Origin of the sequence: Enterobacter cloacae complex sp., assembly GCF_900322725.1 — a bacterium.
Lineage (GTDB): Bacteria > Pseudomonadota > Gammaproteobacteria > Enterobacterales > Enterobacteriaceae > Enterobacter > Enterobacter quasihormaechei.
Map to the genome: position 1 here is coordinate 3,541,362 of NZ_LT991957.1, position 56,550 is coordinate 3,597,911.

General features: G+C 57.4%; 52 protein-coding genes (1 of these 52 cut by a window edge). 23 read left to right on the top strand and 29 right to left on the bottom strand.

All coding sequences use genetic code 11. From position 1 onward, the window contains the following. The 6 genes in view from moaA to DBR02_RS17480 are tightly spaced (at most 58 nt apart) and all read left to right on the top strand, a layout consistent with a single transcriptional unit that may run on beyond the window. Positions 1-904, top strand: partial view of a GTP 3',8-cyclase MoaA gene (gene moaA / locus DBR02_RS17455; protein ID WP_063866152.1) — the 3' portion only. Its footprint begins 86 nt before the window's first position; the window shows 904 of its 990 coding nt (coding positions 87-990); its start codon lies off the left edge, out of view; its stop codon occupies positions 902-904. A gap of 24 nt (positions 905-928) precedes the next feature. Next, on the top strand, positions 929-1,441 hold the full coding sequence (gene moaB, locus DBR02_RS17460) for a molybdenum cofactor biosynthesis protein B (RefSeq protein WP_063449302.1): 513 nt from the start codon (positions 929-931) through the stop codon (positions 1,439-1,441). Positions 1,442-1,444: 3 nt separating this feature from the next. Then, entirely contained in the window at positions 1,445-1,930 is a 486-nt protein-coding gene (gene moaC / locus DBR02_RS17465) for a cyclic pyranopterin monophosphate synthase MoaC (RefSeq protein ID WP_063449301.1), read from the top strand. Beyond that, positions 1,923-2,168, top strand: coding sequence for a molybdopterin synthase sulfur carrier subunit (moaD, locus tag DBR02_RS17470; RefSeq protein ID WP_063449300.1), 246 nt, complete (start codon positions 1,923-1,925; stop codon positions 2,166-2,168). Before moaC ends, moaD begins: the two co-directional genes overlap by 8 nt. A gap of 1 nt (position 2,169) precedes the next feature. Next, positions 2,170-2,622, top strand: a complete 453-nt coding sequence (gene moaE, locus DBR02_RS17475; RefSeq protein WP_107534963.1) for a molybdopterin synthase catalytic subunit MoaE — start codon at positions 2,170-2,172, stop codon at positions 2,620-2,622. A gap of 58 nt (positions 2,623-2,680) precedes the next feature. Next, entirely contained in the window at positions 2,681-3,388 is a 708-nt protein-coding gene (locus DBR02_RS17480; RefSeq protein WP_107534964.1) for a Bax inhibitor-1/YccA family protein, read from the top strand. A gap of 89 nt (positions 3,389-3,477) precedes the next feature. Here the strand turns inward: DBR02_RS17480 and DBR02_RS17485 are convergent, their stop codons facing one another. From DBR02_RS17485 to DBR02_RS17495, 3 genes are read right to left on the bottom strand one after another with little or no spacing between them, the layout of a single operon-like run. Next, entirely contained in the window at positions 3,478-4,440 is a 963-nt protein-coding gene (locus DBR02_RS17485) for a lysylphosphatidylglycerol synthase domain-containing protein (RefSeq protein ID WP_063866156.1), read from the bottom strand. Beyond that, the gene (clsB, locus tag DBR02_RS17490) at positions 4,440-5,678 is read right to left on the bottom strand and encodes a cardiolipin synthase ClsB (RefSeq protein ID WP_107534965.1); all 1,239 of its coding nucleotides are present in this window, start codon (positions 5,676-5,678) and stop codon (positions 4,440-4,442) included. Before clsB ends, DBR02_RS17485 begins: the two co-directional genes overlap by 1 nt. Next, positions 5,675-6,436 (bottom strand): endonuclease/exonuclease/phosphatase family protein, encoded by a 762-nt coding sequence (locus DBR02_RS17495; RefSeq protein WP_107534966.1) that lies wholly within the window; start codon positions 6,434-6,436, stop codon positions 5,675-5,677. The genes clsB and DBR02_RS17495 overlap by 4 nt, the downstream gene beginning before the upstream one ends. Positions 6,437-6,569: 133 nt before the next feature. Here DBR02_RS17495 and DBR02_RS17500 point away from each other — a divergent pair, with 133 nt between their 5' ends. Continuing rightward, positions 6,570-6,980 (top strand): YbhQ family protein, encoded by a 411-nt coding sequence (locus DBR02_RS17500; RefSeq protein ID WP_006809522.1) that lies wholly within the window; start codon positions 6,570-6,572, stop codon positions 6,978-6,980. On the opposite strand, the gene DBR02_RS17505 is transcribed toward DBR02_RS17500, so the two are convergent. From DBR02_RS17505 to cecR, 5 genes are read right to left on the bottom strand one after another with little or no spacing between them, the layout of a single operon-like run. Next, the gene (locus DBR02_RS17505; RefSeq protein WP_063866159.1) at positions 6,942-8,048 is read right to left on the bottom strand and encodes an ABC transporter permease; all 1,107 of its coding nucleotides are present in this window, start codon (positions 8,046-8,048) and stop codon (positions 6,942-6,944) included. The two genes, DBR02_RS17500 and DBR02_RS17505, sit on opposite strands and share 39 nt — an antisense overlap. A 57-nt stretch (positions 8,049-8,105) precedes the next feature. Then, positions 8,106-9,239 (bottom strand): ABC transporter permease, encoded by a 1,134-nt coding sequence (locus DBR02_RS17510; RefSeq protein WP_063449293.1) that lies wholly within the window; start codon positions 9,237-9,239, stop codon positions 8,106-8,108. Beyond that, positions 9,229-10,968 (bottom strand): ATP-binding cassette domain-containing protein, encoded by a 1,740-nt coding sequence (locus DBR02_RS17515; RefSeq protein ID WP_107534967.1) that lies wholly within the window; start codon positions 10,966-10,968, stop codon positions 9,229-9,231. The genes DBR02_RS17510 and DBR02_RS17515 overlap by 11 nt, the downstream gene beginning before the upstream one ends. Next, positions 10,961-11,956 carry a secretion protein HlyD gene (gene hlyD, locus DBR02_RS17520; protein WP_107534968.1) on the bottom strand — a complete coding sequence of 332 codons (996 nt, stop codon included), beginning with the start codon at positions 11,954-11,956 and terminating at the stop codon, positions 10,961-10,963. The genes DBR02_RS17515 and hlyD overlap by 8 nt, the downstream gene beginning before the upstream one ends. Next, positions 11,953-12,630: a transcriptional regulator CecR gene (cecR, locus tag DBR02_RS17525; RefSeq protein ID WP_107534969.1), complete on the bottom strand. Its 678-nt coding sequence runs from the start codon at positions 12,628-12,630 to the stop codon at positions 11,953-11,955. Before cecR ends, hlyD begins: the two co-directional genes overlap by 4 nt. Before the next feature lie 204 nt (positions 12,631-12,834). Here cecR and rhlE point away from each other — a divergent pair, with 204 nt between their 5' ends. Continuing rightward, positions 12,835-14,217, top strand: a complete 1,383-nt coding sequence (gene rhlE / locus DBR02_RS17530; RefSeq protein WP_107534970.1) for an ATP-dependent RNA helicase RhlE — start codon at positions 12,835-12,837, stop codon at positions 14,215-14,217. 97 nt (positions 14,218-14,314) lie between these two features. Next, positions 14,315-16,492: an ATP-dependent DNA helicase DinG gene (gene dinG / locus DBR02_RS17535; RefSeq protein ID WP_107534971.1), complete on the top strand. Its 2,178-nt coding sequence runs from the start codon at positions 14,315-14,317 to the stop codon at positions 16,490-16,492. Here the strand turns inward: dinG and DBR02_RS17540 are convergent. The 5 genes from DBR02_RS17540 to DBR02_RS17560 all read right to left on the bottom strand — a co-directional run bounded on the left by DBR02_RS17540 (position 16,479) and on the right by DBR02_RS17560 (position 21,848). Continuing rightward, on the bottom strand, positions 16,479-16,982 hold the full coding sequence (locus DBR02_RS17540; protein ID WP_107535665.1) for a fimbrial protein: 504 nt from the start codon (positions 16,980-16,982) through the stop codon (positions 16,479-16,481). The two genes, dinG and DBR02_RS17540, sit on opposite strands and share 14 nt — an antisense overlap. Before the next feature lie 5 nt (positions 16,983-16,987). Beyond that, the gene (locus tag DBR02_RS17545) at positions 16,988-17,977 is read right to left on the bottom strand and encodes a fimbrial protein (protein ID WP_107534972.1); all 990 of its coding nucleotides are present in this window, start codon (positions 17,975-17,977) and stop codon (positions 16,988-16,990) included. Positions 17,978-17,999: 22 nt separating this feature from the next. Further along, positions 18,000-20,543 carry a fimbria/pilus outer membrane usher protein gene (locus DBR02_RS17550; RefSeq protein ID WP_139158012.1) on the bottom strand — a complete coding sequence of 848 codons (2,544 nt, stop codon included), beginning with the start codon at positions 20,541-20,543 and terminating at the stop codon, positions 18,000-18,002. A 24-nt stretch (positions 20,544-20,567) separates the two neighbouring features. After that, the gene (locus DBR02_RS17555) at positions 20,568-21,242 is read right to left on the bottom strand and encodes a fimbrial biogenesis chaperone (protein WP_107534974.1); all 675 of its coding nucleotides are present in this window, start codon (positions 21,240-21,242) and stop codon (positions 20,568-20,570) included. Between the two features lie 69 nt (positions 21,243-21,311). After that, positions 21,312-21,848, bottom strand: a complete 537-nt coding sequence (locus DBR02_RS17560; RefSeq protein ID WP_063449285.1) for a fimbrial protein — start codon at positions 21,846-21,848, stop codon at positions 21,312-21,314. A gap of 255 nt (positions 21,849-22,103) precedes the next feature. On the opposite strand from DBR02_RS17560, the gene ybiB reads away from it, so the two are divergent. Next, positions 22,104-23,066 carry a DNA-binding protein YbiB gene (ybiB, locus tag DBR02_RS17565; RefSeq protein ID WP_107534975.1) on the top strand — a complete coding sequence of 321 codons (963 nt, stop codon included), beginning with the start codon at positions 22,104-22,106 and terminating at the stop codon, positions 23,064-23,066. Positions 23,067-23,182: 116 nt separating this feature from the next. Here ybiB and ybiJ read toward each other — a convergent pair whose 3' ends face one another. The 3 genes from ybiJ to mcbA form a co-directional block, all read right to left on the bottom strand. Next, positions 23,183-23,443, bottom strand: a complete 261-nt coding sequence (ybiJ, locus tag DBR02_RS17570) for a DUF1471 family protein YbiJ (protein WP_107534976.1) — start codon at positions 23,441-23,443, stop codon at positions 23,183-23,185. 285 nt (positions 23,444-23,728) lie between these two features. Beyond that, complete coding sequence (locus DBR02_RS17575; protein ID WP_063449282.1) at positions 23,729-23,995, bottom strand: DksA/TraR family C4-type zinc finger protein; 267 nt, start codon at positions 23,993-23,995, stop codon at positions 23,729-23,731. Positions 23,996-24,112: 117 nt separating this feature from the next. Further along, positions 24,113-24,376 carry a DUF1471 family periplasmic protein McbA gene (mcbA, locus tag DBR02_RS17580; RefSeq protein WP_063866507.1) on the bottom strand — a complete coding sequence of 88 codons (264 nt, stop codon included), beginning with the start codon at positions 24,374-24,376 and terminating at the stop codon, positions 24,113-24,115. A gap of 241 nt (positions 24,377-24,617) precedes the next feature. Between mcbA and rlmF the strand changes: the two genes are divergently transcribed. After that, a complete protein-coding gene (rlmF, locus tag DBR02_RS17590) occupies positions 24,618-25,529 on the top strand; it encodes a 23S rRNA (adenine(1618)-N(6))-methyltransferase RlmF (RefSeq protein WP_107534977.1) in 912 nt (303 codons plus the stop codon). 45 nt (positions 25,530-25,574) lie between these two features. Here the strand turns inward: rlmF and ybiO are convergent, their stop codons facing one another. The 6 genes from ybiO to rhtA form a co-directional block, all read right to left on the bottom strand. Beyond that, positions 25,575-27,785: a mechanosensitive channel protein gene (gene ybiO / locus DBR02_RS17595; protein ID WP_173937208.1), complete on the bottom strand. Its 2,211-nt coding sequence runs from the start codon at positions 27,783-27,785 to the stop codon at positions 25,575-25,577. A 129-nt stretch (positions 27,786-27,914) separates the two neighbouring features. Beyond that, entirely contained in the window at positions 27,915-28,637 is a 723-nt protein-coding gene (gene glnQ / locus DBR02_RS17600; RefSeq protein WP_022647522.1) for a glutamine ABC transporter ATP-binding protein GlnQ, read from the bottom strand. Beyond that, positions 28,634-29,293 carry a glutamine ABC transporter permease GlnP gene (glnP, locus tag DBR02_RS17605; protein ID WP_003858462.1) on the bottom strand — a complete coding sequence of 220 codons (660 nt, stop codon included), beginning with the start codon at positions 29,291-29,293 and terminating at the stop codon, positions 28,634-28,636. Before glnP ends, glnQ begins: the two co-directional genes overlap by 4 nt. A 93-nt stretch (positions 29,294-29,386) precedes the next feature. Beyond that, positions 29,387-30,130: a glutamine ABC transporter substrate-binding protein GlnH gene (glnH, locus tag DBR02_RS17610; protein WP_003858455.1), complete on the bottom strand. Its 744-nt coding sequence runs from the start codon at positions 30,128-30,130 to the stop codon at positions 29,387-29,389. A gap of 361 nt (positions 30,131-30,491) precedes the next feature. After that, positions 30,492-30,995: a DNA starvation/stationary phase protection protein Dps gene (dps, locus tag DBR02_RS17620; protein ID WP_000100801.1), complete on the bottom strand. Its 504-nt coding sequence runs from the start codon at positions 30,993-30,995 to the stop codon at positions 30,492-30,494. 298 nt (positions 30,996-31,293) lie between these two features. Then, positions 31,294-32,181, bottom strand: a complete 888-nt coding sequence (gene rhtA / locus DBR02_RS17625; protein WP_063449278.1) for a threonine/homoserine exporter RhtA — start codon at positions 32,179-32,181, stop codon at positions 31,294-31,296. 354 nt (positions 32,182-32,535) lie between these two features. Between rhtA and ompX the strand changes: the two genes are divergently transcribed. Further along, positions 32,536-33,054, top strand: a complete 519-nt coding sequence (gene ompX / locus DBR02_RS17630) for an outer membrane protein OmpX (protein ID WP_003858450.1) — start codon at positions 32,536-32,538, stop codon at positions 33,052-33,054. Between the two features lie 159 nt (positions 33,055-33,213). Here the strand turns inward: ompX and DBR02_RS17635 are convergent, their stop codons facing one another. Both DBR02_RS17635 and mntS read right to left on the bottom strand, forming a co-directional pair. Next, positions 33,214-34,797: a phosphoethanolamine transferase gene (locus tag DBR02_RS17635; RefSeq protein WP_107534979.1), complete on the bottom strand. Its 1,584-nt coding sequence runs from the start codon at positions 34,795-34,797 to the stop codon at positions 33,214-33,216. 269 nt (positions 34,798-35,066) lie between these two features. After that, positions 35,067-35,195, bottom strand: coding sequence for a manganase accumulation protein MntS (gene mntS, locus DBR02_RS17640; protein ID WP_063449276.1), 129 nt, complete (start codon positions 35,193-35,195; stop codon positions 35,067-35,069). 183 nt (positions 35,196-35,378) lie between these two features. Here mntS and mntR point away from each other — a divergent pair, with 183 nt between their 5' ends. The 6 genes from mntR (at position 35,379) to DBR02_RS17670 (ending at position 42,388) form a co-directional block, all read left to right on the top strand. Beyond that, complete coding sequence (gene mntR / locus DBR02_RS17645; protein WP_063449275.1) at positions 35,379-35,852, top strand: manganese-binding transcriptional regulator MntR; 474 nt, start codon at positions 35,379-35,381, stop codon at positions 35,850-35,852. Then, positions 35,849-36,958: an anion transporter gene (locus tag DBR02_RS17650; RefSeq protein WP_107534980.1), complete on the top strand. Its 1,110-nt coding sequence runs from the start codon at positions 35,849-35,851 to the stop codon at positions 36,956-36,958. Before mntR ends, DBR02_RS17650 begins: the two co-directional genes overlap by 4 nt. Before the next feature lie 101 nt (positions 36,959-37,059). After that, positions 37,060-38,154: an HlyD family secretion protein gene (locus tag DBR02_RS17655; RefSeq protein ID WP_063866179.1), complete on the top strand. Its 1,095-nt coding sequence runs from the start codon at positions 37,060-37,062 to the stop codon at positions 38,152-38,154. Continuing rightward, the gene (locus DBR02_RS17660) at positions 38,151-39,722 is read left to right on the top strand and encodes a DHA2 family efflux MFS transporter permease subunit (protein WP_063866180.1); all 1,572 of its coding nucleotides are present in this window, start codon (positions 38,151-38,153) and stop codon (positions 39,720-39,722) included. The genes DBR02_RS17655 and DBR02_RS17660 overlap by 4 nt, the downstream gene beginning before the upstream one ends. Next, positions 39,722-41,245, top strand: coding sequence for an efflux transporter outer membrane subunit (locus DBR02_RS17665; RefSeq protein ID WP_107534981.1), 1,524 nt, complete (start codon positions 39,722-39,724; stop codon positions 41,243-41,245). Before DBR02_RS17660 ends, DBR02_RS17665 begins: the two co-directional genes overlap by 1 nt. Before the next feature lie 102 nt (positions 41,246-41,347). Then, complete coding sequence (locus DBR02_RS17670; protein WP_107534982.1) at positions 41,348-42,388, top strand: aldo/keto reductase; 1,041 nt, start codon at positions 41,348-41,350, stop codon at positions 42,386-42,388. 99 nt (positions 42,389-42,487) lie between these two features. Here DBR02_RS17670 and DBR02_RS17675 read toward each other — a convergent pair whose 3' ends face one another. After that, positions 42,488-43,591 (bottom strand): succinylglutamate desuccinylase/aspartoacylase family protein, encoded by a 1,104-nt coding sequence (locus tag DBR02_RS17675; protein WP_107534983.1) that lies wholly within the window; start codon positions 43,589-43,591, stop codon positions 42,488-42,490. Between the two features lie 300 nt (positions 43,592-43,891). Between DBR02_RS17675 and DBR02_RS17680 the strand changes: the two genes are divergently transcribed. The 3 genes from DBR02_RS17680 to DBR02_RS17690 are packed head-to-tail and all read left to right on the top strand — an operon-like array spanning position 43,892 to position 47,374. Beyond that, positions 43,892-45,268 (top strand): glycoside hydrolase family 1 protein, encoded by a 1,377-nt coding sequence (locus tag DBR02_RS17680; RefSeq protein WP_107534984.1) that lies wholly within the window; start codon positions 43,892-43,894, stop codon positions 45,266-45,268. A gap of 51 nt (positions 45,269-45,319) precedes the next feature. Next, on the top strand, positions 45,320-46,642 hold the full coding sequence (locus DBR02_RS17685) for a PTS sugar transporter subunit IIC (RefSeq protein ID WP_107534985.1): 1,323 nt from the start codon (positions 45,320-45,322) through the stop codon (positions 46,640-46,642). A gap of 15 nt (positions 46,643-46,657) precedes the next feature. After that, entirely contained in the window at positions 46,658-47,374 is a 717-nt protein-coding gene (locus DBR02_RS17690) for a GntR family transcriptional regulator (RefSeq protein WP_063866189.1), read from the top strand. Positions 47,375-47,416: 42 nt separating this feature from the next. On the opposite strand, the gene ldtB is transcribed toward DBR02_RS17690, so the two are convergent. Beyond that, a complete protein-coding gene (gene ldtB / locus DBR02_RS17695) occupies positions 47,417-48,337 on the bottom strand; it encodes a L,D-transpeptidase (RefSeq protein ID WP_063449266.1) in 921 nt (306 codons plus the stop codon). Positions 48,338-48,559: 222 nt separating this feature from the next. On the opposite strand from ldtB, the gene DBR02_RS17700 reads away from it, so the two are divergent. Then, a complete protein-coding gene (locus DBR02_RS17700) occupies positions 48,560-50,155 on the top strand; it encodes an ABC-F family ATPase (protein ID WP_063866190.1) in 1,596 nt (531 codons plus the stop codon). 82 nt (positions 50,156-50,237) lie between these two features. On the opposite strand, the gene DBR02_RS17705 is transcribed toward DBR02_RS17700, so the two are convergent. Beyond that, complete coding sequence (locus DBR02_RS17705) at positions 50,238-52,601, bottom strand: glycoside hydrolase family 31 protein (protein ID WP_129741568.1); 2,364 nt, start codon at positions 52,599-52,601, stop codon at positions 50,238-50,240. A 17-nt stretch (positions 52,602-52,618) separates the two neighbouring features. Next, positions 52,619-53,920: an MFS transporter gene (locus DBR02_RS17710; RefSeq protein ID WP_107534987.1), complete on the bottom strand. Its 1,302-nt coding sequence runs from the start codon at positions 53,918-53,920 to the stop codon at positions 52,619-52,621. Positions 53,921-54,205: 285 nt separating this feature from the next. On the opposite strand from DBR02_RS17710, the gene DBR02_RS17715 reads away from it, so the two are divergent. Then, positions 54,206-55,279, top strand: coding sequence for a LacI family DNA-binding transcriptional regulator (locus DBR02_RS17715; RefSeq protein WP_107534988.1), 1,074 nt, complete (start codon positions 54,206-54,208; stop codon positions 55,277-55,279). On the opposite strand, the gene DBR02_RS17720 is transcribed toward DBR02_RS17715, so the two are convergent. Beyond that, a complete protein-coding gene (locus tag DBR02_RS17720) occupies positions 55,276-56,532 on the bottom strand; it encodes a DUF1479 domain-containing protein (RefSeq protein ID WP_107534989.1) in 1,257 nt (418 codons plus the stop codon). The genes DBR02_RS17715 and DBR02_RS17720 overlap by 4 nt on opposite strands. Positions 56,533-56,550 lie beyond the last annotated feature (18 nt).

Sequence of the window (56,550 nt, forward strand, 5' to 3'; positions counted from 1 at the left end):
CTACTGCCTGCCCGATGGTTACAAGCCCGGCAGCGTCACCAACAACGGCTTTCTCTCCGTGGATGAAGTACGCCGCGTCACGCGTGCGTTCTCGGAACTCGGTACGGAAAAAGTGCGTCTGACCGGGGGAGAGCCTTCCCTGCGTCGTGATTTCCCCGACATCATCGCCGCCGTGCGTGAAAACGAACGTATCCGCCAGATTGCGGTGACCACCAACGGTTACCGCATGGCGCGTGACGTAGCGAACTGGCGCGATGCAGGTCTGACGGCGATTAACGTCAGCGTTGATAGCCTTGACGCCCGTCAGTTCCACGCGATTACCGGCCAGGACAAGTTCCGCCAGGTGATGGACGGCATCGATGCCGCGTTCACCGCCGGTTTCGATAAGGTCAAAGTCAATACCGTGTTGATGCGTGATGTGAACCATCATCAGCTGGACACCTTCCTGGCGTGGATCAAACCGCGCCGCATTCAACTGCGTTTTATTGAGCTGATGGAGACCGGTGAGGGTAGCGATCTGTTCCGTCGGCATCACATCTCCGGCATGGTGCTGCGCGACGAGCTGCTGAAACGCGGCTGGATCCACCAGATCCGCCAGCGCAGCGACGGCCCGGCGCAGGTCTTTTGTCACCCGGACTACGAAGGCGAAATCGGCCTGATCATGCCCTATGAGAAAGACTTCTGTGCCAGCTGCAACCGCCTGCGCGTCTCCTCCGTTGGCAAGCTGCACCTCTGCCTGTTCGGGGATGGTGGCGTAGAACTGCGCGATTTGCTGGAAGACGATGCCCAACAGGGCGCACTTGAAGCACGCATTTCCGAGGCGCTGACGCACAAAAAGCAGACCCATTTCCTGCATCAGGGCAACACCGGCATTACTCAGAACCTGTCCTATATCGGCGGGTAATCAGGCTTTAGAAGGAACCAGAAGATGAGTCAGGTAAGCGCGGAATTTATCCCGACACGCATTGCTATTCTTACCGTTTCCGATCGTCGTGGTGAAGAGGATGATACCTCCGGCCACTGGCTGCGCGAGGCGGCACACGAAGCCGGACACCAGATTGTTGATAAAGCGATCGTCAAAGAGAACCGTTACGCCATTCGCGCGCAGGTTTCCCAGTGGATTGCGAGTGACGACGTCCAGGTGGTGCTGATCACCGGCGGCACCGGCTTTACCGCAGGCGACCAGGCGCCAGAAGCGCTGCTTCCGCTGTTCGATCGCGAAGTGGAAGGCTTCGGCGAAGTGTTCCGCATGCTCTCGTTTGAAGAGATTGGCACCTCTACGCTCCAGTCCCGTGCCGTAGCGGGGATGGCGAACAATACGCTGATTTTCGCCATGCCGGGCTCGACCAAAGCCTGCCGCACCGCGTGGGAAAATATTATTGCCCCGCAGCTGGATGCCCGCACCCGTCCGTGTAATTTCCATCCTCATTTAAAGAAATAAGCTATGTCACAACTGACCCACATTAACGCCGCTGGCGAAGCGCATATGGTGGATGTCTCCGCCAAGGCCGAAACGGTGCGCGAGGCGCGTGCTGAAGCGTTCGTCACCATGCTGCCGGAGACGCTGGCGATGATTATCGACGGCAGCCATCACAAGGGTGATGTGTTTGCGACCGCCCGCATCGCCGGTATTCAGGCCGCGAAGCGTACCTGGGACCTCATCCCGCTCTGTCATCCGCTGATGCTCAGCAAGGTGGAAGTGAATTTGCAGGCGCAGCCGGAGCATCATCGCGTGCGCATCGAGTCTCTGTGCCGCTTAACCGGGAAAACCGGCGTAGAGATGGAGGCGTTGACGGCTGCCTCCGTGGCGGCGCTGACCATCTACGACATGTGTAAAGCGGTACAGAAAGATATGGTGATTGGCCCGGTGCGTCTGCTGGCAAAAAGCGGCGGCAAATCCGGTGATTTTAAGGTGGAAAACCATGATTAAGGTGCTCTTTTTTGCCCAGGTCCGTGAGCTGGTCAATACCGACAGCCTGACGCTGGACGGCGCTTTTGCAGACGTCGCTGCCCTGCGTGCGCACCTGGCGGCGCAGGGCGACCGCTGGGCGCTGGCGCTGGATGAAGGCAAGCTGCTGGCCGCCGTGAATCAGACGCTGGTTGAATTTACGCACCCGCTGGCTGACGGCGATGAAGTGGCGTTCTTCCCGCCGGTTACAGGGGGTTAAGATGACGGACACCCGAATTCTGGTCGGCCCTGAGCGCTTTAGCGTCGGTACCGAATACAGCTGGCTGGCAGAGCGCGATGAAGACGGCGCGGTCGTGACGTTTACCGGGAAAGTGCGCAATCATAATCTCGGCGACAGCGTAAAAGCGCTGACGCTGGAGCACTATCCAGGGATGACCGAAAAATCGCTGGCGGCCATTGTCGAAGAGGCGCGAGGCCGCTGGCCGCTGGGGCGCGTGACGGTTATCCATCGCATCGGCGAAATGTGGCCCGGTGAAGAGATTGTCTTTGTCGGCGTCACCAGCGCACACCGCACAAGCGCCTTTGCGGCGGGGGAGTTCATCATGGATTACCTCAAAACCAAAGCGCCGTTCTGGAAGCGTGAAGCGACGCCGGAAGGCGAGCGCTGGGTGGAATCGCGGGACAGCGACAAACAGGCTGCCAGCCGCTGGTAACAGGTTTATGAGGATGTGTTAGTCTTAACGTGTGTCTTTACTTAATCAGGAGTGAATCATGGACCGATTTCCGCGTTCCGATTCGATAGTACAGCAGACCCGTAGCGGGCTGCAAACCTACATGGCTCAGGTGTATGGCTGGATGACGGTCGGCTTGCTGCTTACCGCGTTTATCGCGTGGTATGCGGCAAACACGCCTGAACTGATGATGTTCGTCTTCTCCAGCAAAATCACCTTCTTTGGGCTGATCATTGCGCAGCTGGCGCTGGTGTTCGTTCTCTCCGGGCTGGTACACAAGCTCAGCGCGGGCATGGCGACTACGCTGTTTATGCTCTATTCAGCGCTGACCGGGCTGACGATCTCCAGTATTTTCATCGTCTACACCTACTCCTCCATTGCCAGCACGTTTGTGGTAACCGGCGGGATGTTTGGCGTGATGAGCCTGTACGGCTACACCACGAAACGCGATCTGAGCGGTTTCGGCAGCATGCTGTTCATGGGGCTGATCGGGATTGTGCTGGCGTCGCTGGTGAACCTGTGGCTGAAGAGTGAAGCGCTGATGTGGGCGGTGACCTATATCGGGGTGGTGATCTTCGTTGGCTTAACCGCCTACGACACCCAGAAGCTGAAAAACATTGGTGAACAAATTGATGTTCGCGACAGTTCAAACCTGCGCAAACACGCCATTCTGGGCGCGCTGACGCTTTATCTGGACTTCATCAACCTGTTCCTGATGCTGCTGCGTATTTTCGGCAACCGTCGCTAGGATTGTTATGCCGGGTGGCGGCTTTGCCTTACCCGGCCAACGAAAGGCGAACCGTAGGTTGGGTAAGGCGAAGCCGCCACCCGACTTATTCACTTCGCTAACATCCTCTCATTCTTCGCGCGCAACTTCTTCGCCCGACTCTCCAGCACCAGATAACAGACCGTTGCCAGCGCCAGCGGCAGGAAATAGTAGATCATGCGGTACGCGAGCAGGGCGGCGATAATCGTTCCCTGAGAGACATGCTCACCCGCAAGCAGCGCGATAAACACCGCTTCCAGTACGCCAATCCCCGCCGGAATGTGCACAATCACGCCAGCAATACTGCTTACCAGCAGCACGCCCAGCACGAAGAAGTAATTCACATCTTCCCCAATCAGCAGCCAGATAATGGCCCCCATCGCCATCCAGTTGGCGCTGGATACCACCATTTGCAGGACGGCAAACTTCCATGAAGGCAGCACCAGCTTCTGCCCTTTAATGGTCATATGGCGACGTTTGGCAAAGGCGCAGGCCCACACGTAGGCCGCGATAATCAACAGCAGCACGATGCCAAGAATGCGCAGCGTCGCTTCATCGATGTACCAGTGCGCAGGCAGCTGTACCACGCCAATGGTGAAAATCACCCCGCCCAGCAGGATATACCCCAGCCAGTTGGTGGTAATACTCAGCGAGAAAATGCGCGTGATGGTGCCGCCCGGCAATCCGAGGCGGGAGTACAGGCGATAGCGCATGCCAATCCCGCCCACCCAGGTGCTCAGCGTCAGGTTAAAGGCGTAGCAGATGAACGACACCAGCATGACCTGCCGCTTTGCCAGCTTGTGCCCGCAGTAGGCGCGCCCTAACAGGTCATAGCAGCCGTACATCAGGTAACTTACTATCACCAGCCCAATGGCGCCCAGCAGCACCGTCCGGTTGTAGTTGCGGATAACTTTCCACACCTCTTCCCAGTCTACCTTTTGCGCGTACACCACCAGCAGTACCGCGACGGCGATGAAGAACAGCCACGTCAGGATTTTTTTCGCCAGCCGCCAGCGAGGATGAGATTTCGACATCAGGTTTTCCCTCCATCTTCCGCCTCTACGCGGTCCTGGGTTTCCATTTCGGGTTGCACGGGCGGATCCACCAGCGCCAGTTTCGGCGTATGCGCGGGTAGCCAGCCCACCATGGCCGGGAAGTGGCGCAGGAAGTGGAACACCACCACGCCGATGCCCACGTTCCACCAGCTGCGTTTCGGCACCATGGATTCATCCACCCGCACGCAGTCTTTATTGATCAGACCCTGAAGGTTATCGCGCAGGGTCTGGTTGAACTGACGATCGTGGATAATCAGGTTCGCTTCCAGGTTGAGCGATAAGCTCAGCGGATCGAGGTTACTGGAGCCGACGGTCGCCCAGTGATCGTCCATCACCGCCACTTTGCCGTGCAGCGGGCGGCGGCGATATTCATAGATCTGCACGCCGCTTTTAACCAGATAGCGATAGAGCAGACGCGCGCCCACCTTCACAATCGGCATATCGGGCTCGCCCTGGACGATGAGCTTCACGCTCACGCCGCGTCGGGCCGCGTTGCGCATGGCGTGCAAAATCCGGTAGCCGGGGAAGAAATAGGCGTTGGCGATAATCACCTCGCGCTTCGCGTTCGCCAGCATCTTCAGGTAATGACGCTCAATATCGTCCCGATGCTCCTCGTTGTCCCGCCAGACGAACAGCGCCTGCGCCTCGCCGGGCTTGCGGTTCTCTTCAGGGCGATGACGGCGTCGCCACCAGCGGCGAGCGGCCTCTTTGCCGGGTAAGTTTTCCAGCACGAACAGCTGGATGTCCTGTACCACCGGTCCCTCAATACGGATTGCATAATCCTGCTTGGCCTCAGGACCGTAATCCGACATATGCTCGGCGGAGTAGTTGATGCCGCCCACGAAGGCCACCGTTTCGTCCACCACCACAATTTTGCGGTGCATTCGGCGGAACAGGTTGGTGCGCATGCCGAACAGACGCGGGCCGGGATCGTAATAGCGGAACACTACCCCTGCGGCGGTGAGTTCGTTAACAAATTCGTCGCTCAGATCCGGCGAACCATACCCGTCGAGCAGAACCTCAATTTTTATACCGTGACGGGCGGCATGCAGCAGCGCGCTGTGCAACTGCCTGCCCACGTCGTCTTCAAACCAGATGAACGTTTCCAGGAATACTTTCTGCTGTGCGTGGCTAATCGCCTCAAAGACCGCCGGATAAAAGTTATCGCCATTTTCCAGCAGCGTAATACGGTTACCTTCCTGCCATGTGCATTTCATAAGTGGATCTCCGCGCTGAGTGGGGCATGGTCGGAGAGATGTCGCCAGTTGAGCAAGGCCAGCGCCGTCGGGCTACTGGCGTGGGCATTTTTTACGTAGATGCGGTCAAGGCGCAGCAGGGGGAAGCGCACCGGAAACGTCCGCGCAGGGCGACCGCGGGCGCGGGTAAAAATCTCCTCCAGCCCCGCATTGACCTTCAGCGGATGGTTGGCGCGCTGACGCCAGTCGTTAAAATCACCGGCCACCACCACGGGTTCGCCCTCGGGCAGCGCATTCGTCCACTCGGCCAGCATCTGAAGCTGAGCCTGGCGGTGGGCTTCACGCAGGCCGAGGTGAACGCAGCCCACGTGAATGGGAAAATCAAGATCCGGCGGCGCGATGCGGCAGTAAAGCAACCCGCGCTTTTCGCTCTCGCCGACCGACACGTCGCGATTTTCATAATGTTCAATCGGATAGCGCGACAGCACTGCGTTGCCGTGATGCCCCTCCGGGTAGACCGCATTGCGCCCGTAGGCGTAATCGCTCCACATCGTGTCCGCCAGAAATTCGTAGTGTGGCGTGTCGGGCCAGTTTTCGAAATGCATCGGGTGCACCTCGTGCGCGCCCATGACCTCCTGAAGGCAGACAATATCGGCGCTAACGGTGCGTACCGCGTCGCGCAGCTCCGGTAAAATGAAGCGGCGGTTAAATGCTGTGAAGCCCTTATGAATGTTAATCGTCAGCACCTTGAGTGAGAAATGCTGCGTTTTTTTGCTCATAAACACCTTCCTGGGTGACTATCCCGATGAAAATAAAGTGTAGTAGGCGTCACAAAAAGATGCGGCGTTACGGAATTTTCCGTAAAGTGCGGTAGTCTGAACTAGCAGAGAAAAATCCTTCAGGAGAGAAGCCATGAAGTGGCAACAACGCGTTCGTGTCGCAACCGGTTTGAGTTGCTGGCAGATAATGTTGCATTTACTGGTCGTGGCCGTACTTGTAATGGGCTGGATGAGCGGCACGCTGGTGCGTGTGGGCTTAGGGCTATGTGTGCTTTACGGCGTGACCGTGCTGTCGATGCTGTTTTTACAGCGTCACCACGACGCGCGCTGGCGTGAAGTGGGTGATGTGCTCGAAGAGCTCACCACGACCTGGTATTTTGGTGCGGCAATGATCGTCCTGTGGCTGCTGTCACGCGTGCTGCAAAATAACCTGCTGCTGGCCCTGGCGGGTCTGGCTATCCTCGCAGGGCCGGCAGTGGTGTCGTTGCTCACCAAAGAGAAAAAGCTACGCGATGTTTCGTCTAAACATCGCATAGGCCACTGAGCCCGTTGTGGCCGCGATGACCAGTAGCGGCCACAAACTTCCCCACACAATATCCAGACTCGCATCCTTCAGATAGATTTGCTTGGTGATATCCGTGAAGTGACGAATCGGGTTTACCCACGTCAAATCCTGTAACCACACCGGCATGTTCTCAACAGGCGAAACGTACCCTGATAGCAAAATCGCCGGCATCATAAAGACAAACACCCCGATAAACGCCTGCTGCTGGGTTGAGCAGAGCGCGGAAATCAGCAGCCCAAACCCGACCAGCGACAGGCCGTAAATCACCATCGTGAAGTAAAACAGCGCCAGCGATCCGGCAAACGGGATCTGGTAGGCCCAAATCCCGACGCCCAGCACGATGGTGGCCTGGAAGGTGGCGACGATCAGCGCCGGCACCGCCTTGCCGACAAATATCTGCCAGGTGGCGAGCGGAGAGACCAGCAGCTGATCCAGCGTACCCTGTTCACGTTCGCGCGCCACGGACAGCGAGGTGACGATCATCACGCCAATGGTGGTGATCATGGCGATAAGCGACGGGACCACAAACCACTTGTAGTCCAGATTGGGGTTGTACCAGTTGCGCACCACCAGTTCGCTGTTGTTGGGCTTCGGTTTGCCCGTCATCAGCTCCTGCTGATAATCCTTCACCACCTGTTGCAGGTAGTTCGCCGCAATCTGGGCGCTGTTGGAGTTACGCCCGTCGAGGATAAGCTGCATCGGCGCGGTCTGGAAGGTGTCCAGGTTACGAGAGAAATCCGCCGGGAAGCGCACCAGCAGTAACGCTTTCTGCGTGTCGATGGTGGGCTGGATCGCCTGCGGGCTTTTCAGCAACAGGACATGGGTAAAGGCCTTAGCGCGGGCGAAACGCTGGGTCAGCTCGACGGAATGCTTGCCGTTGTCTTCGTTGTAAATCGCGATGGTGGCGTTGGTGACCTCCAGCGTGGCGGCAAACGGAAACAGTACAACCTGAAGCAGCACCGGCAGCACCAGAATGGCGCGGGTCTGCGGCTCACGCAGCAGCGATTGCAGCTCTTTGCGGATCAATGTCCATAAACGGTGAAACATCGCGTCGTCCTCCTGTCGGGTGGCGCTTGCGCTTACCCGACCTACATAATCCGATGGCTAATCTAATCTTCTTTTCGTTTTCATCCACGTCAGGCCGATAAACATCACCGCCGACGCCAGCAAAAACAGGGTGTTGATAATCAGCACCACCGGGATATTCCCCGCCAGGAACAGGCTTTGCAGGGTGCTGACAAAGTAGCGCGCCGGAATGATGTAGGTCACGGCGCGGATCACCGCCGGCATGCTGTCTATCTGGAAGATAAACCCGGAGAGCATAATCGACGGCAGAAAAGCCGCGTTCAGCGCCACCTGCGCGGCGTTAAACTGGTTGCGGGTGATGGTGGAGATGAGCAGCCCCATCCCCAGCGTGCTGAGTAAAAACAGGCTGGTAATAAAGAACAGCAGCACCAGCGAGCCGCGGTACGGCACGCCGAGGATAAAGACGGCGACCAGCATGCACAGCAGCATCGCCAGCATGCCGAGGAAGTAGTAGGGGATGAGCTTACAGAGCAAAAGCTCGACGCGCGTCACTTCGGTTGAAAGCAGCGCCTCCATGGTGCCGCGCTCCCACTCGCGGGCGATGACCAACGAGGTGAGGATCGCGCCAATCACCGTCATGATGATGGTCACCGCCCCCGGAATAATAAAGTGCTGGCTGATGGCGGCGGGGTTAAACCAGTAGCGCGTCTGCACGTCAATCAGCGGTTCAAACGTCTCCCCCCGGTCTTCGGCGCGCTGCATCTGCCACAGCTGCCAGATCCCCTCCGCATAGCCCTGCACAAAGTTGGCGGTGTTCGGCTCGCTGCCGTCGGTAATTACCTGGATCGGCGCATCGGCGCCCGGGCGCGCCATGTTGGCGGCAAAATCCACCGGGATGACGATCAGGCCGCGAATTTTCCCGGCCTGCATTTTCTGGATCAGTTCCTGCCGGCTGTCGCTGATGGTGGCGTCGATGTACGGCGAGCCGGTCATGGCGTGGGTGAAGTCCAGCGCCTCTTCGCTCTGCTGCTCCAGCAAAATCCCGACCCGCAGCTTGCTGGAGTCGAGGTTAATCCCGTAGCCAAAGATAAACAGCAGCAGCAGGGGGATCACCACCGCAATAAGCCAGCTGCTGGGATCGCGCACGATCTGCCGCGTCTCTTTGATGCACAGGGCGCGCACCCGGCGCCAGGAAAGGGCGTTACTGCGCATGAGCATTCTCCTTATCCCAGTCGTGGATGAGGGTGATAAACGCCTGCTCCATCGTCGGGTCTGGCTGTGCGTCGTCGGCGGCCTGCGCTTTCAGGTCGTCCGGCGTGCCGTGGGCAATCAGCTTGCCGCGATAGACCAGCCCGATGCGGTCGCAGTATTCCGCCTCATCCATAAAGTGGGTGGTGACCATCACGGTCACGCCTTTTTCCACCATGCTGTTGATATGCAGCCAGAATTCGCGGCGGGTGAGGGGGTCCACGCCTGACGTGGGTTCATCAAGAAACAGGATATCCGGCTCGTGCATCAGTGAGCAGGCCAGCGCCAGCCGCTGCTTGAAGCCAAGCGGCAGCGCGTCGGTAGCGTGTGACGCGATATCGGTCAGACCGAAGGCCTCGCACATGCGGTCGATTTTCTCGTTCTGCGCCCGCCCCCGCAGGCCGTAGACGCCGGAGAAAAATCGCAGATTTTGCTCAACCGTCAGGTTGCCGTAGAGCGAAAACTTCTGCGCCATATAGCCCAGATGCTGGCGCGCCTTGCCGGAGCTGACTTTAAGATCCATGTCCAGCACCAATGCCTTGCCGGACGTCGGCACCAGCAGGCCGCACATCATTTTAAAGGTGGTGGATTTTCCCGCCCCGTTCGGCCCGAGCAGGCCGAAAATCTCGCCGCGCTTCACCGCAAAATTGACGTTATCGGTGGCGGCGAAATCGCCGAATTTTTTGGTCAGCGATTTCGCCTCGATGACCGTTTCGCCCGGCGTGCCTTCCACCGTATGCAGAATGGCGCCAAGCGGTGATTCTGAGGTTCCCGCCCCGCCCAGAAGGTCGATAAACGCATCTTCAAAGCGCGGGGCGGTTTCCTGCATCTCAATCTCAGGCATCCCCTGCGCCTGGCGGATACTCTCGGCGGTCGCCTCTTTGCTGAGGATCACGCGCACCGAGCGGCCCTGAATCATGCCGTCGCTGATCTGCGGCAGCTTCAGCACCCGTTGCAGCAGCGTGCGGTTGGACTCCTGCGGACTATGCAGCAGGAAACTGCGCCCGGCCATGGTGTGCGTCAGCTCGGTGGGCTCGCCCTGATAGAGCAGTTCGCCTTCGTTCATCAGCAGCACGTCGCGGCACTGCTCCGCTTCATCAAGGTAAGAGGTGCTCCAGAGGATCAGCATGCCGTCACCCGCCAGCTCGTGCACCATCTGCCACAGCTCGCGGCGGGAAATCGGGTCCACACCTACGCCGGGTTCATCCAGCAACAGCACTTTTGGTTCGCCCACCAGCGTACAGGCCAGCCCCAGCTTCTGCTTCATCCCGCCGGAAAGCTTGCCCGCCAGCCGGTCGGTGAACGGGCCGAGGGAGGTAAATTCGAGCAGTCGGGCGAAGGTTTTCTGCCGGGTTTCGCCGGTGACGCTGCGCAGATCGGCGTACAGATTGAGGTTTTCCATCACCGTCAGATCTTCGTACAGGCCAAACTTCTGCGGCATATAGCCGAGTATGCCGTGGAGCGCCGCGTCGTCTTTGATCGGATCGAGGCCAAGCACGCGGGCCGATCCCTCGTCCGGCTTCAGTAAGCCCGCCAGCATCCGCATCAGCGTGGTTTTACCCGCGCCGTCCGGCCCCACCAGCCCGGTCACATAGCCTTTCTGAATGGTGCAGTTCAGCGGTGCGACCGCCGGTTTGTCCATTCCCGGGAAACGTTTGACCAGATTATTGAGCTGGATAACCGCATCATTCATGTCGTTCCCCGTCGTTTAAGGTCACGGTAACAGGCATGCCCTGACGCAGCGCGTCGTCCGCGTCGGTGACGATGATGCGCAGGCGATACACCAGGTCGGTGCGCAGGTCCGGCGTTTCCACGGTCTTCGGCGTGAATTCGGCGGTAGGGGAGACGAAGCCCACTTTACCGTGATACGGCTTGTCCGGGCGACCGTCGGTATAGAGCAGCAGCTCGCGGCCCGGCTGCATCTGGCCGAGATTCGGTTCATCAATGTAGGCCCGCACCCAGACCGGACGGGTTAAGGACAGCGTCAACACGGTGCTGCCCGCGCTGAGCATGCTGCCCGGCTCCACGGCGCGGGTCATCAGCGTGCCGTCAGACGGGGCGATGAGCGTGGTATCGTGCAGATCCAGCTCTGCCTGGGCAAGCTGCGCCTGCGCCTGCTCGAGGCTGGCCTTCGCCTGGGCGATGTCTTGCGCGCGGTTACCGGAGCGGTACTGGCTGAGCTTATCCTGTGCCGATTTCAGCGTCGCCTGCGCCTGGTCACGGGATGAACGCGCGTTTTCCAGGTCGTTGGCGGAAATGGTGCGGCTTTTCCACAGCCCCTGCTGGCGGTTGTAGAAGTTCTGCGCGTAGTCATAAGCGGCTTTGGCCTGCTTAACGGCAGCCGCCGCCTGAGAGATCTCTTCGTCACGATAGCCCGCCAGCATCAGGTCGTACTGCGCCTGGGCGACGGAGACCCCTGCTTTTGCCTGCATCAGCGCGTTCTCAAACGGGGCTTTGTCCAGCATCCCCAGCGTCTGCCCGGCTTTGATGGCGTCGCCTTCGTCAACGCTCAGCGAGGCGAGACGCCCGCCAACGCGGAAGCTCATATTCACGGTGCGGATATCCACGTTGCCGTACAGCGTCAGGCCGCGATCCTGCTGGCTCTGATACCACAGCCAGCCGCCGATTCCCGCAGCAAGCAAAACAACAACCACCAGTATGATGGCGACAGGTTTTTTCATGACTTCTGGCTCCTTTGCGTTAAGCCTTGCAGGATGAGATCAACGTGACAGGTAATGACCCGGCTGATTTGCCCGGCTTTATCCTCATCGAACTGTGTCCAGCCCGTACGTAAGAGGATGGTCTCGCGCCCCAGACGGAAGGCGAGCACTTCGCCCAGCAGGGCGTGGGTATGCAAAATGGTGTCGGTATCGCCGGCGTCCCGTCCGGTATAGGCGGCGATCAGCCGGGTCAGATGGCTATGCATCGGGGCGATCACCTGATCGTGCACCAGCTGGTAGGCGGCGGTGGGGGAGAGCTGCTCGCGGGAGATAAATTTGCTCAGGTTCAGCGTATCGTCGTGCGTCAGCAGGCGGATCATATTGTGGCAGGCGTTAAGGATCAGCTGGCGGATGGCCGCCCGGTCCGGCTCTGGCTGGCTGAATAACGCGGTGGCCTCTTCCACGTGCGGACGAAAGCTGGTGTCGATAAAATCCGCGATCCACTGGGCGCAGGCGAGATATAAATCCTCTTTTGAACCAAAATAGTAGGTAATGGCCGCAATATTCTGCCCGGCCTGGGCGGCGATATCCCGCGTGGTGGCATGCAGACCATACTCGCCAAACTGTGCCAGCGCGGCGGCAATCAACTGACTTTTCGCCTGTTCGCCTTTGGTCGTCGTTGGGGTTGTATTCATAGCGTCATTAAAAATTAATCAATCGATTGATTAAGATTATGCCTGATTTCCGCAAACGTCGAGCCATCACCGGGGATATTTTATGCGCCACGTCACAAAAGCTGCTACACTCCGCACCTTCGCGACATTGTGGTTTTTGTCCTCTTATTCGTTATATCTCCCTGAAAACTACACCTGTGATGGTCGGGGCGGTTCGGAGTTTTTATGTCTTTTGATTCCCTTGGTCTGAACCCGGAAATTCTGCGCGCCATCGCAGAGCAGGGCTACGTTGAGCCAACCCCTATCCAGCAGCAGGCCATTCCGGCCGTGTTGCAGGGCCGTGACCTGATGGCCAGCGCGCAGACCGGTACCGGTAAGACTGCGGGCTTTACCCTGCCGCTGCTAGAGCTGCTGGTAAAAAACCAGCCGCACGCCAAAGGCCGTCGTCCGGTGCGCGCGCTGATCCTCACCCCAACCCGCGAGCTGGCGGCCCAGATTGGTGAGAACGTGCGTGAGTACAGCCGCTACCTCAATATTCGCTCGCTGGTGGTGTTCGGCGGGGTGAGCATTAACCCACAGATGATGAAGCTGCGCGGCGGCGTTGACGTACTGGTGGCAACGCCGGGTCGTCTGCTGGATCTGGAGCACCAGAACGCCGTGAAGCTCGACAGCATTGAAATCCTGGTGCTGGACGAAGCCGACCGCATGCTGGATATGGGCTTTATTCACGACATTCGCCGCGTGCTGGCCAAGCTGCCGGCGCGTCGTCAGAACCTGCTGTTCTCCGCGACCTTCTCCGATGAGATCAAGGCGCTGGCGGAAAAGCTGCTGCATAACCCGCTGGAAGTGGAAGTGGCGCGCCGCAACACCGCCTCTGAGCAGGTGTCGCAGCACGTGCACTTCGTTGATAAGAAGCGCAAGCGGGAACTGCTCTCCCAGATGATCGGTCAGGGCAACTGGCAGCAGGTGCTGGTCTTTACCCGCACCAAGCACGGCGCCAACCACCTGGCGGAACAGCTGAATAAAGACGGCATCCGCAGCGCGGCGATCCACGGCAACAAGAGCCAGGGTGCGCGTACCCGAGCGCTGGCGGACTTCAAATCTGGCGATATTCGCGTGCTGGTGGCGACCGACATCGCTGCCCGTGGCCTCGATATTGAAGAGCTGCCGCACGTGGTGAACTACGAGCTGCCAAACGTGCCGGAAGACTACGTACACCGTATCGGCCGTACCGGTCGCGCGGCGGCAACCGGTGAAGCGCTCTCTCTGGTTTGCGTGGATGAACACAAACTGCTGCGCGACATTGAACGCCTGCTGAAGAAAGAGATCCCGCGCATCGAAACCCCGGGATATGAAGTTGACCCGTCCATCAAAGCCGAGCCGATTCAGAACGGCCGTCAGGGCGGCGGTCGCGGTCAGGGCGGCGGCGGTCGTGGCCAGCAGCCGCGTCGTTCCGAAGGCGGCGCGCCAAAATCCGCGGGCAAACCGCCGCGTCGTAATAACGACGGCAAGCCGGCCGGTGAAAACCCGTGGCGCAGCGGTGAAGGCAAACCGGCAGGCGAGGGGCAGCGCCGACGCCGTCCGCGCAAGCCTGCTAATCCGCAGTAATCTGGAAGCCCGGTCGTAAAGCCGGGCTTTTCTTTTTGCGGCGGCGAAGAGAAAGTGCCACAATAGTGGCTGTTTATACAGTATTTCAGGTTTTCCAATGGCTTTAACCGCCGCGCTGAAAGCGCAAATAGGCGCCTGGTATAAGGCGCTACAGCAGCAGATCCCCGACTTTATCCCCCGAGCGCCGCAGCGGCAGATGATTGCCGACGTGGCAAAAACGCTCGCCGGGGACGACGGGCGACATCTGGCGATTGAAGCCCCAACCGGCGTCGGGAAAACCCTGTCGTATCTCATTCCCGGCATCGCCATCGCGCGGGAAGAAGACAAAACGCTGGTGGTCAGCACCGCGAACGTGGCCTTACAGGATCAGATCTTCAGCAAAGATTTGCCGCTGCTGCGCAAAATCATCCCCGATCTTCGCTTCACTGCCGCCTTTGGGCGCGGGCGGTATGTTTGCCCGCGCAATCTGGCGGCGCTGGCCAGCAGCGAGCCCTCGCAGCAGGATCTGCTCGCGTTTCTTGATGACGAGCTGACGCCCAATAACAAGGCGGAGCAGGAGCAGTGCGCAAAGCTGAAGGCCGACCTCGATGGCTACAAGTGGGACGGCCTGCGGGATCACACCAGCCAGGCGATCGGCGACGACCTGTGGCGCAGGCTCAGCACCGATAAAGCCAGCTGCCTGAACCGCAACTGTCACTACTACCGGGAATGCCCGTTCTTCGTCGCCCGACGTGAAATTCAGGAAGCGGAGGTGGTTGTCGCCAACCATGCGCTGGTCATGGCCGCGCTGGAGAGTGAGGCGGTGCTCCCGGAGCCGAAAAACCTGCTGCTGGTGCTTGATGAAGGCCACCATCTGCCTGACGTGGCGCGGGATGCGCTGGAGATGAGCGCGGAAATCACCGCCCCGTGGTTTCGACTTCAGCTGGATCTGTTCTGCAAGCTGGTGGCGACCTGCATGGAGCAATTCCGCCCGAAAACCACGCCGCCGCTGGCGGTCCCGGAGCGGCTGAGCGAGCACTGCGAAGAGGTGTACGGCCTTATCTCCTCGCTCAATAACATCCTCAACCTCTATCTTCCCGCCGCCCAGGAAGCGGAACACCGCTTTGCGATGGGTGAGCTGCCGGAAGAGGTGATGGACATTTGCCAGCAGCTGGCGAAGCACCTCGAAAAGCTGCGCGGGCTGGCGGAGATGTTCTTAAACGATCTCAGCGAGAAAACCGGTAGCCATGACGTGGTGCGTCTGCACCGCATTCTGCTGCAAATGAACCGCGCGCTGGGCATGTTTGAAGCCCAGAGCAAGCTCTGGCGGCTGGCCTCCATGGCGCAGGCATCGGGCGCACCGGTCACCAAATGGGCCACCCGCGAGGTGCGGGACGGGCAGGCCCACCTGTTCTTCCACTGCGTGGGCATCCGCGTAGCCGATCAGCTGGAAAAGCTCATCTGGCGCAGCGTGCCGCACGTCGTGGTGACGTCGGCGACCCTGCGCTCCCTGAACAGTTTTTCACGGTTGCAGGAGATGAGCGGCCTGAAGGAGAAAGCGGGGGACCGCTTTGTGGCGCTGGACTCGCCGTTCAACCACTGCGAGCAGGGCAAGCTGGTCATTCCACGCATGCAGTACGAGCCGCTTATCGACAACGAAGAGCAGCATATTGCGGAGATGGCGGCCTACTTCCGCGAGCAGGTCGAGAGCAAAAAATACCCCGGCATGCTGGTGCTGTTTGCCAGCGGACGGGCGATGCAGCGTTTCCTGGAGCACGTCACCGACCTGCGTCTGCTTCTGCTGGTGCAGGGCGACCAGCCCCGTTACCGGCTGGTGGAAACCCATCGCAAGCGCATCGACAGCGGCGAGCGCAGCGTGCTGGTGGGGCTACAGTCGTTTGCTGAAGGGCTGGATTTGAAGGGAGATTACCTGACGCAGGTGCATATCCATAAAATCGCCTTCCCGCCCATCGACAGCCCGGTGGTGATCACCGAGGGCGAGTGGCTGAAAAGCCTCAATCGCTATCCGTTTGAGGTGCAAAGCCTGCCCGCCGCCTCGTTTAACCTGATCCAGCAGGTGGGGCGATTAATCCGTAGTCACGGCTGCTGGGGGGAAGTGGTGATCTACGACAAGCGTCTGCTCACCAAAAGCTACGGTCAGCGGCTGCTGAACGCGCTGCCGATCTTCCCGATTGAGCAGCCGGAGGTGCCGGAGGTAAAAAAACGCCCGGCAAAACTGGCCGCCGGGCGCAGGAAAAGCATCCGTGCTAAGGGGCGCGGTCCTACTGGTAAGTGAAGGTCACCTGAATCACGCTGCTGAACGTGCCGGCGGTGACGGGCATGGCCGTGGCGTAGTAGCGTGCGGACAGCGGGAACGTGGCCGTGTGGTCACTCGGGTTAATGGCGGCGTTAAAGGCGGCCTGCGGGGCAATCAGGATCTTGTCCTGACGGTCGGCCAGCTCCAGCGCCAGCCCTTTTGCGCTGCCGATATTGGCGAATTTCGTCGGGTGCACGCTGTCGGCCTGGCCGTAGAAATAGGCCGTGGCAAGCGCAAGCGTAGCCGGGCAGTGCGACACCGAGAGCGAAAAGTCTTTCCACTCGCCGGTATCCCCCACGTCTTTAAAACTGCCCGACACCGCCTGGCCTAAATCTACCGTCAGGTTGCGGCTGGCGCTGTCAATGATGCAGGTGTTGGCGTAAATATTCCCGTTAATCTGGATCTGGATATCGTCGGCGTGGGCCTGGGCGATCAGCCCCAGCGCCAGAATCGCAATACGCTTTTTCATGTCGGTCACTTATAGGCGAGGGTGATGGTGGCAACGGTGTTGGCAGGTCCTGGCGTAACGACATCGCTGACCTGCTCGTAACGAACCTCAAACGGGATCACCAGCGTTTCGTTGGCAATGGCCTCGCTTTGCGTGTTCACATAGGTATCAAAGGTGGCGATATGGTCATCAAATAGCATTCTCACCCCGACGCCGGTTGCCACGCCGGTCTGCTGTGTGAGCTTAAGCACCCCTTCGAACGCCGATTCATAGCCGTTGGCGCTGGTGACCTTAACCTCTGGCTGCACGGTGCTGTTGCAGTTCACCGTAACGTCAAAGTTTTGCGCCGGACTTGACAGCATCCCGACGCTGACAAAATCGCTCACCGGGAAATCGCCCAGGTTTACGGTCAGGTTTTTCGGCAGGACGGAGCAGGTCACGTTCTGAAGTTCAACGTTCCCGGCATAGGAAAGGGTGTTCGGATCGCTGATGCCTTCATGTTGATAAACGCCGATGCCAAACTTTGACTGCGCCTGAGAAAGCGAGCCGGATTTCACCGTATCGCTCGTTTTAACCAGTTCCAGCGTCACGTTAAAATTGAACGCCTCGCTGGAATCCGTTGAAACAAACCCGAGCGGCGTGGCGGTGGAATTACAGTAAATACCTCCCGCGCCGGTAATTCGCTGGCCTTTATCATTCATCAGCGCCACGCCAACGCCCTCAACGCCCGACTCATAAACGCCGGAGAGCCCCGGTATTTCGAGACCCGAGCCGTAGTAGCACGCCACAATCGGCAGCCCGTAGTCAGAAGGGTTATAGCAGTTACCCGCTACGTGAACGGTTTGTTCCGTCCCCGGAATAGTGGCGCCCACGGGCAGGGTGCTGGAGACGGAGATGGCGGCGACGTTAATCTGCCGGGGCAAATCGGACGACGTACAGGTTGCCTTCGCGTGCGGCATAAATAACGCCGCGGTCCCGAGAACCAGTAAGAAAAAGCACTGTTTAATCATTTGCATAATCGTTAGCCTGAACGGTGGATCAGTGACACTGCGCGGCAGCGTTAATGATGCTGGTTTTCTCTTTCTCATCCGTTAGCGCATAGTCAGCGATGCAGCGCTCGCTCGCGTCCTGTCCCCAGGAAACGGCGAGATGCCCCTGCTGCGGCAGACCTGAGAGATAGGTCTGGCCGTCATTACCGACGATAAATTCGCTGTCCTTATCCTCCGTGGTGACCGTCGCGCCGAACGGCAGCGGTTTGCCGTTGTGCGTGAGCGTCATCAGCACGCGGTTGCCCACGCGAGTGTTAAAGCTGGCGCGCACCACGGCCCCGCGGGTTGGGGTGACGATCTGCGCCGCGTGGGTGACGTCGGCGTCGTCCGGCAGCGTTTCAGTATCCAGCGCAATGGTGTTGTGGCGATACGCAGTGACGAACGGCACGACGGTGTAACCGCGGAAGTCGGTTTCAACGCCGGTCTGGTTAGTGATGTGCGTCCCGTGCGTGCCCGGCGCTTTCACCAGCGCGATGGTCTCCCCGAGCGGCTGGCTCAGGGTTATCCCGTTTGCGTGGGCCACCACGCCGCCCTGTAGCCCGACGTTCACGCTCTGCTGATATTTATCCTGACTGACGCCGCCGCTCAGTTCGCCATACGTTGCTTTGTAATCGGCGTTAAGGCTGGTGGAGTTACCGCTGCCGGTACTGCTCAGCCCTTCCTGAATGTTCCAGTTCAGGTTGTCCTCTTTCAGGGCCGTACCGTTCAGACCGATGTTCTGCGTGGTGCCCTCTTTGGTGTTGTTCAGGTTGTACGTGGCCCAGGTGTTATGCATCCAGCGATCCAGCGGAACCGAGACGCTCAGCGCGAACTGGTTATCGTTCGTCACCTCATTGCCGTCTTCGTCACTGTCGTTGGTGTTTTTGTTCATGCTGTAGCTGAGGCTGTAGCTCACGCCGTGCCAGCTGTTGTTGTAGCTGACGCTCACGGAGGTCATGTTCTGGCTCTGGCTCCAGTAGGTCTCTTTCACCAGGCTCAGGGTCAGGGACCCCCAGCCTTCCGGCAGCGTCTGGTCAACGGTGGCTTCGGTGCGGGCGCGGCGCTGCTGCGGTGCAGACCAGTCGTCAGCGCGGGTATAGGACTCCATGGTGTCTTCCAGGGTGTAAAACCCTTTGCTGTTATAGCGATAGCCGGCCAGCGAGAAGTTAGTGCCTGACTGGACGATATCTTTGCTGTAGCGCACGCGCCACGACTGGCCTTTGCTGGCCTGCTGTTTTTTCAGCAGGGCTTTGGCGCGGGTGACGTCAATGGAGAAGGCGCCTAAATCGCCCATGTTTTTCCCGACGCCGACCGCCTGAGACTGATAATGGCTGCTCTGCTGCACGCCACCGTAGGCGGTAACACCGTAGGGTAAACCGTAGATGGCGCTGCCCTGGGCAAACGGAGTCTTTTCCACGTCTTTGTCATAAGAACGATAGCGTCCGGCGGTCACGCTGTAGCGCAGGTTTTTCTCACGCTGCAATACCGGCACGGAGGCAAACGGCACCACGAAATGGCTTTCGCTGCCGTCGGTCTCTTTCACGGTCACCTGGAGGTCGCCGCTGCTTCCGGTGGGGTAAAGATCGTTAATTTCGAACGCGCCCGGCGCGACCGTGTTTTGATAAATGACGTAGCCGTTCTGGCGAACCACCACCAGCGCGTTGCTGTGGGCAGTGCCGCGAATAATGGGCGCATAGCCTTTCTCGCTGTCCGGCAGCATGTCGTTGTCGGATTTCAGCTCCACGCCGGTGTAGGGCACGCTGTCAAAAACATCGGCAGGCGATGAGCTCTGGCCGACGGTGACGTCGCTTTTCATCGCCACAATATCGCGCTGCGCATAGGTATAAACGGAGGTGAATTTCTGTTCCTCCTCCTTACCCGTGGTGCTGCGATTCCAGGTGGAATAGTTGCGAATGCGCCATGCGCCAACGTTCAAACCCGGACGCAGGTTAACGTACTGGCTGCTGTTATCCTGCTCGCCGCGCTGACGTGCACGGCTGTGGCTGGCATTTGCGCTGTAGTTAAGCAGGCCCGCAGTGATGCCTTCGTCAAACGCTTTCGGGTCAATGTAACCGCGAGGCACCTGGCCCAGCGCCGTTTGAGGAATGCTCAGCAGCAGCTGCTGGTTGCGAACGCGAAAGGTTGCGGATGCCGCAGGGATGACGCGTAAATTGGCGCACTGGCCTTTGGCCATCAGCTGCGGAAATTTTTTGGTCTTGATACCGAGACTTTTTAAATCGTCCAGGCTAAAACAAGGTTGCAGCGTGCCGTTGCCCTGCGGATCTTTCTCAAGCGTAAAGGTCACGTTGCGTGTATCAATTTTATTATTATTGATAAACACCGCGACCTCATATTTTCCCGGTGCCTGGCCGGGCCCTTTTTCATAAACGGACAGATCGGTTTTTCCCTGCTGGGGATTATCAATATCCAGCAGGGCAGGGTTAAAATAATCATCAGCCATTACCTGCTGGGCAAAGATCGCCATTGCCAGGCCACAAAGAATGACCAGCAATGAAGAAATTCGGCAGGTGAACGGCTTTTTATCGCTGTACATGATTATTTTATTACCGGGGAAGTATTAATGAACGGATTTCGAGAACGTATGGCTGATGCTGCCGTAATCAGTAATAATGGAATACGTCACGTTCGCGCCCCCGACATTACCCGGTAAGGCAAAATGCGTTTCCGTTTTCGGAACGGCCCAGGTCGCTTTCGTGACTTTCTGACCATTCAGCGTGACGGTCTGGAAATTCATATAGAAGGGCGTAGGGTTATTCACCACCAGGTCGTTGCCTTCGCGATGCCATTCAAGTTTATCCGCCACATCTTCCGGTCGGCCTTTTACCGCAGACGGGCGATACAGCAGTTTAATGCGGGTGTTGATTGCAATTTGCAGCGTATTCACGCCCTCAACGTGCTTTGAAGAAGGGATCGCTTTAATGTTCAACCAGTACAGGGATTCCCTGTCTTCCGGTAAATTTCCGCCCGTACGCACCACGCGCAGAACGTTATCTTCCTGCGCATCCAGACGGAAAAGCGGCGGGGTGATCAGGAACGGGGCTTTGGCCTGGTTTTTACCGCCGGAATCGACCCAGGACTGCACCAGATAATCCGTCGCATCTGGATTTGAAAGACCAAGAGAAGATTCCTTCTTATCTCCCTGATAGACCAGCCGGGTGCCATTAATAATGACGCCTGCATGTGAAGTGGCGGCTACCAGTAAAAGCGTGCTCAGTAAATAACCGTGGCGCATAAAGATTTCTCAATTAATAGAGGAGAGAGTAATGCTCGCAAAAGCATTACTCTCTCCGGATTGATAAGATCAGTTATAAATAACGGTGAAGGTCGATACAGAGTTAGCGGGGCCTGCGGTAATTGCCGCGCCGGTTTGAATATAACGCGCGCCGAACTCCAGATCGTTAACCGCCGTACCGGAGGTTAATTGATACTGCTGCGACGGCGTATACAGGCTGACCGGCTGCTCTGACGCATCCACCAGCTGAATCGCCACGCCCGTCGCCGCATCGGTATCTGGCGTTAAGGCAAGCGTTGAATTGTTATTCGCATCCGGCTTACCGCCGAAATTAATCGCAGCGGAGGTGACCGTGTCAGGGCAATTCGTTAACTTAATATCAAACCGCGTTAAGGTGCTGGTAGAGCCTGCACCGGTAAATACCGTTTTAGACACTTTACCCAACTGCACATTTAATGGATTACTTAATCCATTCACGACCTGACAAGCAGAATCGATAATTTCCCCGGTGAAGTTTATTTGTCCTTCACCGTTTGTTGCCGCAAACGTGGACGCAGAACATCCCACCGCTGCGGCGATGATTAAACCTAAAGCAACCTTGTTCATAGCAAATCCTGATATGTTTCTGGCGAGAACGTTGCCTGGACGTTTCACCGTTGACCCTTAATGACTTTCCGTGGGTTATTTAATCAAAAAATGTATGGTTATGAATTAGCCATAGAAATCACAAATAATTGAAAAAAAGGTTGTGTTTATTTTTTATCATCAAAACAGAAGGTTGCCTTGCCTGATAAAAAACTAACGGCCAGCCAGTCATCAGGGCTATATTGTTAACAAGATGATGCAGTCAGGAGAAATGTCGTGGATTACCGCAAAATTATCAAAGAGGTAGGGCGTGGAAAAAACCACGCTCGCGATCTGGACCAGGAAACAGCCCGTGCGTTGTACACGCACATGCTGAATGGCGACGTGCCGGAACTGGAAATGGGCGGCATACTGATTGCGCTGCGTATTAAAGGGGAAGGTGAGGCGGAGATGCGCGGCTTTTATGAGGCCATGCAGTCGCAGACAATGCGCTTAACCCCGCCCGTCACGAAGCCGATGCCGATTGTGATCCCGACCTATAACGGCGCGCGTAAACAGGCAAACCTCACGCCGCTGCTGGCTATTCTGTTGCAGAAGCTCGGTTTCCCGGTGGTGGTCCATGGCGTGAGCGAAGATCCGACGCGCGTGCTGACAGAAACCATTCTTGAGCTGTTAGGCATCGAACCGACCCTCCATGCCGGCCAGGCGCAGGCAAAGCTTGAAGGGAACCAGCCGGTTTATATCCCCGTGAGTGCGCTCTGCCCGCCGCTGGAAAAGCAACTGGACATGCGCTGGCGCATGGGCGTACGTAACAGCGCTCACACGCTGGCAAAGCTGGTGACGCCGTTTGCCGAAGACGCCGCGCTGCGTCTTTCCAGCGTCTCCCATCCGGAGTACGTGACGCGCGTCGGGCAATTTTTTGCCGAAATCGGTGGGCGGGCGCTGCTGATGCATGGAACCGAAGGGGAGGTTTACGCCAATCCCCAGCGTTGTCCGCAGATGATGCTCATTGAGCCTGCCGGGACCCGCGTTGTGCTTGAACGTGGAGAAGAAAGCAGCGATGTCATTCTGCCTGAATCGAAAGATCCGCAGGTTACCGCGCACTGGATCGTGCAGTGTCTGGCCGGAAAGGTGCCGGTTCCGCAGTCGATCCGGCTGCAAATGGCCTGCTGCCTGCTGGCTACGGGAGAAGTGGAGACGGTGGAAGCCGGAATGCAGCGCGTGGCGCAGTCCTTTTAAATAAAAAAAAGCCCGTCCAGTGGCGGACGGGCAAACAAAGGGTAACAACAACAGGGTCAATGAGGGTTGGAGCATCTCACCAGAGGGAGGGTGAGGGTGGAGCAAAATTCGTTCGATTATTTGTAGATAACCGCAGTACCGCTCAGTTTGTTATTACCGTTAGCGGAGGTAATGGTGTATCCACTTGCGCCGGCAGCCGCTGCTTTCTCAGCCAGTTTTGCTTCCAGACCGTCCAGCGTGGTTGCGCCTTCTGCACTCACCACACCGATTTTATTCAGATTCTGTGCCTGAGTAGAAGAAACAGGCTCTACAGCGAAAGCGCCGAAAGAGAGGGCGGACAGGGCAACAGCAGCAACAGCATATTTGATCGTTTTCATGGCTAAGTTCTCGCAGGTTATTCTGTTAAGGGGACGATGTTCCGTCGATGTGATAAGTATCACGCTTTTTTGCGAGAGATAAAATCGAAGAGAATTGACGTGGTTACTCAAAAAATTTGAATGACAAATAACTTATTGATTATTAATAAATTCAGACGCACGATTTACACTTCTTGCTGAAGCGCTTTACAGAACGGATGACAAGGGCACGTTTTGCTACGCGCTTCGCTAAAAGTCGTGAGCGTAAAGGAAGCGGCAAGTGGGGTTAGCTTCGGTAAAGGAAAGTCAACGTAACTGGCTGTCTTTCGATCCTCTGCGATTATATCCTGAATGTGAAGCGTTTTTTGAATCTTTCTCCTGCTGGCAGGCGATGCAAAGCCGTACACCCGGAATGGCTTTACGCCGTGCCTCGGGAATGGGTTCCCCGCACTCTTCGCATTCCGTCAAACTTTCGCCGCGCGGAATTTCGCCGCGAGCACGCGCGACCGCATCTTCAATGGTACTGTTGATCTGTTCGTTAACGGCGTCGTCATTCGCCCAACCGGAAGCCATACTGTTCCCCTGAGTGGTTAAAGCCATATTATCAATATGGGGTTAAAAAACGCACAGTCAAGGCGCAGAGAAAGAGAACTGCATCCGCAGGACGGATGCAGTCCGGAAGGAGGTGGGTTATTTATAGATAGTCGCGGTGCCGTACATATGGTTATCGCCACCGGCGGCATTTACCACGAAGCCTTTAGCCCCTTCCTGACGGGCTTTTTCGGCCAGCTTGTCCTGAAGGTCATCAAGGTTGCTTGCCCGGCTGACGGAGACAGTCCCGGCAGCGCGTAGCTGGCCGGTGTCGGTGCTGTCGGTCAGAGGCTGAACGGACCAGGCAGAGAACGATGCGCCTGCCAGCGCACCCGCAATAATAAAGGTCAAATACGTTTTCATCTTCACATCCTCAGGGAAACAACAGGTGATTCCTTTTTAGTTTAGAAGCCTGACGAGTGTGATTTAACGCAAAAATTTGATGATGATCTGCGTGTTTTTTGAACGATAAATACTGACAATTTGCTGACAGATCATAGACATACAGGTGGCTGATTTTTGTCGTTTTTTTGTGCGGCTCAGAGAGATATTTACCCCCGCGCCGTCACAGGGTATCTTACGCGGCTGTTTAAAGGAGAATGCCATGACTTCCCAAAAGCCGGGATTGCACCCGCGTAACCGCCACCGTAGCCGCTACGACATGAAAGCCCTGTGCCAGAGCTGCCCTGAGTTGCAGGATTTTATCGTTCAGACCCCAGCCGGTGAACCGTCGGTCAACTTCGCCGATCCGCTGGCGGTTAAAACGCTGAACAAAGCGCTGCTGGCCCATTTTTATGGCGTTACGCACTGGGACATCCCTGAAGGCTTTCTCTGCCCGCCGGTGCCGGGGCGTGCGGATTACGTCCACCACCTTGCCGATCTGCTGGCGGAAGACCACGATGGCGTAGTGCCGAAACAGGCTACCGTTCTTGATATCGGTACCGGCGCGAACCTGATTTATCCCCTGATAGGCGCGCATGAGTACCAGTGGCGATTTACCGGCAGCGAGATTGGTAACGAAGCGTTCGCCAGCGCGCAGGCCATTATTAACGCTAATCCGGGGTTAAGCCGAGCCGTTCGCCTGCGTCGTCAGAAGGATGCGGCCGCTATTTTCAACGGCATTATTCACAAGAACGAAAATTATGATGCCACCCTGTGCAACCCCCCGTTCCACGACTCCGCCGCCTCCGCACGGGCGGGAAGCGAACGCAAGCGGCGTAACCTGGGTCAGGCTGAAGATGGCGCGCTAAACTTTGGCGGCCAGCAGCAGGAGCTGTGGTGCGAGGGCGGGGAAGTGGCCTTCATTCTGCGCATGATTACCGAGAGTAAAGGCTTCGGTCGCCAGGTGAAATGGTTTACCACGCTGGTCTCCCGTGGCGATAACCTGCCGCCGCTGTACCGTGCGCTCACCGACGTCGGTGCGGTGAAGGTCGTCAAAAAAGAGATGGCGCAGGGCCAGAAGCAGAGCCGCTTTATCGCCTGGACCTTTATGGACGATAACAAACGCCGCAAATAGCACCCCATCGTAGGCCGGGTAAGGCGAAGCCGCCACCCGGCTCGGTTACAGCGTCGGCTCCTGCGGAGGGAGCGGCGAAGCGGGCGGCGACAATACCTGATACGTCTGCACCGGCGCTCTCACGTTCGCCAGATCGAAGTGTTTTTTCACCATGCTGTCGAGGGCAAAGCGCACTGTCCACTGTTTTAGCGGCTGGGTGGTAAACGACACGCGCAGGGTAAAGGCGGTGTTCGTCAGCCCGACGATGCCCGCGAACGACGGCTCGCCAATCACCAGCCCGCGAATATCCTCCATCTCCATCAGCTCGCTCACCGCATCGCGCAGCGCCTGCTTCGCCTTATCGGCATCCTCGTGACGATCGACGTCGTAATTCGCCACCACCGAACCAATGCCGCGCACAAAGTTGGCAAAAGTGGTGATCGATGACCACGGAATAATGTGGTACGCCCCGGTATCCTGACGCACGCCTACCGAACGAATGGACATCCGCTCCACCGTGCCGGTGAGCGGTCCGATGGTCACCAGATCACCGGTGTTCATCCCGTTCTCAAACTGGATGAAAACGCCGGTGATAATATCTTTAACCAGCGTCTGTGAGCCGAAGGAGATCGCCAGCCCCAGCGCACCGGCACCTGCCAGCAGCGGGGCGATATTAACCCCGATTTCCGACAGCACAATCATGATGGTGATGGTACTGATGATCACCGCCAGCGCGTTGCGGCACAGGGTCAGCAGCGTGCGGGCGCGGGCGCTCGGCAGCGGCCTGCCGTGAACATCCGACACCAGCCGGTTCTCAATAAGGCTTGCCAGCAGCGTCCAGCCCACGGCGGAGAAGAACAGGATCAGCGCGATACGAATAAGAATATCGACGGTCTTTTCCCCCGCGCCGTTATGCAGCCAGTTCCAGAAGTCAAACAGGCCCCACGCGTTCAGCAGCAGCATGATGGCCACGCAGACGGTCAGAATGCGCGCCACCTTCAGCGACACCGACGTCCAGCCATTTACCCGTTTTTGCAGCTCCGGGTAATTCCGCTGAACCTGCGGCGACAGGGTGATGGTTTTCGACAGCCAGCGGGAAAGCAGGCCAGAAACAAACGCCGCTATGCCGATAATCGCCAGGCTTTTGAACGTCGCCCCCATCATAAATTTCAGGCTGTTGCCCGGATCGAACAGGGAGAAGAAGCACAGCACGATAAAATAGGCGCTGGCCAGCCAGTGCCACACCAGCGCAAAGGCCCGAATAAACAGGCTGAAAAAGGAGAGGGAGCGATCGGCCAGGTTCAGCAGGCTGTCGGTGATGGCCTTTTTATTGTGGAAGATGAGGTACAGCGCCCAGACGGTAATGCAGAGCATGATCAGCACGTTCGCCAGCGCGCCGAACTGCACGTTCACCTGGTTGGAGATAATCGGCACGGCGACCAGCAGGCCGTAGCCAATCAATCCGCTCAGCACGCTCAGCCGCACCGCCCAGTATTTGGCGCTCCGATCCTGAATGGCGAAGGGGCGAAGATCCGGCACGTTCGGGCAGAATATTAGCCGCAGCAGCGCCTTAAAGAACTCGATCAGGGCAAAGGCGTTCAGGAACAGCCCCTGCTGGAAGGCGATGGTTTTATTCCCGGTATTAAGACGGTCGGCCAGCAGCTGACCGACAAAAAGCGTCAGCGCCAGCAGCAGCAAATCGATGATAAAGGCCCCGGTAATCATGGCCGGGAGGTGCAGCCAGCTGCTTTTATGCTGATTCTTTTTACGCCCCCACTGGCCCATCTTCCGGTAGAGCGGCCAGACGCACAGGCGCAGCAGCCAGTAAAAGATAAATACCGCACCCGCCAGAATAGAAAACTGCGTGGCGGCTGCGGAGAAGGTGTGGGGGTTAAAAGGCTTATGCGAGGTGCCAATCAGGTTGCGATAGAGCTGGGCAAAACGCGACGACAGGGCTTCCCCGTAGCGGCGGCTGATGTCGGTGACGTTTTCCAGCACCGTCTTTTCTTCTTCGGCTTCCGGCGGCGCTATGGTCGGAACCGGATCCTGAGGCGGCGTGGCGGCCACCTTCCTCAGCTGATCGATCAGCTCCTGCCGGGACGTGTCGTTCTCAAGCACGTCGGCAAGCGCGCTGTAGGCAGCTTTTTTCTTTTCAGCGTCGGGTTCTGGGGCCGCATTTTGCTGGGTGGCGGTGGCTCCGGTGGTGACGCCGGGAATGGTTACAGCGAGCGATGGCGCGCTAAACAGGCTAAACAGGCTAAACAGGAGTAACAGGATCCACGGCACGGCGTCCTCCGACAAAAATATCGTGCAAAATGATAAGTATAGAGGGCGAGACGCGGAGGGGAGTTTTTGGGAACAATCCGGCGTAAAAAAGCCGGGCATGCCCGGCTCAGTGTGTGGCTATCAGGAGACGTGTTGCAGGAATTCCTGGAGACGCTGGCTCGGTGGGTTCGCAATCAGCGCCTGCGGATTGCCGTCTTCCGCGATACGGCCCTTATCAATGAAGATCAGACGAGACGCCACTTTTTCGGCAAAGCCGATTTCGTGGGTCACGATCACCATCGTCATGCCTTCTTCCGCCAGATCCTGCATCACTTTCAGTACTTCGTGACGCAACTCCGGGTCGAGCGCGGACGTGGGCTCATCAAACAGCATCATCTTTGGCTTCACCGCCAGCGCACGGGCAATGGCCACGCGCTGCTGCTGGCCGCCGGACAGCTCTGACGGGTAGTGGTGGGCACGCTCTGCCAGACCCACTTTCGCCAGCAGATCTTTGGCCAGCGTTTCCGCCGCCGCTTTGCTGGCTCCGCGCACGCGCAGGGGGCCAAACATGACGTTTTCCAGCGCCGTCAGGTGCGGGAACAGGTAGAACTGCTGGAATACCATGCCCGCTTCCTGGCGGATCAGGCGCTCGTCCACTTTCGGATCGTTAACCTTCAGGCCATCGACGATCAGATCGCCGCTGGTGATCTCCTCGAGCTTGTTAATGCAGCGCAGCAGGGTGGATTTACCGGAACCGGACGGCCCGATGATCACCACCACTTCGCCCTGCCTGATGTTCAAATCGATATTGTGCAGCACCTGGGTTGGGCCGAAGTGCTTGGAAACGTTTTTAAATTCAATCACAGGATTTTCATCCTTCTTTCAAGACGACGCAGAACAAAGCTCAGGACAAGCGTGATAATCAGGTAGACAACGGCGACCGCACTCCAGATTTCCAGGGCGCGGAAGTTACCCGCGATGATCTCCTGGCCCTGACGGGTCAGCTCGGCCACGCCGATGACAATAAACAGCGAGGTGTCTTTAATGCTGATGATCCACTGGTTACCCAGCGGCGGCAGCATGCGGCGCAGCGCCAGCGGCAGTATCACGTGACGGATGGTTTCGCGACGGGAAAGGCCTAACGCCAGACCGGCTTCGCTGAAGCCTTTATGAATCGACAGCACCGCGCCGCGGGTGATTTCCGCAATGTAGGCGCCGGAGTTGATCATGATGGTGACAACGGCTGCGCTGAACGGGTCAATGCGCAGGTCGGTGAAGGCCATCGGCAGGGCGAAGTAGATAAACATGACCTGCACCACAATGGGGGTGCCGCGGATCACTTCGATGAAAACCAGTGCGATGTGGTTTGCAATCCAGCCGCCGTAGGTACGAGCGAAACCGGCCACCAGACCGATAATCAACCCGCCAACCAGACCGAGGACCGAAATCCACAGGGTCATTTTAGCGCCTTCAAGCAAGAGAGGAATGGCAGGCCAGATGGCGCTCCAGTCAAACTGCATGATGTATTCCTGTATACCGTGGTGAAAAACGAAAAACGTAGGCCCGGCGCGCGTGAGCGCCACCGGGCGTTACAAACCTGAATTCAGGTAAAGTTATTTAGGCTCGGTACCGAACCATTTTTTGTAGATTTCGTTATAGGTGCCGTTCTCTTTCAGGGTTTTCAGCGCGCCGTTCACTTTATTACGCAGGTCGTCGCTGCCTTTCGGGAACGCAATACCGTACTGCTGTGCTTCCAGAGAATCGCCTACCGCTTTGAACTTGCCGTTACCTGCGGTTTTGATGAAGTACAGAATGTTAGGCGTATCGTGCAGCACCGCGTCAGCGCGGTTGGTGCCCAGTTCCATATACGCGTTGTCGATGTTCGGGAACTGACGCAGGTCTTTGGTTTTGATGTTGGCTTTCGCGTAATCCACGGAACCGGTGCCGCTCTTCACGGCGACCACTTTACCGTCGAGATCTTTCACGCTTTTGACGTCGTTGTTATCCGCTTTTACCATCACCAGCAGGCCGCTTTTGTAGTAGCCGTCAGAGAAGTCGATCGCTTTTTTACGTTCTTCGGTGATGGTGATGCCCGCCAGCGCCAGGTCAACGTTTTTGGTTTGCAGCGCCGGGATGATACCGCTGAAGTCCATTGGCTTCAGGGTGTAATCCAGCTTGAGTTCTTTTGCGACAGCGGCCCACAGATCGACGTCAAAACCAACGTATTTGTCACCCTGTTTGAATTCAAACGGTACGAACGCCGTGTCAGTCGCCACAACAAGTTTGTCGGCGGCCTGCGAGGACACCGCAAACGCCAGGGTAAGTGCAGCCAGTGAAACTTTTAATACAGACTTCATAGCATTTCCTTTTATATCCACGGGGCGATCCCCTGCGAGAACCTCTGGCACAATGAAAAAATCATGCCAGTTTTACAAGCTGTTGTTTTGCAAAGGGGATGATGTCACGCATTGCACAAAAAGCGTGGCAATCCTGTCATCTTGCACCAGAATGGAGCACCGTTTTGGTGCGCTTCGTTAAGGTCTTCTGACAGGGGGATATTTAGCGCAGAATCTGACGAAAAAACAATCTTCCGTTAACGGTTGTGTGAGGTGATTATTACATTTCATTCACTTTTGCGACCATTGCGGGCAAAAGTGCGCACCATAAATGTGCAAAACCCCCGCCGTGGGCGAGGGTTATTCAGACAATCCGCAGGGATTATTCGATGTTGGACTCGATAAACCACAGGAATTGATCCAGGTCGCGGGAGGCAGCGGTAAAGATATCCGCAGTGTCTTCATCTTTCGCTTCGCCAATCGCTTTACGCACGTCGTTCGCGACGATCGCGTAACGGTCCGCCAGCTCTTTCAGGTGATCCTGAACGGTATGGATATCCAGCGGATAGCTTTTCAGTGGCGTTTTGCTGTTGATCACCTGCGTGGTACCCAGCGCCACACCGCCCAGCTGTACGGCGCGTTCGGCCATGGTATCCAGGTGAGTCACCAGTGCTGTGCGGAAGCCATCCAGCATTTCATGAACGGCAATAAAGTTTGCACCGCGCATATTCCAGTGGGCCTGCTTGGTGATCAGCGAAAGATCGATGAACTGGACCACCTGGCGATTCAGCAACTCAATGGTCGCTTTTTTATCGCTATCCGATACATCGTTACGGGTATAAAGCAGATTAGACGCTTTCGTTTTCACCAGTTTAGCGGTACTCATAATCTCATATCCTCTTGATGTTTGTGTCCCAGGTAATTACGGGATTAAGTATAGCACCGGATTTTTTCCCTGCGGTTTGGCTCTGCCTATTGGTTTAATAGCGAAAGGCGGGTTGAAGTTTTAACTTGCTGACTTTTATATGTTTTATATAAATTGATGCAGATCAATCTTAATTCCTTCCCAGACAAGGCGGGCAGCTGAAATATTTTGGCAATATAAGAGAGTTTGTAAGAAATTATTTGAAGCGCGGACGAGACCTCTATTCTGCATGGCCGGTAAGCCATGCAGAATTTAAGGGCTAGTTGAGGTCTATTTTTTCAACTTTTGGTTCCGGGCGCATGGTCAGCGTGGAGCCCATTGACGCCGCGATAATGGAACAGAGCGCCAGCGTCTGCACCAGCGTCAGGGTTTCGCCGAGGAAAATCATGCCGGAGATAGCGGCCAGCGCGGGCTCCATGCTCATGAGCGTGCCAAAAATACGCGTAGGCAGCCGCGTCAGGGCGATCATCTCCAGAGAGTAGGGAAGCGCCGTGGAGAGAATGGCGACCGCCAGCCCAACCGGCAGGATGGACCATTGCCAGATCGAATCCGTGGCCTGCGCCATGCCGATCGGGACAAAGATGATGGCGGCAATTAGCGAGCCCAGGGCGACCGTCGCAGGGCCGTGCTCTTCCCCCGCACGCTGGCCAGTGAGAATATACACCGCCCAGCAAGCCCCCGCGCCCAGCGCCAGAGCAGCCCCCGTCAGATCGATCTGTGAAACGCTTTGACCGAGCGGCAGCAGGAACCAGAGCCCCAGCACGGCCAGTATGACCCAGATAAAGTCCACCGGACGACGAGAAGAGAAGAGGGCAACCGCCAGCGGGCCTGTAAATTCAAGCGCAACCGCGATCCCCAGCGGGATAGTCTGAATAGAGAGGTAGAACATGTAGTTCATCCCTCCCAGCGCCAGCCCATAGAAGAGCAGGGGAAGGCGCTGCTCCTTTTTAAAACGTAGCCGCCAGGGCTTAAAGATAACCACGAGGATCAGGGTGCCTAACGCGATACGCAGCGCCGTAACGCCCGGCGCACCAACCAGCGGAAAGAGCGATTTTGCCAGCGACGCGCCGCTTTGAATGGACATCATCGCGATAAGTATGACGACCACCGGCATCCAGACCGACGATTTACGGGGTAAACCAGGCATCCTTTCTCCTGTCAATTTTTGTCAAAAGAGGTAAAAGTCGCAGTGTAATGGAAATAAGCTGCGACGGTTGAGCTACTGTTGAAAAAAATCCAGGGAAAATCCGTAAAATGAGGAAAGGTTGATGCTTTTATCGCCTGAAAGATTAGGAATAATCTGGATGAACTTTCTGGCGATGACGCGCACTATTAGCGTTTGAAGGTGAAAATCTGGAGTTATTTGAACAAGATAGCTGGTGCTGGAAATGTTCTGTTACAGGAAAGGTCGCATTAGACATCGTGAATGACAAAGAGTTTCACAGATTTTTTTGATATATTTAAAACTTACGGACTTACTTGAAGCACATTTGAGGTGGTTATGAAAAAAATTGCATGTCTTTCAGCACTGGCAGCTGTTCTGGCTGTTTCCGCAGGTACCGCTGTAGCGGCAACTTCTACTGTAACTGGTGGTTACGCTCAGAGCGATATGCAGGGCGTGATGAACAAAACCAACGGTTTCAACCTGAAGTACCGTTACGAGCAAGACAACAACCCGCTGGGTGTGATCGGTTCTTTCACTTACACCGAGAAAGATCGTACTGAAAATGGCTCTTACAATAAAGGTCAGTACTACGGCATCACTGCGGGTCCTGCTTACCGCCTGAATGACTGGGCAAGCATCTACGGTGTTGTAGGTGTTGGCTACGGTAAATTCCAGCAGACCGAAAACCAGGGTCTGAACCGTACTGCTAGCAACAGCGACTACGGTTTCTCCTATGGCGCAGGTATGCAGTTCAACCCAATCGAAAACGTTGCTCTGGACTTCTCCTATGAGCAGAGCCGTATCCGCAACGTTGACGTTGGCACCTGGATTGCGGGCGTAGGTTACCGCTTCTAATCACTTCGGTGAGCCAGTAAAAAATCCGCCCTTTGAGGCGGATTTTTTTTATGGAAGATAAAGCAAAACGGCAACCAGAGGTTGCCGTTTTTAGTGTTTGTGCCTCTTCCGGTAGGAGAGGCCAGTGTGAAGGCATCAGATCGCACGGAACGGCAGAGATCACTTACTCTTAATATCGAAAATATCCGTTCCCAGATGGTTATAGTCGACTTTCTGTAACTTAAAGTTGGTAATGTACACTGGCGGGCCCTTCTTCCCGGAGATAAACGGGTAATCATTTTTTATCTCTTTCGCCTTAATCCCCGTCCACTGGGAGAAGAATTTCAGGAAATCGTTCGCGGAACGACGCGCTTTGATGATGCGATGCGTTTTGTCATCACTCGACAGCACCATAAACGGTACCTGGAAGTTCTGCTGGAATTTGTCATCGTGGGCCAGATACTGCACCTCTTTTCCGCGCTCCTTAAACGCCAGACCGTGGTCAGAGAAATAGACCATTGAGAAGCTGTCGCCGCTGTTGCGCAGCTGTGCGTACAGCTTGCTGAGCAGATCGTCGGTTTGCGTCATGGTGTAGAGGTAGCAGGAGGTCTCTTTCGACTGCACGAAATCTGCGTATTTTCCCTTCGTGCGGTCGCAGGCTTGCGGATGGGAACCCATCAGATGCAGAACAATCAGCTGCGGCTGGGTGCGCTGGGTGGCAAAAACCTGCGCGGTCATTTTCAACAGCGCTTCATCTTGCGTATTTTTGTCCGCTTCGAAGTCACCGCTTTTCAGGAACTGTACCTCGTCGGCACGCTTCGCGATGCTGGCAATGGCGGTATCATATTCGCCAATCTGCCCCTGGTTGGAGAACCACCACGTCTGAAAACCGGCCCGGTTGGCCAGGGTGACAAAATTATCCTGAAACTGCGGTTTTCCATCCACGACGCGGTTGAGCGTCAGACCGAGAGATTTTTGCGTTGAGCCGCTGGCCGCCACGTAGTCGGTAAACAGCGTACCGTTGACGGCGCTGGCAAACGGCGTGTTATCCCAGTGACCGCCAAACGCGCCGAGCGCATCGCGACGCGCGCTTTCACCGATCACCACCACGTAGGTGTGATACTTCGGTTTTACCGCCAGCACGTTCCAGGTGTCTTTCATTGTGGAAAGCTCGGCCATACGCGCCTGCTCGTCGAGCACTTCCTCGTTATTCACCACCACGTCTTTAACGAAGCGAAACACCGGATAACCGGTATCTTTCAGCTTAAACACGCCGCCCCAGGCCAGGTTTTGTACCGGCGCGACAAAAAACGTCACCACGCTAAAGGCCAGGCACAGGCTTTCAACTTTACCCCACCGCTTTTTCTCGACGGGCTTACGACGAACCGCCATCACGCCCAGGGCAAAAATGAAAAGGCCAACCACGTAGTTGTACCACGGGAAGATCGTGAGGATCTCCGTGGACTCTTCCATATTGGTGGAGTGTAGCGCCAGCAGGGTATTAAAGTTCGGCGCGCCATAGGCCTGGCCAAACGGAAAATAGGCGGCAGCAACCAGAGAACAAATCCCGATAAGCACTTTTTGCACGCGCGGCACGCTTTGCCACAGCAGGTGAAGGATGCAGGTGAATCCGACGGCATAAAGCAGGCTGAAGGGGTAGCCAAGGGCAAAGTTAATCAGCAGCGATTGCAAAAAATAGAATCCCGTCCACGGGCTTAAGGCCCGGCTGCGGGTAACAAGTGTATCAATCAGGGTTACGTTCATAGATCGCTATCACGAAAACGCCATGTGCTCACCCTGGCGCCAAGGGTCAAAGCCTGCCTGACTGTGCGTGAAAAGGGAATGAGGGGTCCGCTTCAGCGAGCCGCAAAGGATGCAGGGCTGCAAGAAGATAGTGCGAGCGTGAAGTAAGGTCAACAGTTGCTAAACAGATGTTTTGCGAAGGGGGCTGCAAATCCGCAAAAATAATCGGGAAAAGGACAGTGTGCCGGAGAAAAATGACGGGAAAATGAAGCGGCGTACCGCGACGCCGCTTAGTGGGAAGATTTGTCGTCCTGCTGCGGTTTGGTGGTAAACATATCGCACAGCATGTTCACCAGCATCAGGCGCACTTTAAAAGGAGAGTGGGTAAACACGTTCATACACCTCTTGAATTCATTCATAAGACCTCCTGATTCATGATCCCTTCGATCCGTGAAGGGTGACTGCATTACATACAGATATAGCACAGGCTATATTGTATAGCTATGGCTAATTCGTTAATTTTTTGTGCTTGTAGAGCTATGGTTTACAATGTGCGCTCCGTTACAGGGCGCTGGAAGCGTCAACCCCATTGAGGAAGCACAATGAACCGTCGCGCAGGTAAGCCAACAACAAAAAAAACGACGCAACTGGTGAACGTTGAAGAGCATGTGGAAGGCTTCCGTCAGGTGCGTGAGGCGCACCGCCGGGAACTGATTGATGATTATGTAGAGCTGATCTCCGACCTGATCCGTGAGGTGGGCGAAGCGCGCCAGGTCGATATGGCCGCCCGGCTGGGGGTGTCTCAGCCAACGGTGGCCAAAATGTTAAAACGTCTGGCGTCGGTAGGGCTGATCGAAATGATCCCCTGGCGTGGGGTGTTTCTTACCGCTGAAGGCGAAAAGCTGGCGCAGGAGAGCCGCGAGCGCCATCAGATCGTCGAGAACTTTTTACTGGTGCTGGGCGTCAGCCCGGACATTGCCCGTCGGGACGCCGAAGGGATGGAACACCACGTCAGCGAAGAGACGCTGGTGAAGTTCCGCGAATTTACGCTCAAATACGGTCCCTCCGCTGAATGAACATTCCCGGTTTGCAGGCCCTGAAACGCGATCGCTTTTTCCATCTTTTACTCATCATTGGCGTTGGGCTCAGCGTCTTTGTGCCCTTCAGGCCGCAGGCCTGGCCCGCGGCAATAGACTGGCGCACCATTATTACCCTGAGCGGTTTGATGATGCTCACCAAAGGCGTTGAGCTGAGCGGCTATTTTGACGTGCTGGGGCGCAAAATGGTGCGCCGCTTTGCCACCGAGCGCAAGCTGGCCCTGTTCATGGTCTTTTCGGCGGCGCTGCTGTCGACGTTTCTCACTAACGACGTGGCGCTGTTCATTGTGGTGCCGCTGACGCTTACGCTGCGTAAGCTGTGCGAAATACCGGTTACCCGCCTGATTATTTTTGAAGCGCTGGCCGTCAATGCGGGTTCGCTGCTTACGCCGATCGGTAACCCGCAGAACATTCTGCTGTGGGGACGCTCGGGCCTGTCGTTTACCGCGTTTACCGGGCAGATGGCGCCGTTGGCGCTGGCGATCGTGGCGACGCTGCTGGTGGTCTGCTGGTTTGCCTTCCCCAATAAAACGTTGCAGTACCACAGCGGTACAGCCGGCCCCCAGTGGCAGCCGCGTCTCGTCTGGAGCTGCCTGGGGCTGTATATCGTTTTCCTCACCGCGCTGGAGCTAAACCAGGCGCTGGTGGGCGCGCTGCTAGTAGCGTGCGGTTTCCTGTTCCTCGCCCGGCGGGTGCTGGTGAGCGTCGACTGGACGCTGCTGCTGGTGTTTATGGCGATGTTTATTGACGTGCACCTGCTGGTTCAGCTTCCGGCATTGCAGAACGTTCTCCAGAGCGTCAGCGGTCTGTCGCAGCCGGGATTATGGCTAACGGCGATTGGTCTTTCGCAGGTAATCAGTAACGTGCCGTCCACCATTTTACTGCTTAACTATGTCCCCCCTACGGTGCTGCTGGCGTGGGCGGTCAACGTCGGTGGCTTTGGGCTGCTGCCCGGCTCGCTGGCAAACCTTATCGCCCTGCGCATGGCCAACGATCGCCGCATCTGGTGGCGCTTCCATCTATGGTCAATCCCGATGCTGCTCTGGTCAGCGGCTATCGGTTTCGGACTATTCCTTCTCATATAGTGCGCAATTTGTCAGTTTTTCCTGGCAAATGTATAGCAACGTCCTAGCTTTAGTGAACGGCATAGTGTGATGCCGCTCACTGACAGGACCGTTGCTGAACTATGGCAGAAGAACAAAATCCACCTGCTGACGAGCAGGATAAAAACAATAACGAGCGCAAGCGTCCGGGCAAAAAACCGTTAATTATCCTCGGCATTGTGGTCATCGTGATGGTGATTGTGGCGCTGGTCTGGTGGTTTTTAACCCGCAACGAAGAGACCACCGACGACGCCTTTACCGACGGCGACGTGGTGACCATTGCCCCTAAAACGGCGGGCTACGTAACTGAACTTCGCGTGCGGGATAACCAGCGCGTGAAGAAAGGGGACGTGCTGGTGGTGATCGATCCTCGCGATACCACCGCCCAGCGCGATCAGGCTCAGGCCCAGCTTGGGCTGGCGCTGGCGCAGCTGCATCAGGCCCAGGCGCAGCTGGCGCTCTCAAAAGTGCAATACCCCGCCCAGCGCGATGAAGCCAAAGCCCAGGTACTGAAAGCGCAGGCGGATATGGCCAACGCGCAGGCGGAGTACCGCCGTCAGCGCGGCGTTGACCCGCGCGCGACGACGCAACAAAGTATCGATTCCGCCAACGCTCAGCTGCGCAGCGCCCAGGCGGGTCTTGCCAGCGCGCAGGCACAGCTGGAAGTGGCGGAGCAGGTTCAGCTGCAAATCCGCCAGCAGGAAACGAATGTTGAAGCCCGCGAACGGCAGGTCGATCAGGCCAGGGCGCAGCTGGAAACCGCCAACCTGAACCTCTCCTATACCGAAGTCCGCGCCCCGTTCGACGGTTTTGTCACTAAGCGCAACGTCCAGCCCGGTACGCTGGTGCAGGCGGGCACGGCGCTGTTCTCGCTGGTCTCCCCGAACGTGTGGGTGGTGGCGAACTTCAAGGAGTCGCAGCTTGAGCGCATGAAGCCGGGCGATAAAGTGACGGTATCCGTCGATGCCTGGCCGGATATGGCGCTGGAAGGCCATATTGACAGCATCCAGCAGGGCAGCGGCTCGCGCTTCTCCGCCTTCCCGTCGGAAAACGCCACCGGTAACTTTGTGAAGATCGTGCAGCGCGTGCCGGTGAAAATCGTCATTGATAAAGGGCTGGATCCGAACAAGCCGTTGCCGCTTGGGCTGTCGGTTGAACCGAAGGTCACCGTGGAATGACGGACAGCAGCCACGAAAACTGGAAGCCCGCCAGTAACCCGTGGGCGGTGGCGATTGTGGTCACCCTGGCGGTGTTTATGGAGATTCTGGACACCACCATCGTCAACGTGGCGCTGCCGCACGTGGCGGGGTCGCTCTCGGCAAGCTACGACGAATCCACCTGGGTGCTGACCAGCTACCTGGTGGCGAACGGCATCGTGCTGCCGATCTCAGCCTTCCTGAGCCGGCTGTTTGGCCGCAAGCAGTTCTTCCTGATCTGCATTGTGATGTTCACCATCTGCTCGTTCCTGTGCGGCATCGCCACCGAGCTTTGGCAAATCATCCTGTTCCGCGTGATGCAGGGCTTCTTCGGCGGCGGGTTGCAGCCCACGCAGCAGTCGGTGCTGCTCGACTACTTCAAGCCGGAGGACAGGGGCAAAGCCTTTGGCCTCTCCTCCATTGCGATTATCGTCGCGCCGGTGCTCGGCCCGACGCTGGGGGGCTGGATCACCGATAATTACTCCTGGCGCTGGGTGTTCTTCATCAATATTCCGGTGGGGATCGTGACGGTGCTGGCCATCTACCAGCTGCTGGAAGATCCGCCGTGGGAGAAAAAGTCGGAAGAGAAGCTCACCGTCGACTGGACGGGGATCGGCCTGATCGCCCTCGGCCTTGGCTGTTTGCAGGTGATGCTCGACCGGGGCGAAGATGATGACTGGTTCTATTCGAACTTTATCCGCACCTTCGCGGTACTGACCCTGATCGGCATTATTGGCGCGATCTACTGGCTGATGTATGCCAAAAAGCCGGTGGTGGATCTGCACTGCATGAAGGATCGCAACTTTGCGATCTCCAGCCTGCTGATGGCGGGGATGGCGATGATCCTGTACGGCAGCTCGGTGGTGATCCCGCAGCTGGCACAGCAGGATTTGGGCTATACCGCCACCTGGTCCGGTCTGGTGCTGTCGCCCGGCGCGGTGCTGATTGTGCTGACTATTCCGCTGGTGCTGAAGCTGATGCCGGTGGTGCAGACGCGCTGGATCATCGCCTTTGGCTTTACCTGCCTGGCGGTGTCGTTCTTCTGGTCCCGCACTCTGACCCCGGACATCGATTTCGAGACGCTGGTTCTGTTCCGCAGCGCCCAGTCGATTGGGCTGGGGTTCCTGTTTGTGCCGCTCACCACCATCGCCTTTATTTCGATCCCAAGGCGGCTCAACGCCGACGCGGCGGCGCTGTTTACCATGTTCCGCAACGTGGCCGGCTCGATTGGCATTTCGCTGTCGACGGCGGCAATCACCGAGCGCTCGCAGGCGCACAGCGCGCACCTGGCCTACCACGCTTCGCCGTTTAACGAGCAGTTCCAGCTGGCAATACGCGAAAGTGCGCAGGCGATCCAGAACTTCACCACTCAGGTGGGTGACCCGACCGGCATTGCCACCGGGCGGATGTACCAGACGATGATCGAGCAGTCGCGCTTCTTGGCCTACATCGACGTCTTCACCATTCTGAGCGCGGTGGCCTTCTTACTGATTCCGTTTTGTTTGTTGCTCTCGCCGGTTAAGAGCGAGGGGAGTGCAGGAGCACACTGATGATACACAGACGTTTACACCCCCTGATGATAATGATGCTGCTGGTGGGCTGCGCCGTCGGGCCGGACTACCAGCCACCCGCGCCGCCCGCCACCACACACTGGAACGATAAGGGCGACAGCGCGGTGAAATCGCAAACGTCTTCCGCCGCCACTAACCCGCGCTGGTGGAAAACCTTCGGCTCGCCGCAGCTCGACAGCCTGGTTGAGCGCGCCATCGCCGGGAATCTGACGCTACAGCAAACGGTATTGCGCATTGCCGGTGCGCGCGAACAGATTAACCAGGCGGGCGGGGCGTTTTTCCCGTCGGTGAATGGCAATGTGCAGGCAACGCGCCAGCAGCTTGGGCTGGAAGGGGAGCTAAAATCCCACGGCGTGTACGACCAGCTGAATAATGTCGATCCGCAGCTGCGAAGCGCGCTTGGCCCGCTGACGCAGCCGATCAATCTTTACCAGGGCAGCTTTGACGCCCAGTGGGAAATCGACCTCTGGGGCAAGGTTCGCCGTCAGGTGGAAGCCGCTGAAGCACAGCAGAAAGCCGCCATCGAACAGCGTAACGATGCGCTGGTGTCGCTGGAGGCCGAAGTGGCGCGGGCGTGGCTACAGCTGCGCGGGGCGCAGAGCATCATCGCCACGCTTAATACGCAAATTGAGAGCGCGCAGCAGACGCTGGATCTGACCGAAAGCCGCCAGCGCGGCGGGCTGTCGCCGCAGATGGACGTGGAAAACGCCCGGGCGCAGCTGGGTAATCTTGAAGCCCAGCTACCGCAGTATCAGGCCCAGGAACGCCAGGCGATGAACGGGCTGGCGATCCTGCTCGGTAAACCGCCGGGAGCGCTGGACGCCGAGCTGCAATCAGCGCAGCCGATGCTCGCGCTGCCGGATATCGTACAGACCGGCATTCCGTCGACGCTGGCCCGCCGCCGTCCCGACGTGCGTGAAGCAGAGGCGAACCTCCACGCCGCCACGGCGCAGATTGGCGTCTCGGTGGCTGAACTGTTCCCGAGCTTCACCCTCTCCGGACAGTTTGGCCTGCGCAACAGCGAATCCGGCTGGCTGACCGACTGGAGCAGCCACTTCTACAGCTTCGGCCCGCAGGTTACCATTCCGATTTTCCAGGGCGGTCGGCTGGTCTCCAGCGTCAAGGTGGCGCGCGCGCAGCAGGGCGCGGCGGTGCTGGACTATCGCCAGACGGTGCTGACGGCGCTCGGCGATGTCGAAAACGCGCTGGTGAGCTATCGCACCGATCAGCAGCGTGAGGCGGGTCTGGCGAAAACCATCGACGCATTGCAAAACGCCTTTGATCTCGCCAGCGACAGCTACCGGCAGGGGATCGCCAGCTTTATCGACGTGCTGGACGCCCAGCGTCAGCTGGCCCAGGCCGAACAGCAGCGCGCGCAGGCGCAGGTGCAAAGCGCGCTTGACCTGGTAGCGCTTTATAAAGCCCTCGGCGGCGGCTGGGAGCCGTATCAGCAGGTGCGACTGCCGGATTATGCTGTCTTTGGCGACGCTCCGCGCGGATAAATTCAGAGAAATGGGCAAGAAACGGACAGGAACGCCACATTCGCGAGGGCAGAGGGGCGGGTATAACTGACAGACACCCAAACGACATGCGAGGAATGACTTATGCGTTATCAAAAACTGGGCAATACCGGGCTGTTTGTTTCTGAACTGTGCCTCGGCACCATGACCTTCGGGGGTGAAGGCGGCATGTGGGGCAAGATTGGTCAGCTACAGCAGAGTGAGGCCGAGCAGCTGGTGGGCCGCGCGCTGGATGCCGGGATTAACTTCATCGACACCGCCGACGTTTACTCGGAAGGGCGTTCGGAGGAGATTACCGGGCAGGCGCTGAAGAACCTGAAAATTCCGCGCGAAAACGTGGTGGTTGCCACCAAGGTGTTTGGTGAAACCGGCACTGCGGAGGTGAACTCGCGCGGTAGCTCGCGGTATCACATCATCAGCAGCGTGAAGGAGAGCCTGCGCCGCTTGCAGCTGGATCATATCGATCTCTATCAGCTTCACGGCTTTGACCCGGCAACGCCTGTTGAAGAGACGCTCTACGCACTGGATAACCTGGTGCAGCATGGTCACGTGCGCTACATCGGCGTCTCGAACTGGGCGGCGTGGCAGATAGCCAAAGCGCTGGGCATTTCCGAGCGTCTGGGGCTGGCGCGTTTTGCGTCGTTGCAGGCGTACTACACCATCGCCGGACGCGACCTTGAGCGCGAGCTGGTGCCAATGATGCAGAGCGAAGGCGTCGGACTGATGGTCTGGAGCCCTCTGGCGGGCGGTCTGCTGAGCGGAAAATACGATCGGGACGGGCAGAGCGCGACCGGTGGTCGTCGTCTGGCGTTCGACTTCCCGCCGGTAAATAAAGACCGCGCCTTCGACTGCGTGGACGTTATGCGCAAGATTGCCGGGAGCAAGGGCGTCTCTGTCGCACAAATCGCCCTGGCGTGGCTGTTGCACCAGAAAGCGGTGACCAGCGTCATTATTGGTGCGAAACGCGTCGATCAGCTTGACGATAACATTGCCGCTACCGGGATCCGCTTAAGCGAAGACGAGCTTAAGCAGCTGGATGCCGTCAGCGCGCTGCCGCGTGAATATCCGGGCTGGATGCTGGAGCGGCAGGGGGAGTATCGTCGCAATCAGCTTGCGCAACAATAACGCTGCTCATCCCCGGCGGCGCTTCGCCTGCCGGGGATGATATCGAAGAAAATGACGATAAGCTGCTTTTGCCGATTCAACGTCGGGCTCTGCCGTTAATCAGCAACCGTCTTTGCAGGTTGCCGCTGGGTTTTGCTCAAGGATCCTTACCAGCAGGGCTCGGGGTTCTCTTATGACATCTGTTCCAATTGCCAGTACTTTGCCGTCCCGTTCTGCTGAATACTTCGCGACAACATCACCGAATGCATTTCGCTGGAGGGCGACCTGTTGTCCTGCTTTGACCATATCGCCGGGTTTAACGAAAACTTCCGCAAACCCACCCGTGGTTGCGCGTATTGAACTGATAGCATTACCAATATACGTTTTATTGCTGCTGGCGGTTGCGCCGATTTTGCCTTCAATAATCCTGTAATGGATCAGGACATTGAGAGCGCCTTCTACACCCCGGGCAATCATATCCTGCTGGTAAATCCTCGGCTCTCCCGTCTCGGCTGTTATCGCCGGGATACCATTTTGAATAAAGGTGGTTTCCACTGAGCCTGCTTCGCCGGGATCTTTCTTAATTTGATCTGCCGGAAAAAGTTCCGCAATAGTCCGGGCATCTGCATTTCGATAGTCGGCATAAATGAACAGAGGATAAGCCGTTCCGGTAGACTGGGTGTGATAGTCAATCGCCAGGTCCACATTTCCCTTGTAAACGTTATTCCACATCATCCATGCCTGACGCTCAGGAGGGTTACCCGTTTCTTTTCCGGGATGCACGCGGTTGTAGTCAATCGTCTCACCCCCATCTGTTGAAACAGACCATGTCCGGGAGACCCTTTCAAGACCAGAACGGTTTGGGCCAATAATGCCAATAACGCTTCCTTTCATTTTCGCGGGGTCCAGTTGTTCCATCACTTTTTGTACGATGCGCACGCCATTTAGTTCATCCCCGTGGACGCCCGCCTGAAGCAGAACTTTCTTCCCGTCCGTTTTACCTTTTGCCACCATGATGGGGACATACCAGCGCTGTCCCGTTCCTGTCTCAACCCCCTCGAACATGAAGCGATGTTGTCCTGCTGTCAGGTCTGATACATCCAGAGTAGAGATCACCGGCACTCCTTGCACCTTATCACCCGTATACACCGTTGCCGCGTGAGTCATTGAGCCTGGCAACGCTAAGCTGAGAGCGAATGCGATACGGCGAGTAGATATCTTCATGAGCGTCATTTTCCATTTGATAGGGTTGAGATTTTTATTTTTTGGCCTGGGCCGTGGTTCGTGCGCATTAAGTTAATAATGATTTTATGAGGCCAGCCAGTGGCACGAGCGGGAAATGTGATTCTGCATAGGCTTACGCTCCGGCCTCAGTAACAGGGTTTGCGCGATTCATTTTTCCTGCCCGGCGGCTTCTTTCCGACACTCCTCACAAAAAACGATCCTCCCCTTTGATCGAAATTTCATCTTCGCCTATATGACTAGTCATGAGATTTTAAATGACTAGTCATATAGGGAGAGAGCATGAACAATTCACTGCCAGCCAACTTTTTATGGGGCAACTCGGTGTCCAGCATGCAGACGGAAGGGGCCTGGAACGAGGGCGGGAAGGGGATGTCGGTGTACGACATTCGTGAGGCCGGGGAAAACGTCTCCGACTGGAAGGTGGCGACAGACTCCTACCACCGCTACCGGGAAGATTTCGACCTGATGCAGGATCTGGGCATGAACTGCTACCGTTTCCAGATCTCCTGGAGCCGCGTCTGCCCGCTGGGTGACGGCGAGTTCAACGACGAAGGCATCGCATTTTACGACCGCTTTATTGACGATCTCATCGCCCGCGGCATTGAGCCGATGGTCTGCCTCTACCACTTCGATATGCCGCTGGCGCTGGCGCAGGAGTACAACGGCTTCAACGATCGCCGCGTGGTGGAGGCCTTTATCCGCTACGGCAAAAAGATGATCGACTGCTTCGGGGACCGGGTGAAGTACTGGCTGACCTTCAACGAGCAGAACATTTTCCATATGCCGGAAGCGTTCCGCATTTCCGGCTATATGAAGGGCGAGAAGACTCTGCGCGAGCTGTATGAGCTTCAGCACCATGCGATGGTGGCGCACATGTCGCTGACCGAATACCTGCACCAGACGAAACCGGGCCAGCTAATGGGCGGCATGCTGGCGCACCAGCTGATTTATCCGGCCACCTGCAAGCCGCGCGATATCTTCTGCGCCCAGCAGTACGACGAATTCCTCAACCAGAACCTGCTGCGCGTCTTCGCAGGCCAGGGCTACAGCCCGGCGGTGATGGCGGTGGTGGAGCAGGAGGGCTTTGGTGATATCTATCGCGCCGACGATCTCGCCCTGTTCGCGCGCACGAAGAACGACTTTATGGCCTTCAGCTACTACGCCAGCAAAACGCTGGACAGCGATGCGATCCCGGAAGGCACGCCGGTCAACGATTACCTGCTGCACGGCGAGAAAAATAACCCGTACCTGAAGGCCACCGAGTGGAACTGGCAGATCGATCCGCTGGGCTTTCGCACCATCATCACCCGCTATGCCAACGACTGGCGGATGCCGGTCTTCCCGATTGAAAACGGCATAGGCGTGATTGAGTCCTGGGACGGGGTCAACCCGATTGAGGATACCTACCGCATCGACTACCACCGGGCGCATATCGAGGCCATGAAGGACGCGATGTTCGAGGATGGCGCAGAGGTCATGGGCTACCTCGGCTGGGGACTGATTGACATTCTCAGCTCGCAGGGCGACATGCGCAAGCGCTACGGCGTGGTCTACGTCAACCGTGAGAATCACGACCTGAAAGACCTGAAGCGCGTGCCGAAGAAGAGCTACGCGTGGTTCAAACAGGTTATCCATACCAACGGACGCGAGATGTAAGCCGTACGCTGCCGGGCCGTTTTTGTGACTGATTGATGGGACCTATCCGCTATGTCTGAAACAAAAATAACACCGCACATGCAGTCTTTTGTCGATAAGTTTGTTGAGTTCTCGGCGCGCCTGGCAAACCAGGTGCACCTGCGCTCCCTGCGCGATGCCTTCGCCACGGTGATGCCGATTTTCATCCTCGCCGGTCTGGCGGTGCTGGTGAACAACGTGGTGTTCCCGTGGATTTTTGAGGGCGACACGCTCACACAGTTTAAGGTGTGGGGTGAGGCGATCGTCAACGGCACGCTGAACATCGCCGCGCTGCTGCTGGCCCCGATGATTGCCTGGTCGCTGGCGCGCAACAAAGATTTCGACAATCCGGTCTCGGCAGTGGTTATCGCCGTCAGCAGCTTTATCATCATGATGCCGATGCGCTTACAGATTACGCCCGTCGGCAGCGAGGCCACGGTGAACGTCACCCAGGTGCTGACGTTCGCCAATATCGGCTCTACCGGGATTTTCGCCGGGGTACTGATTGGCCTGCTCTCCACCGAACTGTTCATCGCCATTTCGCGGCTGAAGGCGCTGCACATTTCGCTGGGGGAAAACGTGCCTCCGGCGGTGAGCAAATCCTTTACCGCGCTGATCCCGACCATTCTCACGCTGTCGCTGTTTGCGGTGCTGGCGGCACTGCTGGCTAACGTGCTGCACACGGATCTGATCCACCTCATTACGACCTTTATCCAGCAGCCGCTGCGGCTGATCAACACCAGCCTGCCGGGGACGATTTTCATCTACAGCTTCGGCAACTTCCTGTTCACGCTCGGCATTCATCAGTCGGTGGTCAACAGCGTGGTGCTGGAGCCGTTCCTGCTGATCAACACCAACGAGAACATGCTGGCCTTCGCCAACGGACAACCGATCCCGCACATCATCAACAACATCTTTGTGCCGACGTTTGGCATGGTGGGCGGTACGGGCAGCACGATCTCGCTGCTGATCGCCATCTTTATCTTCTCGCGGCAACAATCGGCGAAGCAGGTGGCGCGTCTGTCGCTGGCGCCTGGTTTATTCAACATCAACGAGCCGGTCATTTTCGGCCTGCCGATCGTCTTTAACCTGCCGCTGATGATCCCGTTTGTGCTGCTGCCCGCCATCGGCATTTATTTTGCGTGGCTCTGTACCACGCTGGGGCTGATGTCGCGCTGTGTGGTGATGATCCCGTGGACCACGCCGCCGATCCTCAGCGCCTGGCTGGCGACGGCGGGGGACTGGCGCGCCGTGGTGGTGCAGTTGGCAATCATTGTATTTGGTGTATTCTTCTACCTGCCTTTCCTCAAGGTGGCCGAGAGAGTGGCGCTGAAGAACAGCGGGACAGAAAACTAATCAGAAGGAAGGACGATGGCGGCGAAGTACATCACCATAGCGCGGGAAATCAAAAAACGCATCATCAGCCAGCAGTACGCCGCCAATGAACCGCTGCCGGACCAGTTTGCGCTGGCGGCGGAGTTCAGTACCAGCCGGATGACCATTCAGCAGGCGATGCGCCAGCTGATCGTCGAAGGGCTGGTCTATACGCGTCAGGGGCAGGGCACCTTCATTCGCAAAAACTTTCTCCAGCTATCGCAGTGGGATCTCTCCGGCAGCGACTACTTCGGGGCCACCAAAACCTGGGAGCATTTAGGCACGGTGACGAGCAAGGTGGTGCATTTCGAGCTGCGCTTCCCGAACGAGAAAGAGCAGGCGTCGCTGATGATAAACCCGGATGCGCCGATCTATGACTTCATCCGCCTGCGCTTGCTGAACGGTGAGCCCATGTCTCTGGACGCCACGGTGATGCCGCTCAATCTGGTGCCTGGCCTGAACAAAGCCCATCTTGAAAGTTCGGTGTTCCAGTACGTTCAGGAGACGCTGGGGCTGAAGATCATGGGGTCATATCGGGTGGTGCGGGCACTGAAGCCCAGTGCGCTGGATATGCAGCATCTGATCTGCGAGCAAACCGATCCGGTGCTGGAGGTGGAGCAGGTGATCTATCTGGAGGACGGCACGCCGCTGGAGTACGCCCACTGCCATTATCGCTACGATCATGGCGGCATTGTTATCGTAAATAACGGATAAAAAAAAGCGGGCACCGTGGCCCGCTTTTTTGACGTTTCGCAATCAGTTCAGACGTACCGGCATACCGGAACGGTTCTGAATCGCCTGGTCAACGACGGTCGTTTCAACATCCGCCTGAGAGGTCACGGCCTGCACCGCGCTGGTCAGCTTAATTGGCACGATTTCGTTGTTGTTGATCTGATCTTCGCTGGTGGACAGCGGGTTGTGCACTTCAATGTAACGGCTACCGTCCGGCTCGGAGGTCGCTTTCACCGGTTCGTTGATGAACTGCACGCGCGTGCCGACCGGCACGTTTTCAAACAGGAACTTGATGTCGTCGTTACGCAGACGCACGCAGCCGTGGCTCACGCGCAGGCCGATACCGAAGTTAGCGTTGGTGCCGTGGATGGCATACAGACGGCCAATGTACAGCGCGTACAGACCCATCGGGTTATCCGGGCCGGCAGGTACAACGGCGGGCAGCGGCTCGCCCGCAGCGATGTATTCCGCGTGCATTTTGGCGGTCGGCGTCCAGGTTGGGCCCGCTTTCTTACGCTCAACTTTGGTGGTCCAGTTCAGCGGGGTATCTTTGCCCAGCTGGCCGATGCCGATAGGCAGCACGATCACCGTGTTGGTGCCTTTCGGATAGTAATACAGACGCATTTCGGCGCTGTTGATCACGATACCTTCGTGAACGGTATCCGGCAGGATCAGCTGCTGCGGAATGTTAAGCACCGTGCCCGCTTTTGGCAGATACGGGTCAACGCCCGGGTTAGCTTCCAGCATGTTAGACAAGCCGAGCTGGTACTGCGCCGCGAAGTATTCCAGCGGCTGGGTGTTACCTTCCGGAACCGTCACCACCTGGTTTTCACCCACCAGACGGCTTCCGTCTGTCGGCAGGGGATACGTCACCGCAGACGCGGTCTTACAAAAACCTACTACGGCTAACGCCGCCGCAAAAAGCGTTGTTAATTTCATGTTCATGTTATGCGAGGTATCTAAGCCATTCTGGCGATGAGTTGATAAGACTGAATCTGTAATGGGAGCGCATTATATGTGCATTCCCGTTAACTGGGAATTCAGATGTGTACGAAATCACATTTTTTTCGATTTTGTTAAAGTTTAGTGGATTACCGCAACACGGGATCTCAATTCGGAATTGTGGCATAATGCCGTGTTTATCACACTTTTCGCAGGAATCTCTCCGTGTTAGTTACCAGCAACGTCACTATGCAGTTTGGCAGTAAGCCGCTGTTCGAAAATATTTCCGTCAAATTTGGCGGCGGCAACCGTTACGGCCTGATTGGTGCCAACGGTAGCGGAAAATCCACCTTTATGAAGATCCTCGGCGGCGATTTAGAGCCGACGCTGGGCAACGTGTCGCTCGATCCGAACGAGCGTATCGGTAAGCTGCGTCAGGATCAGTTCGCCTTCGAAGAGTTCACCGTGCTCGACACTGTGATCATGGGGCACGCGGAGCTGTGGGAAGTGAAGCAGGAGCGCGATCGTATCTACGGTCTCGCCGAAATGAGCGAAGAAGACGGTTACAAAGTGGCCGACCTGGAAACGCAGTACGGCGAAATGGACGGCTACTCTGCGGAAGCGCGTGCGGGCGAGCTGCTGCTGGGTGTCGGTATTCCGGTAGAACAGCATTACGGCCCGATGAGCGAAGTCGCCCCAGGCTGGAAGCTGCGCGTGCTGCTGGCACAGGCGCTGTTCTCTAACCCGGACATCCTGCTGCTCGACGAACCGACGAACAACCTGGACATCGACACCATCCGCTGGCTGGAGCAGACGCTGAACGATCGCGACAGCACCATGATCATCATCTCGCACGACCGTCACTTCCTGAACATGGTTTGTACGCACATGGCGGATCTGGACTACGGCGAGCTGCGCGTTTATCCGGGCAACTACGATGAGTACATGACGGCGGCAACTCAGGCGCGTGAACGTCTGCTTGCCGACAACGCCAAGAAGAAAGCGCAGATTGCGGACCTGCAATCCTTCGTGAGCCGCTTCAGCGCCAACGCCTCTAAATCCCGTCAGGCAACATCGCGTGCCCGTCAGATCGACAAAATCAAGCTGGAAGAGGTGAAAGCCTCCAGCCGTCAGAACCCGTTCATTCGCTTCGAGCAGGACAAGAAACTGTTCCGTAACGCGCTGGAAGTTGAGGCGCTGACCAAAGGCTTTGATGAAGGCCCGCTGTTTAAAAACTTCAACCTGCTGCTGGAAGTGGGCGAAAAGATTGCCATTCTGGGCGCCAACGGCGTGGGTAAATCCACCCTGCTGAAAACCCTGGTAGGCGAACTGCAACCGGACAACGGTACCGTGAAATGGTCAGAAAACGCGCAGATTGGTTACTACGCGCAGGACCATGAATATGAGTTCGAAAACGACCTAACCGTCTTCGACTGGATGAGCCAGTGGAAGCAGGAAGGGGACGACGAGCAGGCGGTACGCAGCATTCTGGGGCGTCTGCTGTTCAGCCAGGACGACATCAAAAAGCCCGCCAAAGTGCTCTCCGGTGGTGAAAAGGGCCGTATGCTGTTCGGCAAGCTGATGATGGAAAAACCGAATATTCTGGTGATGGACGAACCGACCAACCACCTGGATATGGAATCTATCGAATCGCTGAACATGGCGCTGGAGATGTATCAGGGCACCCTGATTTTCGTCTCTCACGACCGTGAATTCGTGAGCTCCCTGGCGACCCGCGTAATCGAAATTACGCCAGAGCGTGTGGTGGACTTCACCGGTAACTACGAAGATTACCTGCGCAGCAAAGGTATCGAGAGCTAAAAAAAGCCCGGTGGCGCTTCGCTTACCGGGCCTACGGGTGACTTTGTAGGCCGGGTAAGGCGAAGCCGCCACCCGGCAATGTTCAGAGCACCCACTCGCTCCCTTCAACCCCGTTCACCCGCAGCGTACGTTTTTCTCCCGCCGGTAACGACACCTTCAGCGCTTTCCACGCCGGACGATAGTCCCCACGCGCATTCACCTTCAGGTTGATGGTTGATCCGTCACACACCATCTCCCATTCCACCCACAGCGCGTTGCCGTTCCGGTAGCCCCAGCTTTCGCCGTCGTCCTCAAACAGCATCCCTGTGGTGGTGCCGACGCCTTTCACCGGGAAAAGCTTCAGCTCACGGGTATCGTCTTTATCGGCACTCAGGTGACGGATGCGATCGCTGAGCGGCAAACCGGCCCCGGCGCGCACCAGCAGCGGCAGTTTTTCCAGCGGCGCGTCGAGAACGATCGACTGGCCGCCGGCGAACCACGCGTGGGTGTAAAAATCGTACCAGCCGGTGTCGTTGTCCGGTAGCCAGACGCGGCGCTTGCGCTGCCCGGCTTCGACGACGCTTGCCACCAGCAGGTCGCGGCCCAGCAGGAAGTCATCGCACTCTTCAAACGTCTGCGCGTCGTGCTCGTGATCGAGGAAGGTCGGGCGCAGCATCGGCTCGTCGTCGGCGTGCGCCTGCCAGAGCAGGGTGTAGAGATACGGCAGCAGGCGATAGCGCAGTTCAATGGCGCTGCGGATCGCAGGGGTCACGCCCGGGTACATCCACGGTTCGTTCACGGTGCGATCGTCATTCCAGGAATGGATGGTGAAGCGCGGATGCATCACGCCGTTCTGCACCCAGCGCACGAACAGCTCGGCGTCCGGCTTATCACCAGAGAAACCGCCCACGTCGTGACCAACGTTGAACAGCCCGGACAGGCTCATGCCCAGCCCCATGCGAATGTTATAGCGCAGGGTGTCCCAGTTGGTGCGGTTGTCGCCGCTCCAGGTCTGAACGTAGCGCTGCATCCCGGCGCAGCCGGAGCGGGAGATCAGATACGGACGCTTCTCCGGCGCAAAACGCTGCTGCGCTTCCAGCGAGGCGCGCATCATCAGCAGCGGCATCACCGGACGAATGTGCTTGATGGCAATCTCCTTGCCGAAACCATAGCAGCGCGCTTCCCCGTCCCACACTTCGTACTCGTTGTTGTCGTTCCAGGTGGAGTCGATGCCCATCTCCAGCAGCTGCGTGGTCACGCCGTTCTGCCACCACTGCACCGTCTGCGGGTTGGTGAAGTCGAGGTGCGAGCCTTCGTCATCCCAGAAGCTTGAACGTTCAGGCGCATCGGTTTCTGAATCACGAATGAACAGGCCGCGTTCCGCCACTTCGCCGTAGCGAGGATGATCCTGCAACAGGCACGGCTTGATGTTGGCCGCAAGCTTCAGCCCCGCATCGTGGAATGCCTGGCTCATCACCTTCGGCTGCGGCACCTTATCGTAATTCCAGTTGAAAACGTAGCGCTTGCCGTTAATCGAGGTATAGCCGGAGGAGAGCTGGAACGAGTCGCACGGAATGGCGTGCTCATCGCACAGGCGGATGAAGTTCATCAGTTGGTTCTGGGCGTCCGGCGCGTCGGTATAGTGCATGGTCGAGCCGCTGTAGCCCAGGCTCCATTTCGGCCCGAACAGCGTTTTCCCCGTCAGGCGAACGAAGGCTTTGGTGACGTCCAGCGCGCGCTCGCCGGTGAAGAGGTAGTAGTCGATGTCGCCCGCTTCCGCCTGCCAGCGGCGATAGGCGGTGTGATAGTTGTCGATCTCGTTACCCAGATCCAGCCAGCAGCTGCTCAGGTTATCGTAGAACAGGCCGTAGCTCACGTCATCGCGGCGGGTGAGGGTGAACGGGATGTGCTTGTACAGCGGATCGGTGCTGGCGGCGTTGTAGCCCATCGCGTCCAGGTTACGCATCTCATAGCGTTTGCCGTTGCGCTGTAAATTACCCGCTTTCTCGCCCAGCCCGTAGAAACGCTCGTCCTTGCGGCGGCTGAGATAGTGCGCCACGCCGTCGCCGTGAGCGTTAAGCAGGTAGGCGCTGGTCGGGCGATCCTGGACCAGCGGCTGCCATTCGCCGGCATCATTGCGGTAGTGCCACTCCAGCCACAGGGGCTGGTGGACGGTGACGCGCAGCTGCTCGGTTGCCACCGTTAACGTGTCATCCTGCTGCGTCAGGGTCCAGGCCGGGCAGGAAAAACCGCTTATGTCGTCACGACGGCGGCCTTCCCACGGCACGTCTTGTTCCGGGGCGATACTCCAGGTGCGGTCCAGCGCCAGCTCGCCTTTGCGTTTGATTAGCACGCGGAACAGGTTCTGTTCCAGCACGTACAGGCACAGGCGGTGCTGATTATCCACCAGCAGTTCAAGATGATTCGCAGACTGCTTATCAACGGTCCAGTTTTTCAGGGTTTTCATATGCAATACATCCACTATCAGGCGCGCTTGGCGCGACGTTCAGCAATAAATGCCACCAGGAAGAGAGCGCCAATCAGGTCAAAGAACCCCATGGCGATAAAGAGCGGGTTGAAGCCGATTTTGTCGGCGGTCACCCCGATTAACAGGGAGAACAGGAAGCTGGCGATCCACGCCGCCGAGCCGCGCATGCCGTTGACGGTCGCCATCTGGCCCTTATCAAAGGACTCCACCACCAGCGCGCTCAGCATGCAGGAGATAATCTGGTGCCCGAAGCCGCCGATGGAGATCAGCACGATGGTGATATACGGGTCGCGAGTCACGGCGACGATGGCCAGCGAAATCATCAGGAACGCGCCGGTGACGGAGCTGGCCACCACCGAGTTGACGCGGGAGCAGCCGAACCAGCGGGTGTAGAGCCGGGTGAGGTAGCCGCTCGCCACGCTGCCGAGGTCGGCGGCCAGGAACGGCAGCCAGGCGAACATCGCAATCTGCTTCAAATCCATGCCGTGCTCTTTAGCGAGGTACAGCGGCACCCAGAAGCTCAGCACTGCCCAGGCCGGTTCCGCCATAAAGGCCGGAATGGCGATACCGTAGAAGCGTTTGTTCTTCGAGACGGTTTTCAGCGCGGTCAGAAAGGGCAGCCTGACCGGCGCAGGTTCGTTATCCTGCTTGATAAACGCCAGCTCGTCGCGGCTCAGGTTCGGGTGCTGTTCCGGGTTGTGGTAGAACGCCCACCAGAGGATCACCCACAGCAGCGCCAGCACGCCGGTAAACATAAACGCACCCTGCCAGCCAAACGAGGCGTGGGCAAAGTAGATGATAGGCGGGGCCAGCATGGCGCCAATGGAGAAGCCCACGCCCGCCCAGCCGGCGGCAACGGGACGCTCTGATTTCGGGAACCATTCACCGATGGTTTTGGCGTTCGCTGGCGTGGCGGCAGCCTCAGAAGCACCCATAAAGAAGCGCAGGATCGCGAGATGCAGCCAGCTTCCGGCGCCCGCATGGAAGATGCACATCAGCGCCCAGATCCCGGCGCAGACCATAAAGCCAATCTTGAGGCCGATAACGTCGATCAGCCAGCCGCACAGGGGCTGGAAAATGGTGTAGGCAATCTGAAACGCGCCGACGATCCAGGAGTATTGCTCGGTGGTGATACCAAGGCTCTCCTTCAGCTCAGGGGCGAGAATACCTAACGAGTTACGGGTGATGTAGTTAACGGTCACGCCAAGAAGAAACAGCACCAGCACATACCAGCGCAGGTTCTTAATGACGCGACGGGTTTTGCTTGTCGCAACAGTGTTATTGATGTCCTGACTCATTTTCTTCTCCACAAGACGGACGGTAGGGGACGTGGGTTCAGGTGTCACACAGCGTTATGCGTTTGAAAGTTATCTGTTTTAGAGTGTTAAGCTGCTATACAACTAGTATGGAAGTTGTGTGACAGGTTCACCTTATGAAAGAAAATGAGCAGGGAATAGTGGATTTTGTGCAAACTTTCTCATAACTGAGGTTCGTTTATCGGCATTATGGCGTTCAGCTAAGTTATTACCTGACAAAGATGCTGTGAAAATTTTTTCATTTCACATCTGGAGCCAGATCACAAAATGGATAAAAGGCTTAAAATCACCGAAATCGCCGCCCGTACCCAGCTCTCCATCAGCACCGTTTCTCGCGTGCTGGCGGGGAAGGCAAACACCAGCGAAAAGGCGCGGGCGAAGGTGCTGGCGTGCGCGCGGGAGCTGGGGGTAATGGACGGCATGGCGGCGGGGCGTCTGCTGTTAAATAGCCTGGTGGTTTTTGCCCCGCAGCGTGCTTTTGACGAGCGGTCCGACATCTTTTACTACCGCGTCATCCAGAGCGTCGGTAAAGGCCTGGCTTCGCACGAGGTTCGCCTGCGTTACTGCGCGCTGGAGGAGAACGACAGCGACGCGCAGCTGTTTCTGGCCCGGATGAACGAGCCGGATACCCAGGCGGCCATTCTGCTTGGTATCGACGATCCGCATATCCACGATCTGGCGGTGGACGTGGGTAAGCCCTGCATGCTGATTAACTGCCGGGACCGCCACATGCGCCTGCCTGCCGTTGCGCCGGATCATCGCGCCATTGGCGAGCGGGCGGCGGAGTACCTGTTCGAGATGGGGCACCGCGAGGTGATGAACGTGCTCTGCCTGCGCCGGTACACCATGGAGCTGCGCCTGTCGGGGATCCGCGACGCGTGGCACGCCCATAACCTCAAGTTTAACGACAGGCGCGACCTGCTGGTGGTGCCGAGCTTCAGCGCCAGAGAGACCGAACAGCTGGTGAGCGAGTGGCTTCACCAGCAGACAGGGAAAGATCTGCCGACGGCGTTTCTGGTGGGCGGCGATTTTATGGCGGCAGGCACCATCAGCGCGCTGCAAAATCACGGTCTGCGCGTGCCGCAGGACGTCTCGGTGATGAGCATCGACGGCTTTAATCTGGCGGCGATTCAGGATGTTCCCTTAACGGCGGTGCATGTTCCGCGCGATGAGCTGGGAACCGAAGCGGTGCATATGCTCCAGCAGCGGCTGATGCGCCCGGACGCGCCGGTCGGAACATTATTGCTGAACGGCACGCTGGCCGTGCGGGAATCGGTACGGCGGATACGTCAGGGAAAACGACGCACCGCCGTTGAGCGGGAAGGGCTGTACGACAGTTAAGCCATGCCCAGCGCGCGCTTGCCGTGAATGTTCAGATCGTTCACGGTGAAGCGGTCCTGCCAGCTTTTCTCATAATCCTCGCACGGGAAATCGCCCGGTGACGCCCCGGTTTCCAGCGCTTCCTTGACCTTTTTCGCGTAGGCGAGGTTTTTCTCGCACATCGGCGCGGCAGGAATATACATCACGTTGCCCCAGCCCTGCTGATTGTCCACCGGCGCGACGGAGTGGATCACGTCGCAGTGCCACCAGACAGAATCACCGGCTTCCAGCGCCGGAATGCTGGTTAATGCTTCGATCAGCAGCGGGTGCCACTTCTCGGAAATCGGCAGTACGCGCCCCGGCGCCACGCCGCACAGCTCGTCTTCCGGCACATCGTCCAGCAGCGGACGCAGCAGAATGTACGCCATCGCTTCCGGGATCGGCACCACGTGCAGCAGCCCCTGTCCCGGGATCATATCCGACAGCGCCGTCCAGCCCTGGAAGGTGCGGAACACCGAGCATTTGGTGGTGTTATCCACGGTGTACTCTTCCACTTCGGTACGGTGTGCGGCGTTCCACGGATCGTATTTCTCGACGTTGCCGTCAAACACGCGGGCAAAGACCTGCTGATAAGCGGGCAGCAGCCAGCGCTCCAGCGCGCCGGAATCGGTATGCGCCCCCAGCCCTTTGGAGGTGGTTCCCGGCGGACGGCGGCGGATGCGGTCCGGGTAAATTACGCTCACGTCAGGGTCGAACCACTGCTTGCCGTTGCTCTCGAATGTCCATAAACGGTTCAGGAACGACTGTACCTGCGCCATCTCTTCACTCTGGCGCGCCTGCATTTGCGCCTGTGACCAGTAGATCGGGTAAATCTCCGGACGGGAGGCGGTTAAGGTGCCGAAAAAGTTGTCGCCCGGCCCTTTGTACACCTCGTCAAACTTGTTCAGATCGAGGTAGTCGAGCATCGACTGATCCCATGCCAGCGCCTGCTCACGCGGGAAGTGGCCTTTAATCACCGCGCAACCGCGACGTTTAACGGCTTCGCGCTGGGCGTCGGTAATCGTGCCGTTTTTCACATCTGCAAAGGGAATTACCGGCCAGACGGTTTCGCCTTTATTCTTCAGCGCGTTGATTTCCGCCACGCGGGTGGCAATGCTGTCGCTGAGCCTGTCGAACACCGCCTGAACGTCGCCAATCTGGGCCCGTAGCTCGCGTTTCATCTGACGAATTGCCGCTTTGTGGTCCGCCGGCAAGGTTTCACTGGTAAAGGTCATAACTGCCTCACATCTTTC

Bases quoted from the DNA above. Each gene is read 5' to 3' on its own strand.
- moaB (WP_063449302.1), top strand. From the start codon at position 929: ATGAGTCAGGTAAGCGCGGAATTTATCCCGACACGCATTGCTATTCTT.
- moaC (WP_063449301.1), top strand. From the start codon at position 1,445: ATGTCACAACTGACCCACATTAACGCCGCTGGCGAAGCGCATATGGTG.
- moaD (WP_063449300.1), top strand. From the start codon at position 1,923: ATGATTAAGGTGCTCTTTTTTGCCCAGGTCCGTGAGCTGGTCAATACC.
- moaE (WP_107534963.1), top strand. From the start codon at position 2,170: ATGACGGACACCCGAATTCTGGTCGGCCCTGAGCGCTTTAGCGTCGGT.
- DBR02_RS17480 (WP_107534964.1), top strand. From the start codon at position 2,681: ATGGACCGATTTCCGCGTTCCGATTCGATAGTACAGCAGACCCGTAGC.
- DBR02_RS17485 (WP_063866156.1), bottom strand. From the start codon at position 4,440: ATGTCGAAATCTCATCCTCGCTGGCGGCTGGCGAAAAAAATCCTGACG.
- clsB (WP_107534965.1), bottom strand. From the start codon at position 5,678: ATGAAATGCACATGGCAGGAAGGTAACCGTATTACGCTGCTGGAAAAT.
- DBR02_RS17495 (WP_107534966.1), bottom strand. From the start codon at position 6,436: ATGAGCAAAAAAACGCAGCATTTCTCACTCAAGGTGCTGACGATTAAC.
- DBR02_RS17500 (WP_006809522.1), top strand. From the start codon at position 6,570: ATGAAGTGGCAACAACGCGTTCGTGTCGCAACCGGTTTGAGTTGCTGG.
- DBR02_RS17505 (WP_063866159.1), bottom strand. From the start codon at position 8,048: ATGTTTCACCGTTTATGGACATTGATCCGCAAAGAGCTGCAATCGCTG.
- DBR02_RS17510 (WP_063449293.1), bottom strand. From the start codon at position 9,239: ATGCGCAGTAACGCCCTTTCCTGGCGCCGGGTGCGCGCCCTGTGCATC.
- DBR02_RS17515 (WP_107534967.1), bottom strand. From the start codon at position 10,968: ATGAATGATGCGGTTATCCAGCTCAATAATCTGGTCAAACGTTTCCCG.
- hlyD (WP_107534968.1), bottom strand. From the start codon at position 11,956: ATGAAAAAACCTGTCGCCATCATACTGGTGGTTGTTGTTTTGCTTGCT.
- cecR (WP_107534969.1), bottom strand. From the start codon at position 12,630: ATGAATACAACCCCAACGACGACCAAAGGCGAACAGGCGAAAAGTCAG.
- rhlE (WP_107534970.1), top strand. From the start codon at position 12,835: ATGTCTTTTGATTCCCTTGGTCTGAACCCGGAAATTCTGCGCGCCATC.
- dinG (WP_107534971.1), top strand. From the start codon at position 14,315: ATGGCTTTAACCGCCGCGCTGAAAGCGCAAATAGGCGCCTGGTATAAG.
- DBR02_RS17540 (WP_107535665.1), bottom strand. From the start codon at position 16,982: ATGAAAAAGCGTATTGCGATTCTGGCGCTGGGGCTGATCGCCCAGGCC.
- DBR02_RS17545 (WP_107534972.1), bottom strand. From the start codon at position 17,977: ATGCAAATGATTAAACAGTGCTTTTTCTTACTGGTTCTCGGGACCGCG.
- DBR02_RS17550 (WP_139158012.1), bottom strand. From the start codon at position 20,543: ATGTACAGCGATAAAAAGCCGTTCACCTGCCGAATTTCTTCATTGCTG.
- DBR02_RS17555 (WP_107534974.1), bottom strand. From the start codon at position 21,242: ATGCGCCACGGTTATTTACTGAGCACGCTTTTACTGGTAGCCGCCACT.
- DBR02_RS17560 (WP_063449285.1), bottom strand. From the start codon at position 21,848: ATGAACAAGGTTGCTTTAGGTTTAATCATCGCCGCAGCGGTGGGATGT.
- ybiJ (WP_107534976.1), bottom strand. From the start codon at position 23,443: ATGAAAACGATCAAATATGCTGTTGCTGCTGTTGCCCTGTCCGCCCTC.
- DBR02_RS17575 (WP_063449282.1), bottom strand. From the start codon at position 23,995: ATGGCTTCCGGTTGGGCGAATGACGACGCCGTTAACGAACAGATCAAC.
- mcbA (WP_063866507.1), bottom strand. From the start codon at position 24,376: ATGAAAACGTATTTGACCTTTATTATTGCGGGTGCGCTGGCAGGCGCA.
- rlmF (WP_107534977.1), top strand. From the start codon at position 24,618: ATGACTTCCCAAAAGCCGGGATTGCACCCGCGTAACCGCCACCGTAGC.
- glnP (WP_003858462.1), bottom strand. From the start codon at position 29,293: ATGCAGTTTGACTGGAGCGCCATCTGGCCTGCCATTCCTCTCTTGCTT.
- glnH (WP_003858455.1), bottom strand. From the start codon at position 30,130: ATGAAGTCTGTATTAAAAGTTTCACTGGCTGCACTTACCCTGGCGTTT.
- dps (WP_000100801.1), bottom strand. From the start codon at position 30,995: ATGAGTACCGCTAAACTGGTGAAAACGAAAGCGTCTAATCTGCTTTAT.
- rhtA (WP_063449278.1), bottom strand. From the start codon at position 32,181: ATGCCTGGTTTACCCCGTAAATCGTCGGTCTGGATGCCGGTGGTCGTC.
- ompX (WP_003858450.1), top strand. From the start codon at position 32,536: ATGAAAAAAATTGCATGTCTTTCAGCACTGGCAGCTGTTCTGGCTGTT.
- DBR02_RS17635 (WP_107534979.1), bottom strand. From the start codon at position 34,797: ATGAACGTAACCCTGATTGATACACTTGTTACCCGCAGCCGGGCCTTA.
- mntS (WP_063449276.1), bottom strand. From the start codon at position 35,195: ATGAATGAATTCAAGAGGTGTATGAACGTGTTTACCCACTCTCCTTTT.
- mntR (WP_063449275.1), top strand. From the start codon at position 35,379: ATGAACCGTCGCGCAGGTAAGCCAACAACAAAAAAAACGACGCAACTG.
- DBR02_RS17650 (WP_107534980.1), top strand. From the start codon at position 35,849: ATGAACATTCCCGGTTTGCAGGCCCTGAAACGCGATCGCTTTTTCCAT.
- DBR02_RS17655 (WP_063866179.1), top strand. From the start codon at position 37,060: ATGGCAGAAGAACAAAATCCACCTGCTGACGAGCAGGATAAAAACAAT.
- DBR02_RS17660 (WP_063866180.1), top strand. From the start codon at position 38,151: ATGACGGACAGCAGCCACGAAAACTGGAAGCCCGCCAGTAACCCGTGG.
- DBR02_RS17665 (WP_107534981.1), top strand. From the start codon at position 39,722: ATGATACACAGACGTTTACACCCCCTGATGATAATGATGCTGCTGGTG.
- DBR02_RS17670 (WP_107534982.1), top strand. From the start codon at position 41,348: ATGCGTTATCAAAAACTGGGCAATACCGGGCTGTTTGTTTCTGAACTG.
- DBR02_RS17675 (WP_107534983.1), bottom strand. From the start codon at position 43,591: ATGAAGATATCTACTCGCCGTATCGCATTCGCTCTCAGCTTAGCGTTG.
- DBR02_RS17680 (WP_107534984.1), top strand. From the start codon at position 43,892: ATGAACAATTCACTGCCAGCCAACTTTTTATGGGGCAACTCGGTGTCC.
- DBR02_RS17685 (WP_107534985.1), top strand. From the start codon at position 45,320: ATGTCTGAAACAAAAATAACACCGCACATGCAGTCTTTTGTCGATAAG.
- DBR02_RS17690 (WP_063866189.1), top strand. From the start codon at position 46,658: ATGGCGGCGAAGTACATCACCATAGCGCGGGAAATCAAAAAACGCATC.
- ldtB (WP_063449266.1), bottom strand. From the start codon at position 48,337: ATGAACATGAAATTAACAACGCTTTTTGCGGCGGCGTTAGCCGTAGTA.
- DBR02_RS17705 (WP_129741568.1), bottom strand. From the start codon at position 52,601: ATGAAAACCCTGAAAAACTGGACCGTTGATAAGCAGTCTGCGAATCAT.
- DBR02_RS17710 (WP_107534987.1), bottom strand. From the start codon at position 53,920: ATGAGTCAGGACATCAATAACACTGTTGCGACAAGCAAAACCCGTCGC.
- DBR02_RS17715 (WP_107534988.1), top strand. From the start codon at position 54,206: ATGGATAAAAGGCTTAAAATCACCGAAATCGCCGCCCGTACCCAGCTC.
- DBR02_RS17720 (WP_107534989.1), bottom strand. From the start codon at position 56,532: ATGACCTTTACCAGTGAAACCTTGCCGGCGGACCACAAAGCGGCAATT.